We start from the raw sequence: 57671 nt of genomic DNA on the forward strand, positions 1-57671 counted from the left end.
TTGATTAACACACAAAGAAATATGCGCCGCACTGGGTTTTTGATCGGCTAGATAATTTTTTGTCTGGAAAAATAGCCAATAGATGCGGTTAGCGACTTTGCAGATTTCATCCCAGTCCATACACTGGGTAATTAGTTGGTTAATTTCCCGCAGCAGGGGATCGCAAGTGTCTTTCCAAGGTAAGCCGTCAGGTTGAGCTTCTTTTGCAATGGACAGCCCTATTCTAGGCAAGTAAATCAAGTCTTCTGTAACAAATAAGCGCTGTTGTAAGTACTGCTTAAATAAGTTATAAATATTAGAGTTGGCATCCCTTGTCCATTCACTCAATTCATCGAGTGCTATTGCTATTTCAGACTGACGATTTTTTAAATTTTGAAGTGTTTTTGCCTGCTCTGCCACAAATATACTGTTAGATTCTAGTATATTATTTAACTGATTTTTTAGTAAATTAATTTGCTGATTTCGCGTTTCTAAAATTTCGTGTTCACTGTTTTTATTAAAACGGACTACCGCTAGTTTTGTTTGGCAATCTAGCAATTTTTTATGCTCTAATGGGAAGTTTATTTCAGCTTCTAAATAAACTCTGAATTTTTCTAATGATGTCAGTAGTGGATGCAAACCTTGAACAATTTGCTGCTGTTCCGATAAGTGGTTTTCACAGTTAATAGCAGTATTTTCCAACCACCTGTCAATCGCCCTGTGGGCTAAAAAGGGTTCTCCTTCTCTACCTACTCTGTTGCCTGCTTCTCCCTCTCGCAGAGGACGCAATACTGGGTGGTGAGCTAATCGACTGAGAGCGTTGTCTACTGCAAGGTTAGCTTGAGACGCAATCAGCGTGCGACCACCCCGACGTGCTACTTGATAACAGATTTCAGCAATTACTGTAGTTTTGCCTGTTCCTGGTGGCCCTTGTATTAAAACCAAATCTTCAGCAGCCAACACTGCTTCTACCGCCGCTATTTGAGTTTCATTAGCCTCAGAGAGCAACAAGTCTGCCTTTGAAAGTCGAGAACTTTCAGGTAGCGGTCTGGCTTTAGCGGCATCAAAGAAAAATTCCCCCAAATAACGATTTTGGGTGTGACCCTCTCGCAAGTCTCTTAAGGCTTGTTCCTGCCAGCGAATCTGAGTAAGGCTACCAACATCTTCAAAAAACAAAAATCCTGTAACGGGCAGCGCAAAATCTCCTCTGTTTAAGGAATCAGTTACCTGTACTTTTATCTGGTTCTTATTACTTTCGACTGTTTCGATTTCTCCCAATTTTTGCCCACGCCGATGATTTCCTAAGTCACTAGAGGTTCTAAACAACTGAACAAATTCGTTTCTAGCCCGTCCTGCTCGTTGCCAAAACTCATCTGGAGTCAGGGACACTGAACCATTACTTGTTGCTAAATCAACATTAAGGGTAAAGGTGATACGATTTTGGGATTCAGGATGGTTATGTCCAACAAAAGGCACACAAAATTGTCGTTGTTTAGCTGTACGGCTTTGAATCGCTAAATACTGTCCCCAACCTCTGATCTGATCCCTGGTAGGTACATGAGAGCCGCAGACTGGCATTGTTATTATCTGTGCAAATGCTTCTTGCGGAATCCCGATATCTTGTCTTACATTGGGCAAGAGATGAATAAGCCAAGCTGAAGAAAAAGCATCTATCTGTCCTTGTTCCGGGTCTACCAAATTAATTCTCTTTAACCCTAAACAGCCGTTACCGTCTTTACGCACACTTGCCGACACCTGTAATGTTTGCTGCTGTTCTTGCAGTTTGGTGGGAAGTTGAAAATCATCGTGGTCTGTTGCTATAGTTAGCTCCCAAATTTCGTATTCAGGTTGTGGCGCTTCTCTTTGTCTGCGAATATAAAACAAACAAGGCTCTGACCCTAGAAGCTCAGAGATTAGCTCGTCAGCGCGAATGTACCGATCTCTAAACTCAGGATAGGCATCAAGTGCACCTGAACCTTCGATTTGGCAGATAAAGCGATCGCTTGCTCCGTTTATGTAGCGATAACCCCAAGTTTCAGACATCACCTTTTCTCATAATCTAAATAACCTGTACTAAACCTGTTCAACAATTAGCTTTTAACCCTTGATTTATAAGGCTTCCAGGATAATTTTTGCATAATTCTACTAGTCAACTGCATTTAATCTCGCTGACCCACCCATTTTTAGTTGTTAGCTGTAGCGAATGGCATCTAATTATACAAAACTAATTGTTACTTGATTTTGGCTTACATTTACACGGGTGTCCACCGAGATTCCTACAAAATGAAGAATACTAGCTTTTGTTGTTGATCAAGGGCAATCGCTCTTGGAGGAGAGTGCCACAGCGATTGCCACTCTGGAACGAAAATATGGATTTAACATCATGAAGCACTCAGTAGCTACCTGATTTTAGGAGGAGATAATGGGAGATTTGTTAACTGTTGAACAGTCATCTGTTTGGTTGTAGGTACTTGATTTTTGTTTTTGTTAGATATCTGAAATTTGGATTTTTCAGTTAAGCTCTCGGTTTTAATTACACTGTGTTTTGTAGATGTAGTGCAGTTACAGTGTTTTTCAAAAGCGATAGATATATCTAGCAAGAATTGGAAAATAAAGAGAGTAGAAAATCCGTAAATAATAACGTAGAGAAGTCCTGTTAGGATATACTGTGCTAATTCCATTCTTTTAACTCGTGTTGATATAACTAGTAACTGGCTATTTTATGAAGCGATATGCCACCAGCTTTCTATTTAAGCGTTAGCTCGTGTGGTATTAAAAATATTTTTTTACAATTCTATCGGTTTTGATGTTATCCCAAAACCAGAAATATTTAATATTGGTAAATAAATTTTAATTATTTAGTTGTGGTTGGTGTCGGGAGTATTGATAACTTTCCCGGTAAGCAAAGTTTCAGCATCAAACTAAGTTTTGATACAGAAAGTATCAAACTGATGCAGGAATAGTGATAAGATAAATTTTGAGTTTGGTTTGGTTAGATGAACCTGTTTATCTATATGTACTTAATAACTGTTCTGATATTATCTACTAACTGTACTATCATACCCAAAATAGCTTTCCAGCCAAGTATTATCCCCCAAAAGCCGCTAACAAATAGACCAAATACTGACTTGAGGAAGATAACTCCCCTGTAATTTATCTCGATATTTGATTCAGCTTTGGTATAGATAAAACCATCCCCAATTTTATTTTCTAACTTCCTGATTTTTCGTTCTTCTTCTCTATCTCTTCTTTCTTCTTGTACCTTCCAACCCCAAGGGGCAAATCCCAAAATAATCGAAATTGGAAAATAGAATGGCCAGCTATATATGTAGCCAAGGGAAGCATAGATGATAAAGAAGGTTAGCCCCAAACCAGTACGCCAAACTAAACACCAGAGGATAAAAAAACTGTCGATAATAGCGTTACGGATAACTATACTTCGGTTTTTGTGATATGACATTTTAAGCTTGCTTCCGATAACTAATATTTAAGTTTTTATTTAGGGTGATTGCATCCCTTCAGATTAAACTTAAACTTAGCAGTAGTTTGAATTATCATATTGATAGTTGAAAATAGAAACTACCTAATCAATTGCAATTACCTATTTAGCCACACTAAATAAGGTTAAATATACCAACCTATCGTAACGATGTTTTTACCTAATCCGACATAGTTACTGTTGCTGTCATTGATATCTACAATTTCATCGATTATATCTTCACGGAGTTTAAATTCAGGCAAAGTTTTGATGATTTTTTGAAAAAGTTTAAAATGGTGCTATAGGTTAAAAAAAATAAAAATGATTAAGATTTGACCCTTAACCATTTGATGATATTTTTGTAAAATGATGGGATATACCTATGTTTGATTCACATGGTTGGGGCGTATGCCATTAGTTGTGGTTTTTCTTGTTGCGAGACTTACTACCTGATTGCACCTTAAACCGCACCTGCTTCCCGATACTTACCTCGGCAAGATTGCTAATATCTTTACCAGATTTATAAGCTTCAAGAATTGCCTTATTATTAGCTTGGTACTTAATAACTCTAAATTCATCAGGAAAATCTTCATCATCTACTTCTACTAGTAATTTAGCGACCTTTGGTGGGTTATCCCTGATTTCAATTACCCTTTCCTTACCGATGTTTTTGTCACTAATTAATCCAATCTCGTGCAGATGGATGAGGGTGCGCTTGATTTGTTCAAGTTGAGTTTTGCGACGTGAAATTACCAGGTCGTGGAGTTCGGCTACTCGCGCTTTTCTTTCCTCCCAGGTTTCAAGGTCAAGATTTAACTGGTCAACTACCCAGGCGATCGCATCGATTTTGGTTTCGATACCATTTTGAACACCTATAAGTTCTTGTAAGAGTTGTTCTACATTACCCTGTTCGCCTAACTCGCCTGCTTCTTCTATCTGTGACCAAAGTTTAGCAGCATCTAGGCTTAATTCTTTGAGAGTGAGTTGGTTGATTTCGCGTTCAATTGCTGAAGTCATAATTTACTTTTGATATAAAAAGCAACTAGCAGTTAGTTGCTACTAGTTGTTGACTAAGAAGAGTTGATGCTTGAAGGGAGATTGAATTTAGTATCCGTACTGCAAGTGATAGTAGTCTGATTTTTCTTGTGCTAATTCTGCTTCGTAGTCGTAGTAATCTGCTTCGCTTATGAAGGTGCTTTTTTGTTGAATTTGCTGTGCAGATTTTACTAATTGTTTGTTAGTTGTTGGGTTAGAACTCGTAGTACTTTTCATGTCTATACAACTTCAATTACTTCAACGAAGTTGTTGCGTCAGCAAATGTTGTGATGTTGACTTAGAAAGATGATATTTATCTTTTCACTTTCTCAAAACTATCTACTATTGAGTTGTTTTAAACTACTAGTTTTTCTACCACAAAGATAGTTGTCCTGGTGATACATTTCCCCGTCTGCGTGTATGAAACAGCATATGACAAGCTGTGCATAAAGCCGCGAGATTTTCTGCTCGGTTGTCCTCGGGCGTATAATTGCGGTGGTGAACCACTAACGTTTTAATGCTGCGTTCTCTACGATTTAATCCGTCCCTTTTATCAGTTGGACGTAAGCATTGCATACCGCAGCGCGTGCATTTCCAGTCTGATTTGGATTTGACCTCAAGTGCGATAGTATCCCAGTTTGAAGAATAGCGACTGCGGTTTTTACCAGTCATCAATCAGTTCCTTTTGGGTTGCAGAAAACTAATTTTGATTTAATTTTACCCGATATTATTGTGATTATATTTACGCAGAAAGTTTTCCGGAAAAATTCACCTGTGACATAACTTGTGTGCGTATTGAATTAGCAGCCTTCTCTGCAATTTCTTCTCTATCAGAATCAGTAAGAACTACTGCAAGTAGCGATTTGAGGACTTCGCGGTTAGATATAAACTCTTCACCGTATAAATCATCTTGCAACAAAGTAGCTTCCAAGTGAGGTATTAACTCAGGCGTAGGAGATAGCAACCGCTCTTTAATGCGTGCCCTTGCAGTCTCTGTTGCAGAAGTTGTACCTATACCTAAATCCCATGTTTCAATTATTAGCCTGACTTCGCGGTTAAGAGATACACGCAGCGTTGATAGACGACCAAATAAAGGAAGGTTGAGCATTAAAGGTGGTAATGCATTACCCCAATCCAAACCAGCGCCAATCGTGCAATTTGCTTCATCTTCGATGCAAACAGCCTCTTCGAGCCATCCTTCACCAAAAAGTAAATCTATAGCTTCTTGGGTTGTTATTGACTCGTTTGCCTCAGAATTATCCTTTTGCTGTTGATGATTCATAAAATTTTACCCGGATCAGCCCTTATCTTCGTCTCAATACACCATACTCAAAGTAGACTAAATTTTCATATTCTTCTTCCGAACCGCAGTTCAACATATTTTGTTTTTCATAAAATCCTTCAGACCTTGGTAAGGAATGCAACCCAATTCTACCTTCATACCCAAGCTCAACACTTCTAATTCTTGCGAAATTTAATAGTGCTTGACCAACACCTTTGAATTGAGGCGGACGCTGAATTTCTATTCGGTTAGTAGGGGCAGTGGCAATGCCATCAACATAAACTAGCCTCTTACCAACATTTAACCGAGAACCGTGCATTTGTGTTTCTATTATCATTAATCCTTGAGTTTTGTTTTCGCACTCAATTGCGTAACCTTCAAGATTTTCTTGATTGGAAATATATCTTAATTTGAATATCCAATCCCAGTATTTATCTTCTTGACTAAATAACCTTAAGCTTTCTACCCAATAATTGACATAATCATCAACATGTCTTTGGACTAAATCTACCAAATATGCTTCAACACTTGTATTATCAACACCCCTTTTTAACTCGATTTTTCGCTGCACCTAAAGCTCCTAATTGTCAACTGATTATTAAAGCTTGTGACTGCTATTTGACTGGTAGATAAAAGAGTAAATATGAATGCGTATATCAATAGCTTTATGCCAACCAGCAAGCACAGCATCATCTGAAATGTCTCCAAGAACTACCAAACCATCTTCTTTATGCATATAGTAAGGTAAAGGTTCAGCGCTCAACCAACCATAAGCAATGGCTTCTTGATCTCGCTCAACAATTGAAACTTCTAAACTTTGCTTGTATGTTGAATAGTAGTAAGGTAAATAGCAGGCTGGGTACTCTCTTAGAAATTCGTAACTGTATATGATTGCCAACGCAGTCGCTCCCCCTTGATTTCTTTATGATTAGCTTCTAGCCAATCATAGAGCTTTTTAGCTTGCCGCAATGCGTGGTCTTTGCCTGCAAAAACGACGTTGGGAAGAAAAATATCGCCGTCAAAATGCACCGCAACTTCAAATAAATCTTTATCTTCATCTTCTGCTTCTGTTACCTCAATGATTCCAGCCTTATATAGTTCGGTCATTTCCCTACATTGGTAGCTCTACCCCTACATGGTTAAAATTTTAGCTAGTTACAGAATAATCAGAACACTCTGTTGGTTCTAGCCCACCTATGAAACTAATCAACGCAAAGGGACACTAGAATTTCAACCAAATTATGAGGTGATGTCTTAAGTTCACTTCTTAAACTGTCCAATTCTTATTGGCCTAAATTGCTACGCAGCTTGGCGATGTCACGATGCGGGGGAATACCAAATAGTTTTTTATATTCCCGGCTGAAATATGAAGGGTCTTCATAACCGACGCGGAAGCTGGCGATCGCCACGTCTATGTTTTCGCCGAGCATCAGACGGCGCGCTTCCTGAAGCCGTATTTGTTTCTGGAACTGTAAAGGACTCATCGCCGTGACAGACTTAAAATGTTGGTGAAAGCCTGACACGCTCATGCCGATCTCGCGGGCTGTATCTTCGATTTTCAGAGGCTGATCAATATTCTCACGGATTTGCTTGACCACCCTGGAGATGCGCTGTGCGTCGCCTTCGGTAGTGATAAGCTGGCCCAGGCGTGCGCTCTGTTTTCCCTTTAAAAGCCGGTAGATGATCTCGCGGATGATGAGCGGCGCGAGAAACTTCATTTCGTCAGGCGTATCAAATAGTTTTACCAATTTGACGACCGCTTCCAGCAAATCGGCATCAACCGGGCTGACATCCATCGCTTTGACTCCAGTGCCACTTTTTTTAGTTTCGATGCCAGATTCAATCATCACCGCAGCTACAAGTGCCGGATCGAGGTCTATGCGAAGATTCAAATAAGGTTTTTCCTCGGACGCTTCGACGACATTACTCATAATCGGCAAATCAAGCGTCGAGATTAAGTAATGACCGGAATCATAGTGAAATAATTCATCGTTTAAAAGCACATCCTTGCTGCCCTGCGCGATGACGCAGAAGGCGGGCTTTAATACGGATACCTGGCTCTCGGTCGGTTTCGACGATTGATATATGAAAATGCCCGGAAACACTTCCAAAAGGCTGTTTTCGGGAGCGAGACGAATCATTCTTTCGATCAGCTCCTCCCGATTGATCTGCATCTTTCGCTTTTCAAATTCTGCTTCTTTTGCGTTCATAAATTTATATTAGACATTTTGTTTTTGTTCAGCACGTTGCACGGCGATTTTTTGGAGAATTGTCCGGTTTTTTTCAATGAACGTCCTAACGCTATCCGTTTTCACGCCTGCATAATTGAACTCATACAGCAAACGGTAGAAACCCTGGTGATAAAACCAGATTGATATTTGGAGAAATTTCAGATTAATAGAGCAACAATTTCAATCTGTAAATCTCACAATCAAAAGGGGAGAAATTATATGAAATATATATTAATTTTAGCAATGTTAGCTCCTATGATAAGCGGGCAAGCTTACACACAAACAGAACAAAAAGGACAATCAGAAAAAACAAAACAAATGGAACAAATAACACCAAAGGGATATACCACTTTTCAGGTAAGCGACAACGTTACGATGTATAAGGTTACTTTTAAAAACCAATACAAAATGAATGTTGCGGGACATCTATTTATTCCCAAGAATTTAGATCAGAGTAAAAAACATTCGGCGATCATTGTTGGGCATCCTATGGGAGCGGTAAAAGAACAAAGTGCCAACGTGTATGCTGCAAATATGGCTGAACGAGGGTTTGTGACTTTATCTGTTGACTTGTCTTTCTGGGGTGAGAGTGAGGGCGAACCACGCAACGCTGTTGCGCCTGATATTTATTCTGAAGATTTCAGTGCAGCAGTTGACTTTCTTGGCACCCGTCCATTTGTTGACAGAAACAGAATCGGAATAATTGGAGTTTGTGGTAGCGGAAGCTTTGTTATCAGTGCCGCTAAGATTGATCCGCGAATGAAAGCTGTTGCCACAGTCAGTATGTATGACATGGGAGCAGCGAGCCGCAATGCGCTTAATCTTTCGCAAACCCTAGAGCAGAGAAAGAAACTTATAGCTGAGGCTGCGGAGCAGCGTTACGCAGAGTTTACCGGCGGCGAAACCAAATATACGGGCGGGACTGTTCATAAGTTGGATGAAAACACTCATCCTATTCAGCGTGAATTTTATGAATTCTACCGCACTCCGCGAGGTGACTATACCCCAAAGGGAGGGTCGCCGGAACTGACGACGCATCCGACATTGAGCAGTAACACTAAGTTTATGAACTTTTATCCGTTCAATGACATTGAAACGATTTCCCCTCGTCCGATGCTTTTCATTACGGGTGATAAGGCTCACTCAAAAGAGTTTAGTGAGGATGCTTACAAACGCGCAGCCGAACCGAAAGAACTGGTTATTGTTCCGAATGCCGGACACGTTGATTTATACGACAAAACCGATCTGATTCCTTTTGACAAGCTGGAAGGCTTTTTCAAAACGAATCTAAAGTAATCAGGAAGCAGAAACCAAGAAGTCGTTTCACTTTGAAAAAAGACGAATGAGCAATATGAAATTCTTAATCGTAATGATGTTTTCAGCAACATTTCTTTTCGGCAGCTCCGTCGGTTGCAGTCAAGACCAATCGGCATTTGCTGGTAATACGAATATTAATAATCAAAGCAGTAATGCTGCCAACGAGACTAAAGGCAATAAGATAAAGATTAAAATCGGGTCAAAGACTTTCAATGCCACACTCTTTGACAATGCGACGGCAAACGCTTTCAAAGCGATGCTGCCGTTGACGCTGAAGATGGATGAACTGAACGGCAACGAGAAAAAATATGATTTCTCGAACAATTTGCCGACCGACTCTTCCAATCCCAAAACAATCAACAAAGGCGATCTGATGGTTTGGGGAAGCAATACCTTAGTGCTTTTCTATAAAACATTTCCGACGCAATATAGTTATACAAAACTCGGACGGATGGACGATCTTTCAGGGCTTGAAGCCGCAGTAGGATCAGGAAACGTAACGGTGACGTTTGAATTGGAGTAATCACCGGGAGAATAAAATTATGAAAAATATAACAATCGGATTGATATTATGCGCGGCACTTTTTTTAGCCGTTGGATGCAGCAATCAGCAATCGGCTAATACGGAGCAAACAAAAATGGAAAAGGCGGAAAATAAAACTGAAAACACGATTTTTCCGAAGGGCGAAAAAGCCCCGGCGGAAACTTTTACGGGAACGGTTTATGTGCAGCCACTCGCTCCAAAAACCGAAAACAATAATTTTTCAATCGCCAGTGTGACCTTCGAGCCGGGCGCACGGGCAAACTGGCACAACCATCCGGCAGGACAAACTATACTCGTGACGATGGGCAAAGGGCTTTATCAAGAAAAAGGCAAACCCATCAAAACGATTAACAAAGGCGATGTAATTCTTTGCAATCCCGACATTGAACACTGGCACGGCGCATCACCCGAATCTCCGATGACGCACGTTGTAATTACCAACTACAAAGGCGACAGTCAGGTGAATTGGCTCAAGCCTGTGACGGACGAGGAATATAAAGCTGACGCGAAATGACGGCTTTCAGAAATCTTGATTGGAATAAAAGTTAGGAGTTCAAAAATGACAACGAACGAGAATGGAAAGTATACAGGAAAAGTTGCGTTTGTAACCGGAGCAGCGAACGGCATCGGTCGAGCTACGGCGCTGGCATTTGCCCGTGAGGGCGCTAATGTAGTGGTCGCCGACGTTTCAGAACAGGGCAATCAAGAAACAGCACACATGATCGAACAACTCGGCTCCCGAGCGATCGCCGTCAAGTGCGATGTGACGCGAACCGAGGACGTAAAGGCAGCTCTTTCCAAGACCATCGAGGCCTTCGGACGGTTGGACTTTGCCTTTAACAACGCCGGTGTGGAGCAGAAGAATGCAGCAACAGCCCAAATCGAAGAGTCAGAGTGGGATCGGATCGTCAACATTAACCTGCGCGGCGTTTTTCTGTGCATGAAGTATGAAATTCCGCTGCTACTCAAGCAAGGCGGCGGCGCGATCGTGAACACATCATCGGGTGCCGGCGTCATAGGTATCAAGGGCGGAGCCGCATACACCGCCGCAAAACACGGCTTGATCGGACTCACCAAGTCGGCAGCTCTCGACTACGCCTCGCAGAACATCCGCATCAACGCCGTCTGTCCTGGCTATATCGACACGTCGATGATGGATCGCTTCACCGGCGGCACTCCTGAAGGACGAGAACAGGTAATCTCAGAGGAACCGATTGGAAGGATGGGACAGCCCGAAGAGATCGCCAATGCCGTGGTCTGGCTGTGTTCGGATGCGTCTTCCTTTGTTGTCGGGCACGCCTTGGTCGTTGATGGCGGTCAAACCGTGTAGTGAAATCCCAATTGGCATCACTGTGGTCGGGTAGCAGGATTATATCGCTATAATCCCGCCCCCTCAGAACCGGACTTGCGCCTTGCAACGCATCCGGCTCAAGCAAGTCATAAACTACAAATTGCTCCAGAATGTATTTGCTGATGGCAGTACAGATGTACGAGTTGTAGGTTGCCGTAATTGTCACCACCACCCTGAGATTTTGGCTTTTTATGATGAAGATGTAACTCCTCATCATTTAATAGGGATTCCCCGCATACAGGACAGACATATTGTTGCCTTTGGGCTATCTTCTGCCTACTTTTGATTAATTCGGATTTAGTTTTAGCTTCTTGCCGTTTAATCCAGTAGTCCCTTAATTTTGGGTCATCGGGTGATGATTTACCTTGTGACTTGAATGTGCCTTTCAATCTTGAACCAAGCAAATTTCAATATATAGGCTCCGGTTTGTTTATTACCAAAAACCCATCGCTCAAATGGTCTATCAAGATTTAGATTTCCCCAGTATTTAGCCTTACGCCAGCTATCGGATTTATTTCGATGAGTGCGTTTGGCATACATTTTCTGTTTCTCATATAACCAGTGGTCAAGAGAATTGAAAATTTTCGAGGCTACTCCAACTCGGAAGTAATTCGCTTGTCCCCGAATAATCGGGTTGAGCTTTTTAATGACTGCATCTACTGACTTACCTTTACAGTTAAACCTGCCTCAACAAGGATTCATTTACATTCACCCATCCAATCTTTCCTTTGCCCGGTTACATTTTTAGGCTAAATGCTTCCTTGGGCTTTACTTTACTTTCCGCTTCACACACCGCCGTTACCAGTGGTGCATGGGAATGTTAGGAACAGTCTTGGACACCAGACTGGAGGAATCGGTTCCTCGCTCATCTTTTGGAAGCTTTATATATAGGGGCTTCCAGCCCTTCGTGCGCCATCGTGTCGCACCCAAAACGGAAAAATTGTACGCGCTTGGAACTGATGCTAACCTCAACGCTATGAAAATCAGTTGTTTTGAGAAGCGATCGCTCTAGTAATAACGTAGCGTGTGCGCGGCGTACAGGCAAGCAAGCGATTTATGGACGGATGCCTGGAGCGGGGTAAAGCACCTAACAGAAATTGTTGGACTTTATTATTTATTGTTGAACTTTTTTATTCCTCTACAGCAGATTGTGTCTAAATGTAACAATCTTAAAAATCTGGACACAATTAATACTCAGTAAATTATAGCTTTGCGCCAAACCTTTTACAATCAATATGTCGATATCAAAAATGATATCAAATGCCTGACCAAAAGTCCCCACCAAGCGAGATGATTCGTGTGCCCGTTCCACTAATTAAGGTGGTTCGGCGACTATCAAAACTACATAGGCAGGGTCATACAATTGCCTTGCTGCAAGCCTTAGAGGAATTACTAATAAAATTTGATATCAATAATGATATCGATGTAACGGCAGACAGTAAATCAGTCAAACAGCTAGAGAAAAAGCTGGAGAAACTGGAATCCCATCTTGCAGATCTTGGCTCCTCGGTGGAAACAAAACTTGAAGCTATCACCAAAAAGCTGGAGCTAATCGAACGGGCAATCGCCTCTGGGAGATTGGGCAACAACAAGCCGCGAAGACAAGTGCACCCGTACCAACAAACACAAGTTGAATTACAACCCAGGACAAACGAAAGTCTTGCCCCAAGACTCGGTGTTAACCCCCAAAGCCTGATTGCTGAAAGAGAAAAACTCAGCGCCAAAGAATTTTTGAGTTGGTCACGTAACCGCGATCCAATGAGCGTGGGTTGGGAATGGAATGCTCTTGACGAACTGTATCATCCGCTCAGGTGACGCAAGCGTTCACATTTCTGGGCTAGTGGCGCGATGGGCTACGTGGCGATCGCCGCTAATTTCTAATCGGGGCATATCTTACAAAGTCTCAGCGATATCGTTTGAGATTAAGAGAGCTAGCTTCATCTTCACCCACGTGTAGATAGTTGTCTATCGTGATTTTCCCTGACGAGTGGCCCAGCGTTTTAGTGATGATGTGAATAGGCGTGTTTTTAGCAGCATGGGTAGCGTGGCTGTGCCGTAACCAGTGTGGGGAGGGGATGCGACTTAACCCTGCTACTTCAGCAATGGATTTGATGATGCGGCGGATGTGGCGATCGCAAATGGGTTCACCCGTTTTTTGGCTTGTGAAAAGCGGCTCGGTTTTGTCTTTAGTATGTTGTCGATTAGCCAAAAGGTATTGGTAAAGTTCTATTGGTATGGGAACATCGCGCTCCTTGTCTCCTTTGCCTACCACTTTAATGTAAGGTAGCCCGGACTGATTTGAATGCATGGTAGCCCAGGTTAAACCACTCTCACCTACCCGAATAGCACCGTAGTAAAAAAGCTCCAGAATTAGTTGGTTGCGTTGCGCTTGTATCTTTTTGTGAGGAGTGGGGGCTTGTTCTACAACTTGTGCAGCTGCATCGAATAGGATTTCAATCTCAGTCTCAGTCAGGGTGCGCTCCTTAATCTTTTTGCGCTCCGGAGGTACTTTCAACAACATTGCAGGGTTGGCCCGCAAGTAGCCTACATCGCAAGCGTAGCGCAGAAAGCTTTTAAGGGAAGCAAGGCGACGGCGGACGGAAGCACGAGCAATTTCCCCTGTTTTCTCTTTTTTAAGTAGGTGGGCTTTGTAATTGTCCACATCTTCTTTGGTGGTGGTGTGCAGGTTTAAATTATCTAAGTCTGGATAGTCAATGCCTAGTCGCCACTGAACAAAGTGCATCACGTCATTTCGGTATGCCCGCACAGTTTGCTCTGACTCCCTACTGGTGAGCCAACTAGAAAACAGTTCGCTGGTAGTTTCCGCCCCAGTGATTTTGGGTGTGCCAGTTGCCTGTACCACCGCTTCGACTGTTGCTTTGATCACCGCTAGTTGTTCCGGTGATAACTGAGCGATCGCCACCCCTAATTCTTCTGTATCTACACCTGCGTCTGTACGTGATAACGTCATCACACAGCCTCAAAATAATACGCGGGATGAAGCGGGTTTATCCGCCCCAAAAAAATGTCCGATAACGTTTGTTCCCAGACATTTTTAGTCTCATTCTACTCCCCCTTGCTACTCTACTCACTACTAACAAAAAGGGTTTTGCCAAATTAATTGAAATGTTAACTTGTGTGAACGCACGAGTCGGTTTTCTGATACTCAAGAGCAAGGGCCTTCATCAGGCACAGTATCCAAAACTACTCTTGGAATAGGCATTCTGACATTAATTCACCGCCCGTGTTTGTTTCGGAAGCTGATGCTGTTATAGCAAGGGACTGGGGACTGGGTGAAAAGTCTTTTTGTGTCTTAAGTTTTATCATCTGTTAATGTCCTGACCACCAAGGCTTGTGCTATAGCTTCTTCCCAAACCGCCGCAGATGAACGGGAGCAACTGTTTAGGAGCGCGATGACACGCCCCGCCTTCTTGCGATGGCGTAACCGCCCGCCGTAGGCGATGATCTCCGGTCGGTCGGAAACCGTCGCACCAATAAAGTGCAGATAATTCTCGTAAAAGCGCAATTTACTTACCTTGGTACGCCGTAAAATCCATCGTGTCAAGTCTAATTTGTTATTGAAATTCGGAAATCCTTTTTTAGTAAAGGCTACAGGTTTTAGGGGTAGACGGTAATTGCCAACCCACCCACAGAACCTGTATTTTGAAAATCCCTTGCGCTGCGATGGCACAAAGCGCCTACGGTGGGCGATCGCAACACAATTAGGCTTTGCCTAGAGACTGGGATTCTAGAAAATGCCCATAATCTCTTCCTAGATGACAATTAATTGTTAAGTGGACATTTTAGGTTGGTGTCAGCGTTAATTCTTCACGCTTGGCGGAATTGACAATTTTCACCAAATGCTGGTTTAAATAACTTTGGGCCGAAATGTACAGACTTTCCCAAATTTCTGAGTTGCGACAAATTTTAGTCCCCACTGTATTTCCTGCTGTTTTCTCCGATATCAAGTATTTACGGTAATAGTTAACCCACAGGTGTTGGAGAAAGTTTTCGGCGAATTCGTCAAAAGGAATAATCCAGTTATAGTCTTGGTCTAGGAATACCCGATAGGATGCAATTATGGGTAGTGCGAGGTCAGTTGGCGCACCAAACCCAAACGAGTACTTGCTATCGGGGAGAAGGGTAGTTTTGCGTGTATCGATTGATGCTAAATCGTTGACACCCTTTCTTCTGGGGTTGCTGATATGTTCTTGGATTATTTCGTACAGTCTTTGCTCAATCCACAGAGCTTTGGGAAGTAGAGGCAATAGAAGAGTTAATCTTTCCCTCTCAGTGTCTGTGATTTGACTAGGGGTGTTCGTACCTGTAGGGTGCTTGCTTCGTTTATTGCCGTCGGGATTGTATCTATTTCTGTCGAGGCAGTTGATCAGCTTGAACAAGTGGTTAACATTACACTGGGCATTTCTAGGAGCGCCGCTTTGGTTTTGGTAATAGGCTATTCTAAATTTTCTATCTTCTGCTCTTTCTAACTGGGCTAAATACTGCTTGATAAATTTGTAATCTCCCCTAGCGTTCACTTTGGAGCGAGAATCTACTGGCGATGTGGTATTTGAGGCGAGGGCTATATCTTTAGCCTCCTCTTCCTGGAGTCCGATGTGGATGGTAACTTTGACTCTGGCAAGGCTGAGGTCATATTTGTAATTTTTAGCACTTTCAAAAGCTAAAACTGTGTGACCTCCATTGATAATGCCATCGCTACCCCCCTCGCTAGCTTCTAATACTTCTAACTCCAGTTCGGTTTTGTTTTTGCTGGGCTTAACTTTATTGGCTGACAGAACTATTCCACTGTGACGAGAGAAGAATTTTTCTGGTTGAGTCGTCACAGAGTCAAAGATTTGTCGGTATGTCGCACTTTTGCGGTTAGGTTCCCGGATGTTGGGTTCTAGGGGTAGGTTTGCGGGAAACGTGGCCACATGGGCGGTGGCGATGATGCAATTGGGGTTTGCATGGAAATAGTTGTCTACTTTAATAATCCAGTTTTTCGGCATGGGTGGTTTCTGCATCTTAGCGATACATTCTCAATTATTCTTCTCGTGGGAAGAAGCTCGCGCTTAAAGATTATATTTTGTAATTTATGTCTAAAATTGTTGCAGTTGACTGGCAACGTCTAAACAACTTGCGGCAGTCCCCATCCGAACGCGAAGTAGAGGTGGATGGCGAAGGAAATTCCGACACTGATAGCGACTAGCTTTTTGGGGAAGGCTTCGGTGGTGTGGGAGCAGAAAATACTGAGGGTTTTTGAAATTGATCATAAAACAATTGTATTGACCAAAAATAAGCCCTAATGAATTGAGCTAGAGGTTTTCTGGATTGAGGAGTGAATTTGACGAATAATACAAAGTTTTAAACAGCCCTCTAGGGAACTCCAAAAAATAAATTATCCAATTTCTGGACTTCACTACAACTTTCCCTCCCCCTGCTCCCTGCTCCCTTGCCTTCAGAGCGATGGGATATTTTTTTCTTTGGAAATCCCCTATTGTGCAACGCCAATTCTTCGCCATCCTCAAATTTTAAATGGTTTTCTCAACTACTACATAAGTAGTAAATTTAACACGATATTTCCCGCGCTCTCTTGCTAAAAAGGTCATCCCGATGTCAAAAATCACTTGATAATGCAATCCGTCTTGTCGGTAGATTTCCAGAACGCGACCGTGAGGAATAAGGTGACTCCATTGTTTGAAATCAACTGAGCGTTTAACTCGAATCGACAAATTATTTTCATTCGGTTGGAGTTGAACAAATATTTTTTTAAGCTCTTTCTCTATGGTAAAAGCGTTCTTAGCATCCTTATATTCGGCTGTGAGAATTTCTACATGAGATTGAGTATCAAATCCACCCCATTTTAATAATTCAACTAAAATGGAAGCCCCTTCTTCCCTCAGATAGCGATCGCGGTAGATAATCTTCGTCACCTCGCTTCCAGATAAAGCAGCCTCTAATCTCAGTTTATTTCTAAGTTCTGACATGCTGAAGTCGCCGCGCCATTCCTTCTCAGAAGGGTTTAAGAAGATTACGGTAGTGTTTATATCTTCTAACTCAGATGCTTGAACAAGTCTTGCTTCCTGGCGTAATTTTTCTAACCGACTAAAAACTGTTTTAACACCTTCTGGGCTTCGGGTTTGAAACCATGTTGATGGTTCATTGTTTGAGAATTGCTGCAATGACAGTGCAATACGATTACTTTGGTTGCTATTGAAACAGAGAGTTGGGACATCCTGATGTAAATTTTCAGCACAAACCTGGTAAAGTTTTACTAAACCTTGGTCTATCAACTGTTGTAAGCGTTTTCGCCAAACCTTGAGGTGATTTCGTTGGTCTAAAGAAGCATCTGAAAGTGTATTGGGGTCTGGCAAATGGTTTACTATTAATTCAAGTGGCTTATTAATCGGTCTCATAGAGTAAACTGCATCTGTAAGCAGATTTAACCAAGGCAAATTTGAACCTTTATTTAAACCAAACTCATCGGTTAGTTTGGGTAAATAAATTAAAGTATCTGGTGCAGCCGCTCGGCAAATTGCTGGTAAGATATCTGCGATGAGAGACAAACTTATTCTGTTAGAGTTGGGAGCAAATTTTTGTAATTCTTCATCTGGACTGACTTGCTCAACTATCGGTCTAAGAAAATCTGCCACTAAATGACGGTTAAATTGGTTGTGAAATGGCTGATTTGAGTAAGTTTGCAAACAGTCATAACAACTAGTTGCACAGTTGCATGATGAAACTATTTTTAATGCTGTCTTTAAAACTTCATCAAAGCGTTCGGCAACGCGACGGCTGTATCCTGCCCCTCCAGGCACATTGTCATAAATAATAATGTTAGCGCGTTTGTCCGAACGAGGCGTAAACAGCCCATCTAATTCTGTACGCGGTACGTCAATTACTTGGGCTGCTGCTGCTAACAATGCATAGGTGAGAGAACGCCAAAATTCTAAACCTCGGTTACGATTTTTTGTATTGGTAAAAATTTCGCCGTCATCTTCGCGTTCTCCGTCTTCGCCGAACAGGGGTGTGGGTTCAGTTTTGGAGTCAAAGACAATTTTTAGTAAATCGCTACAAAATTCATGTCCCAAATGCATCAATGTATAGCGGCCAGAACATGGTTTTCCTGTTCTGGGATGAGTATGAGAAATTTGCGATGATTGTTGGCTAGTTGCAGAGTTTTTATTGGCTCCTTTTTTACCTCGGCTTTTTTTCGGTTCTCCTTTGGGTAATAAATCGCTCAAATCGCGTCCACAGGTAGTACAAATTGCAAATCCTTTTCTATCAAACCCTTTGTCTTTACCATAGGAACCTTGATTAGCTAAAAAGAAATTTCCACCTTTGCTAACAGTAAGAGTATACAAACCCAATTGTGGTGGTAAGGTTTCTGATAAATCCCCATCATTTATTAAGAAAATCTGAGATACTGGTTGACGCTGCGGTTTGATATAGGGGGTGACTTCTGGAAGCTTTTCCCAATCAGTTGTAAATGCTTTGGGAACCTTGTAAAGTTTCATTTTTTTAGCCGCAGGTGAAGATGGCTCATCACCGCAGACGGGACAGGATTCTACTAGTTCATCTCCCGTATTAGCATCTAAAAAATGATTGCAATTTTGGCAAACCCAATAGAACTTTTGTTCTAATTCTGTTGGTTTAAGAATGCCAACACTTTTGTACATTCGGTCATCTACTATTATTTCTTGATCTGGAGCATATTCACCAAGAGCAAGTCGGCGATCGCGTTCTAGTCGATGTTTTCCTTGTGCGGAATTATACTCATTGCTTTCCCCGGTCAAAAGGCGAACTACGTCAATAGGAAAACCATAAATTGGTAGGATACTGGCTTGCGCTAGTTCGTTGTGTAGGCGACGAGAGCCAATTTTATCAAGTTCGCGCTTTGTCCCAGCAATAAGTCTGGCTATTTTCTCTAAATTTTTTGTTTCAGATGGATCGGTAATGCGGTTTCGTAGTTCAAGCATATCTTCCGCTAAACTATTCCAATCTTGAAGTTGCTGCTCTTGAAAATCTTCAATCCCATCTTTAAAGCCTCTCAGCACTATAGCTGCTTGACTTTCGGAGCTACCTAACCGAGTTAGCCACTGCACGGCTAGCTCTGCTGCTTCATCGCTATTTAGCCATTGTTGTAACTTACAAATCTTGGCTTCAGCAGCAGGAGTGAAATTTTCAGAGGAAGCAGGATTTTCTAGTGGTAAATCCAAAAACTCTGCTATTTTTATTTCTTCTGCACTGAGATTCCAGTTTTTTCGTAAAAATGCAGCTAGTAACTCAGCATGAATGTGACGCTGCTGTATTTGGAAGTTAGCAGAATCAAGCTTGGGAATTTGATTGCTACCAGCAATTAACTCTTTTGGTTGCTCAAAATAAAAGCGGTCGTGGGGACGACGTTGCCCATACATTAAAGTAATAGCTACACCATCTGTGCGTCGTCCAGCGCGTCCAGCTCGTTGCTGGTAGTTGCTAACATGGGGAGGGAAATTGCGAAGAACCACCGCTTGCAACTCACCAATATCTACACCCATTTCTAAGGTTGTCGAACAACTGAGCATATTGATGCGACCTTGGCGAAAACGATTTTCGCGTTTTTCTAGTTCCGCAACACCTAGCTGTGCTGTATGTTCTTGCGATCGCAGTGGCAAGGGTAAGCGTTGTTTAATTAAATACTGCTGGTAATGTTCGGCAGAGGTTTGATCAATTTTTTCAGGTGTGTAAGACTCAAGAGTACCACCACATTTATAAGCCGAACATCTTTGAACGCTAAGTTTTCCAAGAGTAATTTTTGATAAACTTGGAACATGAAAAATCTGCTGGCAGCAATTACATTTATACCAATCTTGCCGCGTCTCTATAATATATAAGTATTTCCAGTTGAGTTGAAATCCCTTTTTAGCTGAAACAAGTAAGCCAAAGTCTTGAAGTTGCCGGAAAAGCCATATAAAATCTTCTCTACTAGGAATTCCCCCTTCGCCAAATATTTGTAAGAAGTACCAACCCAAACGATTTGGTGGTTTTCTCACCTTTCCTTGTTTCCAAGGCATAAAAGAGGGAGAGTCTTTATATTGTTTCGTTTCATCATCTGATTTTTCTAGAAATAGGTAATTTTTAGACTTACCCTGAGCATCTATCATTTCGGGACGGCGACCATCGCCTCCGGTTTCTTGAAAGTAGCTGGATGAGCCTTCAATGCTAACAATTCCTGTGCGACGGATGATGTCAGTAATAACTGTCAATAAAATCTGCGCCTCATCATTGCTGATTTCAAATTTACCAGCAACTGACTCTATTAAATGCTTCTCCAATTCTATATGACAAGTTAACAATGCAAATGCTTCTAAGGTTAAACGACGGTTAAAATAAAGAGCAAATTCCTTAACTAATATTTCCTTAGCTCGTTTCTGAGCTAAATCTTCCGCATCTATTTTATTTTTTCTATCTTTAGGTTCCTCTTCTGGATCGTTAGGACGGTAACTTTTATAATTTACATCAGATTTTCGGTCAGGGTGAGGAATATAAAATTCTAAAAAGTCTGCTTTCAGTTGATTAATTACTTGATTAACAGATGTAATACCTTCAGTATTTTTTACCTGGTTAAATGCTTGCCAAAGCATCTGTCGGTATAGCATTTCGGTATGAGTACGTTGATAGTCAGAGGCAAAAAAGGCTGCATCTTGACGACCATCGGAAAAGGTAAGTATTTTCCGCTTTGAAGAGTTTTTATCAGTCTTTTCTGTTTCTGGTAGTAGTTCAAAGAGACTATCAAGCATCGCCTCTAATGGGCCATCTGTATAAGTCACAAATCGATTAATTGCTAGAGTAGTGCGTCCAGTACCAGCACCACAAGCAGCACATCTGTTTAAATAACAACCGCCTTCATCTCCGTCATTTTTTTTGCGATGCCATGCTAAAATAAATTCATTTTCTGGTATTATTTTGTTTGTAAACGCTTCATCTGAAAGTTTACCAATCCAGCCATGCTTCTGAAGTTCAAATTTAAAAGTTTTTAGTGTTGTTGATTCTTGTTCCTCTTCATCTTCACCCATTTCCTCTTCTTCTGTTACACTGTCTAAATTGCCAGAAGTCAAAGTGTAAATCTTGGTATTATCCTTTAATGCTTGAATTGATCTGGGTAGAGATTCTAGTTCTCCCGAATCTTGACGTTGAGTAAATACATAACCCTGACCGCATTGAGAACAACTACCCAATTCTAATACAGGGGAACCACAGCATTCACAGGTTTTTTTCTCATTCAAATAAAGTTGCCCATACCGTACTTCACGGTCTGAATAAATTGGGTCGTGCGCTGCTCCCGAACATTTGGGATTAATACAGGCATAAAGTCCCTCTAAACTGCGAAATAAAAGATGCAATCTCACAGGAAGTAAAGGTAAATCATCTGGATTTGCACGAGCGAGAGTACCTATTTGCAGCAAATGAGCTAATGCAACTTCTGCATCTGTATCATCAACGCTACCATCTAATTTAATTGGCAGATTTACACCCCATAATTCTGTAGAGCGAACTATTTCTTCCCAAGGTTTAGGTTCGCGACAAAGTATGTTAATCAGTCGATGTATTAAGGGATGTCGCTTGAGAGCAAACCAGAGGAATTTGTGGATATCGCTATCAGCTTGCGACTCAGCTAATTTTAGTTTTTGTTCGGGTACAATAGCGCTTAGTGGATCAAACCAAGAACTAATTGGAGAACCTTGTTGTGGTAATTCAATAATACTTAAATATTGTATAATTTCTTCATTAGTAAGTGCAGCAGGTAGGGTATAAGGTTTGCCTAATCGGTCTTTGGCATTGAGACGCTGACCGCGAATTACTTGACTAAAAGTTTCACCAAAAAACTCTCCTGCAAATGCGATAACTTTATCATCAACCGAAGCATCTCCTAAGCTGGCACTGGTAGCGATGCAGCGAATTTTACCTTTTTGTTCCACACCTACGGAAGCTTTAAAACGCTCCAACAGCATGGAAACTTCACTACCCTTAGCACCATCATAGGTGTGAGCTTCATCTACTACTAACATTTTGAAAGTATTTACTGAAGCCTCAAAAATTTTTTCTCGCTCCTTGGGTCGAATTAACATATGCTCCAGCATGGAGTAGTTGGTAATTAAAATATGGGGTGGTGCTTCCCACATTTCTTCTCTTGAGAGTAATTGCACTTGGCTAGTTTTTTCAATAGCTTTATCAATTAATTCCTCATCTTTTATAGATTCTATTTCAGCCAAGGTAAATAATTGCCGCAGTTCCTCTGGATCGTAAGCTGCAAATTCTTCTCTTAATGACTCTATTGCTTTACCTCTGTCCTTTTCGGTGCGACTGGTGTAGAATCCAAATTTAGTTTTGGTTGTCGTCTTTTGGCGACATAATAATTGCCGCAGACGTTTAACTTGGTCATTTACCAGAGCGTTCATCGGGTATAAAATTAGCACCCGCACTCCAGCGATCGATAAATTATCTCCTTCTTTCAGCAGCATATCGAGCATGGGTGTCAGGAAACACTCAGTTTTTCCCGAACCTGTACCAGTCGCAACGACTATATTTTGCTGTTGTTCCACAACTGCGCGGATAGCTTTTTCTTGATGTTCGTACAACCGACGGCTACTAGGTATAAATAGTGTTGCCATATCAGGGTCTAAAACCCCTTGTTCGACCAAATCATTGATACTAAGACTTGATTTATACGGCTGGGAACCTTCGAGGTAAGGATGTTGCCAAAGGTTTCCAGGTTGCTCTAATAATTGCTTAAAACCGTAGCGGAGATGGGGGTCACGTAGGGGGTAAGCTGTAAGTAAATAGCGAATAAAGTCTGCACGGGGTTGTTCAACTGCTGCGATTGGATCTAGATATTTAGTCATACTAATTTAGCTCCTAAACGTTTAAATGCTTCTTTTACAAGTGGCCAGTTTTTTGATTGAAAATTTCGAGTTCTGTATTCTTCTCCAGGCTCAGAAATATGCCATAACCACCGTGCATAGGTACTGGGAAGATAGACACCTTGCAAATTTAACTTTCCTGGAGGTTCATCCCAAATTATTTTTAAAGGACATCCCATTTGTTTGTCCTGGTAGAACATGGCTAAAATAGCTAAATCTGGCTCTAATTCATAAAAATTTTGGTCTTCAAACCAGAGATATTCACCTGTGGGTAAGTGCAATATATCTTCATTTTTGATACTTTCGCGGCTCGGATTGCGCCAACGTTCTTTCTGCGCTTCATTACAGGGTACGTATCGCTGAATATAGCTTCCATTTTGCCAATTTTTGATAGAAAAAGGGTCTTCTGTCCAAGTTGAACGCAACTCCGATTTCAAGGGTTTTCTTGGGATTGGGAAATTTTCAATACTATCTGAAATAGTCAGCAAACGAATACCAACTTGATGAAGGCGATTTTTAATCCTATGAAATTGATTACTTTGAGGGCGTAATACTAAAGGATTTGGAGGGTTTTGTTGACTTTCTAGGACTTGATGAGCCAGAGTCAAATAAGCGCGATCGCCCCGAAATAGCAAACTTGTTAAATCTTCTTTATTCTGGGTTAAAACCATCGGAGGAGCAATGCAGTAATGGTTTCGCGTTCCTGCTAATATTTCACCTTCTGCTTGTAATTCATTTAGTGTATTTTGAATTGTATCTGTTAGGTTTTCTTGAGATTCGTTGGGAGAAAGACTTGAAACTAGCAGCGAAATAATCTGATGCTTTGTTAAAGGCTGTGGAATTGTCTGATTATCGGAATGACGATGATTGCTGAGTAGTCGAGTAATTTTTTCGGCAAACATGATTTTATGATATTAATATTTTTTGAGCCTCGTTGGAGGTTAAAGGCTGAGTTTTTTGAATGTATTCTAGAGGTATATAGCTGTTAATATTATTTATATTCTTGTATTTCAATACTAGAATATCATTGTAAACAGGTTGTTTAGGAAGATGAATACTTAAATTTCCTTTCTGCCGATGATTCTTTTCAATGTTTATTTCTATTTGTTTAAAAACAAAAATACGTTTTTTAGGGTTTGTTAAACTTATTAATAACCAATTTTCTTGAATAGCTGCTACATGAACAGTATCCGCTCCTTTTGATATTGTTACTTTTTGCGTACTTGCCGGACTTTTCAACTTGACTTTTAGATTTTCAACAATAGCTTGGAGTTTCTCTGTAAGAGAATTAATCTGCAACCATTCTGGAAGATAGCAGGGTAAATTTTTCAGGCTATCAATAGCAGTTTGTAATAAATAGGGGTCATAGTCATATTTATTGGCAGATTTCACAAAATCACTAACAGATTCATTATCTAGAATGGTGTAGCAGTAATCTGCCAAATCTTCATTTTCTAAAGTTTCATCCGGTAAATCATTTTGATTGCTATTACACCACCAACCAAGGTTATGTCGTAGTTTACGTGAGCCTAATATCTGAATGTTATAAATTCCAGGTTGCAATTTTAACGGAATAGCAATTATATCTTCATTTGACGAAACTGGGGAAATTTTAATTTCTACTGGCGGATTTTCAGGTAAGAGTAAATTCCAGCATGAAAGAGAATAAAGTTCGTTAGGTAATAAACCAGATATTTGAACTGCTTGATTATCCCAAGTGCAGCTAATTACCAGCGAAGCAACTTCCATTTCTATTAAACGTTGTGTTTCGCCACCTATCCTCTGGAAATCTAAAGCATACCAATTAGAATCAGGAGATAATAAATTATAGAAAGATGCCAAGTTTATGTGTAAATTACCCAATGAATCTGCTTGACACTGAGAAGATACAGTTTCCTGCCTATCATATAAAGATAAACTGATAATTTCTAGAGGTAAAAGACCTTTCATTTTAATTTCTTCTGCCCAAAAAGTATCAGCATAACTATTATGAATAGGTAAGTTTTCTACCTGTCCTTGCGAACTACTACTAATTAGTAAATTTTTAATTTCTGGCTTGCTAGCCATCTGATAGTTTGACTGAGTTTCAAACTTATATGACCAGCGATGAAATTGATTCCAAAAGCGGGCTTCATATTTCCCTGCTTCAATAATCCATTTATCGAGAGGAATTGCTTGCCATTTATCGCTTGATTGTATTATTTCAGTTGTAGTAATAATTGTTGTTTGATGGGTGATATTTTCGATAGAAACATTTAAGGATATTTGTCCCTCAATAGGCGGATACCAGAACGTGGGAATTTCTAAATAAACAGATTTTTTACCCTTGAGCTTCAGTCCTCTTAAGCTTGGTTGTTCCTCAGAAGAAACTTTCCAGCTAATCGTTGGGAATGTAGTAATCTTTTCATCGGAGAAAGCTATGAAGACAATTGATGATTCTTTCGTTGTCAGTGTCAGCTGTTTACCTTGCCAGCCTCTAATACTAGATGGTACACAAGTATCTACAATTTCAATACCATTACCAAAGTCTAGACAAACGCCTTTAGGAGTAAAGAAAATAATTTCTTTGGCTCCCCTGATGCTAGGATTAGCAGAGTCTAAATTTAAGTGTTCGCCTGTCCCAGCATCGAATATTAGACAAGGCAGATTCCTGGCTACACCCTCAAGCTTCCACTCATTTAAGCAATTTTTTCGATGATCTAAGAGTTGCCATTCCCATAGTTCAGCCCCATTTTTGATATTTACAACTTGTTCGGGAATCATTAATCCTGGATTATTGGGAATAGTACCTTCCCAATGTGCTGCTGGAATTTGGCAGAAAGTACCACTTAAGCGTTCCCAACCTTTCTTCCAAAGGCTTTGTTCTGGCAGCACTAGCTGCATATTCAATGATTCAGTAACATCTAAAACCAGTGATAGAGGCTTTTGGCGACGACTAATTATTTTACGGCTATTAGCAAAACGACGCTGTTTAGGAGTTAAAACCTGAATTAGACTGTTCCAATCCCTCAAGAAAAAATTGTTTGGTAAGTAATAGTTTCTCAGCAGCTTTTCGCGCTCATTGTCATCTTTCAGCGTTTCAGGTAATGTTCCTTGACGTTCAAGTTCAACAGCAATAATAGCAATACCTTGAAGTAACTGCCCGGATATTGGTTCAACTTCCTCGTTTTCTTTCTGCGGGCAACTAGATTTAAGAAAATGAATTAGAGTAGTCCATTGAGGATGCTTTTCGTGACAAAAATCAAACAGTTCTTCAGAAATATCTTCACATGAGCTATGGGCAATTTCCCACCATCCATATTCATTTGAGAATTCCTGAACTAAGTGGGCAAAATGATTGAGGTTTTGTTGAGGAATACCACTTTGCAGCCATAAGGTTGATACATAGGGATACCCTCCTTTAGCTTTGACAAGACCAAGTAGGTCAAACCCTTCACCAACGATCCGACGTAGTGTCTTCTCTAAACTTTGATTACACGAAAGTTTTAACCTTTGACAAAAACCATACCAAAATTTTTCTTCAACGCTTGAATAATAATATGCATACTCAGATAGAGCAAAGGTTAGGATTTTCAGCCAGTTCTGCTCAGGCTCATCGAATCTTTCATATAACTTATTATAAGTAACTGTACTTAGGTTGCTCAAGTTATAGCCTACAACATCTAAAACTTGGTCTGTGGCTTTTTGACTAATCTGAATGCTACCCAAAAATCGCTGTTTATCTGGACGATTATAATGAGACCAATGTGACGAAATTGTTTGCCAAAGATGTTGCGTTTGTCTTGGTATAGAGAAATTAAAAGTAGTCATTGTTTAGTAGATAACTAACTTAGTTAAACTGCGTCGCTAACGCTGGGCTATCGGGCAATCGGAGAAGGGATTTATCCCTTCTGCCTTTTTCTCTCTGCTTTCTTGTTCAATTTTTACTAACCAGACAACCAACAAAGTTCGGTTGCTGCCCTGACAAAAAAGTATCTCTATACTTAAGATTCCCTGCAAAGGGTTTTAAGTAACTATTTTTACACTATATCTACAATTTACGCGGAAAATTATCTATTAAGATATCGGTCTAGTACTTCTGCTGTTTGAGTGCAATGTAGCCTGAATTCCTTGATTTACCTTGTATAAACTGCATAGTAGCAAAAGGGATTTCAAGAAATCCATTAAATCCGAGTATTTATTTGATTATTTAAAATTACCTAAAAAGCAAGACTAGTAGAGCTTTGAGAGGTTAATTTAAGTACTAGTTGAATATTTTCTTTTACTTGACAGGTCAAAATGCCCAAGAAGTCTATTGCTCATCTTTATACTGACCTCCAGGCGTTTGAACGGTTGATGCTACTGATTGCGACTTTTGTGCGTTATCCCGGAGTGGGCAACAGTGATTTTAATGATTCAATCGATACAAAATCTGGGGGTTATCATGATGCACTTACTGAGGTGTCGGTGCGTTTGCAGGAAGTTGCTCGTGACTGCGGTATTGATTTGCCAGCTTACTCACTACACACGCTGCGAAAAGATTTGCGGACATTGCGTCACTACAATATCCTAGACAACCGTATGTATCGTTGGGGTTATTATCTGGGGACTGGTGCAATGAGTCTGGTCGAATTACAGGTTGCGTTCAATGCCTTAACCTCTCAAGCAAAATATCAACAAGATCCGCAAGTTAACAAAATTTATCAAATATTGATGCAACGATTACGGGGACTGAACTTAGCAGAACAATTTGCCTATCCAGTGCGAGCGCAAATCAATCGAGCAATTATTTACACTGACCCGCAAGAAATGATGGCTGATAGTAAGTATCGTGGCACCCTTTTTGAAAAACTAGAACAGTTAGAAAGCGCTATTATTCGGGGCCAGGCAATAGAAATTTACCGCAGTCGTAATGCTTATCAAAAAGGTATTACTGAGTTTTTAAATATTTATCCTTTACAACTTATCTATTCAGATATAGCTTGGTATCTATTGCATGAAGATTGTCAGAATGGACATTTAGCTATCTCAAGGTTGGATAGGTTTACCGAACACTTTAAGTTGCTTGACTCTAAAGGACGGGATTCAACAGAACAATGGCAAAGCCTCCAAGTCGCACATCAACTACTGGAGAATGGCTGGGGGTTATATTTAGGTAAACAAGAGGAACAAAGTTTAGAGCGACAGGGAAAATTAGATTTTGTTAAAGTAACCGTGCGCTTCTTTCCTGATGTTATGGTGTTTATTCAAGAAGGCGAAAAACGCCATAAAAGCCAGAAAATTTCTTTTGGAGCGAAAACTCCAGATGGAAAACCAAGCTACCTAGATTACAGACTCAAACTTCCATCGCGATCGCTGACGGAATTTAGCCGTTGGGTTTATCGCTTTATGGGTAGCGCTCAATTCCTTACACCGAAGGAATTGGTGGAAAAACACAAGCAAGCTGCTCAGGAATTGCTTGCTCGTTATCTTTGAACTATTGGCATCTCCTTTCTTTTCTAGCCCTAATTGATTAAATGCTTGGTTAGAGCGATCGCAATCCTCTACTTCCGCGCCCACTCAAACCTACATTCCGCAGGTTTATCGCGAAACACCGTATTTTTGAAGCATGGCAGCTTCAGCATGAGATATTAGAGCATAGAACTTGACCACAGCGCCATAGTCGCAAATACAGAGGCAGGGAAAAGCTCTACGCCCTTACAAATTTGTACCTCACCGAGTTGCATCTGCTGTATGTAATGAGATGAACTTGGTAGAGCAAAACAACTGTCTACTAGGGACTCATCCTCAAACGGTAGCACCAAATACAGCCTTAACGCTTTTGGTACTCAGCAAACGCCAAAGTTTTGCTAATCTCCGAAATCAAAATTTAATAGTATTTCTATACTACTGAACTGATATCATCACTAAATTTTACTTGCATTAATACATAAACTCCTATTTAATTTAATACAAGTCTAGTTTCAGACAGGGAGCAAGGGGTGATGGATACACCATTTCAGACTTCTGCATCTACTCAGTCTTTCAAATCACGTAAAAAATTACCTCTATCACCTAGTACGAGAAAAAGCTGGGTTCAAATATTAACAACGCTATTCATAACCTTTTTCATTGTTGGCGGTGTAGCTTACCTAGAAAATGAGCAGAAAAAAGACAAGTGTGAATATAAATTTAATATATCCACAATTATTTGTCTGGTTTCGGATTCTAAGTTGTTAGGACAACTTCAAAATATTGGTGTGCTTTCCGCAGCACTTTTATTTTTCTGGGATACTTTTGATAGAAAAAAACAATTAGAACGTCAAGCTTGGCAGTTAATAGATGGTGCTCAAGGTTCAGAAACAAGTGGCGCAAGAAAACTAGCAATTGAGGATTTATATCAAGAAGGCGCTGATATCACAGGACTTGATGCAGATGGCGCAGACTTAAGAGGAATAAACTTAAGTGGTGCTGATTTAACAGGAGCCAGTTTTAAAAATGCCATTTTAAAAGAAGCTAATTTTGAAGGAGCAATTCTTAGAGAAGCTAATTTTGAGAGAGCTAATTTAGAAGGAGCCGATTTAAGTGATGCTAACCTTTGGGGTGCAGATTTGACAGGTGCAGATTTATGCAGAGCTAAGTTAAAAGGTACAAATTTAAGTAATGCTACTTTGAACAAAGTTGATTTATGTCAAGCTGAATTTGGTGAGTATAAGGGCAAATCTCAAAGTAGATTTACCAATTTAACAGCCGCCTCTCTTAGAAGAGCAAATATTCAAGGTGTCGATTTGACTGAAGTAGATATTTCAAATGCTCATTTTGGTGGCGCTAGAACGGGTAAAGACTCTGCATTAAACATAGATATACTTCGTCAGGCAAAAAATAATTCTTATAAAGAGGCGGAATATGACGAAAATGTTTGCTCCACTTATCCACGAGAAAATCTGAAACTTGATATAGAATATGATAAACAAGAACGAAATAGAAAAAATAGAGACGAAAAAATTGAGCAGATAAAAAATAGAATTTTTATAAAGCTTCAGAATGAAGATAACTCGTCAGTTTTACCAGATTTATTAGATGCTTTGATAGAAATTCTTCCCGAATTAGGACAAGAATCAAATAGTACATCTGAATCAAAAGATTTGAGAAATGAAGCAATAGCCATTAGAGATAAGTTGAAGCAAGACGTAAATAATGCTAAACAAACTTTACCTCTTGTACAGTCTGAAAGGCAGGAGCTAGATAAAAAGCAGCAAGATGCAGATCAAGAAAAACTTATACTAGAGGAACAATTCGCAGCTTTGATAAAACAATCAAAGTCGTCTCCATCTGAGGAAATAACAGATGAACAAGATTCCTAAATGTAAGATTATTTTTCAAACAATCTAACTTAATTTATGTCTCCACAGCATTGTTTATAATTTTCATATTGTTCAGACTCTTCTAAACAGAATGTTTCTATCAAGGTTAATATTTCTCTACATACGTCATTAGAGCATCGTGCCTTTTGACAACCTCTTATTTTATGTATTAAATTTTCTAAACTACGTATAGTATCTTGATATTGAGCAACTGGATTTTCACATATTGATGCTAATTCTAATTGCTCTGCCGCTATTTTTTCGTATTTCTCTGCATTACTAAGAAAGCTTTGCGCTAGCTTCTCTATATCTTTGTCTTGTGGGTTATTTCTAGCCGAATCAAACAATTCTTCAGCTTTATTTCTACTATCAGAAGCTTCCTGGACATTATTTTCTGATTTTTTTCTATAAAATACAGCTAGCTGTTGTAGCTCATGAATAGGTTCTAACATTTCTTAAACCTGAATAAATTTGGAACGAGATTAAAAAAAATGAGAAAGAGAATAATTAGCCAACCAAAATAATAGACTTATTGCAAAAGTCTTCTTTACGTCTTTGCAGCTTTCTTTGAGCTTCTCAAAAATATTGTTAACAACACCAAAATATTTATGTAATACGTCTAACTTTCAAAAAATTTTATGTTTTGACACATATAAAGTCACTTCCACAAACTAGGAAGGAAATAAGTTTTATGTGAAAAATGCAATAATTAACTTATTTTTTGCTTATGTCCCAAAAACCTGCTATAAAGCAGGAGGCGCAGGGAAGTTGGTGAAATCCTTCACGGAATATAGCTGGTTGGGTAGGTAGGATATAAAGCTCTAGGTTCTATCTGAACTTGGGCTTTTTGCTTTTGTGCTGAGTTGTCATTGAGCAAAAACTTGTTATCTGTGTTACACGCTTTTGCGTAAACAAGATTTCAGGTTGCAACTCATGATACAAAATAAGTCACAACAGCAATGCCTTGAACTTTTAGAAAAAATTCGTTGGGATGGAGTACCAAAATGTCCCTATTGCGGTTCTACTAATTCCACCAACATCAAGAAAGAAAACAGATATCATTGTAATTACTGTTTTAATTCTTACAGTGTTACCGTGAATACGCTGTTTCACAAGACTCATGTGGACTTATATAAATGGTTTACTGCTATTGACCTAGTTCTCAAATCTCAAAAAAATATTACTGTTCTTGACCTAGCTGCTAAAATTCAAGTCAATAAAAATACAGCATCTTACATGATTACCCGTATTTCTAAAGCGATATCTGAGGAACCAGAGTTACTTCAGAAACTCTTAGATGGCAATATTTATTAACCCAGATTCCGCAGGTTAGTTAGCAAAGGAGATAATGTTTTCGACAGGGGGCACCAAAAAAGTTGAGAATCCAGTGTCTTTCGGGAGTCAAATTAGTAAGGCGAGGAGAAATCTACCGACTCGTTGGACTTCAACATCTATTGGATTGTCACCGCGTTCTTACCCTTAGCCCTATTGCGGCTGCTATTGATAAACAATCCCGTGGGATTATCACGCTACCCCTCCTGCACAGCTTCCTTCACACGAGCGATGTCTGCGCCAAGCTGCTACGTGTTTACGCATCCTGAACATTTGCTTACTATCTCTTTCACCCTCAAACAAGACTCTGGGTTGATCCGTAATCGTTTCAATTCAGCCTACTTTGATCGTTGCTCTAATTTTTGCCGTAGCAAACCAGCCAAGGGTACACCTGCATCTACTAGTCGATACACTAGGTCAGAGTAATGTTGCAAAGTAGCTGTGCGCTCCCTAATTTGTTTTTCAAAATTATTCCATATCCGTTGCAGCAATTCGGCTGTTCTCTCGCCGTTATCTCGTTCTTGCCAAAGTGGATGAGTACTTGCGTTTACACATTGAGTTAGCCATCCCAGTGTAGGTTCTGGTGCAAATTGCCATACTGAACTGCTCAACATTGTTATCAGGTAGCTGAAAGCCTGGGGGTTATGTCCAATAACTTTGACCCACTTTTCTATAATGTCGGAGAATAAAGCCGCATGAGACCATTGTTCCTCAAACCAGCACTTACCGTGCTCGACAAATACAATACGCGATAAGGCATCAGATATTTCGTTACTTAAAAAATAGTTATTTGCTTCTTTCTTGACTTCGGGACTATCAAGCACCCAGTTACATATTTCTTTCCATCCTAATTGAGCCTTCCTTGTTAATGGTTCTACATATCCAATGTGGTAATCAATAAAACCACTGAGAAGGTTTGTTGTAAGATTAGGTGCTTTTGACCAACAATTTTGTAGAGGAGTCAACAAATGGTTATGTATTTCTTCAAAATTTAGTGACTGTGCCAGGCATGAGACCCATCTCAGGAAAAAACGATTCCACTCGAAAGTAATTTGAGATGAACAGTCAGAATCATTCTCATTCGGTGTATTTTCTTCAATTGTCCAAGCCATTAAATCATCGGTGACCTGAAGAATATTTTGTTTGCTTGTCGGCTTTTTAAGCAACTCTGGAAAGGGGAGAGCATGAAGAACATTTTGAGCTAAATCATGCAAAAAAACTGCATCTTTTCTTGAAGGCACTCTTATTATTGGAAGTGTATTTTTACTTAAATTATCTAGACTAGTTTGCAGCAGATTGAGTTGCCATTTTTCTTTTTCAGCAAAACTTGTACCAAAGTCACTACCAGGGCTTCCGAATGCAATGTTTATCGGTTCTAAGCATAACGAAATACCAAGGTTAAGAGCATTCCAGCACAATACTTCATCGACCATCCATGCCTCATATATGCCACGAAAAGCTGCTTGAACTACTTGCTGTTGTGGGTCACTAATAAGCTTAAGAATTACCTCCCGCACATCTTGATCGGCTGAACTATGGGTAACAAGTATGCCTAGTCCACGTCCAGCAGATACTTTGGGGTCGGCAGGAAAACGATTATATACATATCCTTGATAAGGTAAGCGAGCTGCTGCAAGCAAAATGCCACGACTCCATGTAATTAAACCTTGTGCTTTTGTCCATTCAAAATCAGCAACAAGAATCGCAGCCGCAACACCAACGATCGCTCGTAAACGATTAGCATCAGGTTGATCGCTCTCGTATTTTACAGAAAAATCGTCAGTTTTTTGGAATCCTTTAGCAGCTGCAACTGCTTCCTCCAAAGTCATTCTCTCTTCGGCTTGACCTATTTTTATAGTTTTCTGTGCCCACATACTCAAACTGAACCAGCGTTGCCACTCCAAATTTGCAGCAAGCTGTTCCTGGTTACGTTCTCTAATTGCTTGAGGTGCTTCAACCTGAACTAACCATTGATTACCATGTTGCACCCAAAAATAGTTATCTAAATTACCAAAAGCTTGATAGTTCTCCATTTGTTCTCGAAGAGCAGCAATAATTTCTAAATTTTCTTCTTCTTGTTTGTAACGAAAAGGAAGTTTATCAGTAAACTTAGCAACAGCTTCTTGAAAAGGAATACATAGAGAGTCATCTCCAGACAACATATACTGCATAGCAAGTGCGCGAATATCAACCTTTCGATGTGGCTTTTGATTTCGCTCATCAATTAGCCTGTATATCAATTTATCTTGTTCCCAAGGAAATCTAGATGGATTATCATCCTCATGAGCTAAACGGTATATATCCATTCGCCATATAGCAGGAGCAGAGACAATAGGTAGTATTGCTTTCAAACATTTTTCTGGATATGCAAGAGCAAGAGTTACGCAAATACCTAACACTGCTACGCAGTCACTTCCCAATAAAACTTTATGGAAAAGTTCTTCTACATTTCTGCCAGCCTCAATTTGTCTCTCCATCCATACTTCCAAAGCCATTAGTGCCGAAATAACTGGATACGGCCCGACACTTGTACCTCTATACCAACAGTAAATATCTGCATTACCCCAAAACTCATGTGCCTGTGATGATAAATCAATTATTACAGGTAAAGGCGTTCTACTACTTTCATCGGTTCGAGCTTTTTGTTCTCGTTTCCGCCATTCGGATACTGCAAAATTAGTCAAAGTTTGAACTAGCCGCAGCCCTTCATCTTCATTTTTTTGAAGAAGATATAAAAATGATCCTTGGACATGAGATGGTGGCAAAAATCCCATGAAGTCTTCAATTCCTAATTTGCCGAAATCCAAAGGTTCATAATCATGGCTAGTAACTATTTCCTCAAACAGATAAGATGGCAAATTTTTTATCAAATTGGAATTTTCTGCTTCCTCAAAATTATCACTTGTAACTGGAGGTGGAAGTCTTCGCATTCTGGGCTTTTTAATAAAAATATCAAGTGCAAAATCAACAAATGCTTTAGGAATATGATCGACTAAGGGTTTATATTCTTTGAGGATTTCCTTTTTGGTATCTGTATAGCCGTATTTAGCAACTTCCTGAAGATATTCCGCTACTTTCTCCGGAATAATATCGGCTGAATGAAGCACAATTTTTCTTAATTGTTTTTCGTAATCATCTCTAGTCACGTCTATAATTCCTCTCAACTTCTTTCAGCCAAGCAACTGCTAGTTCTCCAATTTCTCTCCGATAAACTGAGCCAACTGGTGTTTTAGTTTGCCATATTTCCATCAGTTTGGCTGCTTCTGGTCGAATAGAACTGGGTAACTTATTTAAGCGTGGGACAAGCCACTCCATCATTGGTAACCAAACCTGCCATACAGGAATAGGGTTGAGCATTAAAATTGGGAGCAACTCATTAAGAGGCTTATTCGGTTCTTGTAAAAAAGGCAACAGTGAAAAATCAGGATTTACTTCTACAGTCCTCAGTGCCACTAGCAATTGTGTCAAACGTTGAGCATCATCTGATACAAGTAGTGGCTCTGCTTGGTCAAGCAAATCGGGCGCACGAGGCGAAATTAGGGGAGCAGTGAGTAGAGCCTGTCGCCATCTAGAAGACAGGTCATTTGCTTGTTCAACATCTCTGACTAACTGCACCCAGGTGTCAGTTTCATTTTTTTCAAGCAGAGAAGCTCCCAATAGTTGAACAGCCCGAAATAATCCTATTGGCTGACCAATTTTTTGAAGATAGGAAACCAATTGTTCCCGATTTTGGTCTAAAATCCGACAAATTACCCAATCTTCCAGCAAATCATGACGGAAACGATACACGTCCCGGCGCGGGACTCGCGAAATTATTTGGTCAGATTCAAGAGAAATAAGGGCATCAGGAGATATTTCGTCAACCAAAAGGCGATTTCCTGGTAAGTTAACAACTTGTCTGCCCAGTTTCAAAAGTGCTTGTCGTTTCGCAATACCAAGAACACGGTCTTTATCTACTTCGCCTACAACCCTTTCCCACCAAACCTCACTGACTTCTATCTCTGTAGCAATTGGCGGTAGTGGTTCTGAATCTGGGAGCATTCGTTGGTCTTCCAGTAGACTTAGCATAAATGGATTTTTAATTACTGCTTCCAGTTGAGTCAGTAATAAAAGTGGCTTTAAGCGAGGGCTATGCTCGATAATGCTTTGTAGTTCTTCGGTTGTTAATTCTGGTATTGCTAGCGTTTTTGGTTTTCCCAAAGCTCTCAAATCGATCCAAGTATGAACCTCTTGAAGGTTTTCCTCTCTCAGTGAAACAACAACTATCCAGTGTCGAGAGCCATCTTCACTTAGAGGAAAATTGGCCAGACTACGGAGCAAATCATTTACAACCTTGCGTCTGCCAGAATCAAAAATCTTATCAATACCGTCAATAAAAATTGAGGGTTGAGGACTGCTACTGGCTGCTAATAGTAATTTAGCTAAGGGTTGAGTCAGTTGTAGGTCGCTAGCATAACTACTCCAGCCTGTACCGTTAATGCGATCGCCTGCGAACAAAATTACAGGCCCCTCTCCCTGTTGAATTTCAACCAGTGCTTTCAACACAGCAGATTTACCAGCACCAGGCGAGCCAACCAATTCCAGCAGTCTTGTTTCTCGTATCATTTCTCTAGCAGCAGCGACTAGGTTAGTTCGGCTGAGGGTAAGACCACCAATATCAGTACGTATGTCTTGCAACACAAATTCTGCTTCCTGCTGCAACTTTCGTAGGTCAGCACGGCAGTCTGGAGATGGAACTAGGGCAAAATGCGATTGTAGTCTTTGTCTAAGTGTTTCTGTATTAAAACTGCCAGCAGTTCGATTTGCTTCTGCTGCATACTCAACAAGTTGAGCAAAAAGTTGGGGAAAATCAGCTTTTTTCTCTGGATTTAGTAAGTGGCTAATTATCTCGACAGTATAAGTGTAATCACGTGACCCCTCGCGTTGAAAGTCAAAGTAGAGAATGACCATCGAGCGCAGGAATTGCCATAGCTCGTCATCACTAACATTGCTGCCCTTGTAACTATCTAATTTTTTGCGTATCAATTCAACAAACTTACGCTGTTCTTTATTCGATAATCCTTGTTGGGCAATTCTAGTCAGAAAATCGCCAGCATTAGCACTGTTACGTGCCCAGCTGAGAACACTTTGGTAATTTTCATCTATATTTTTTGAATAAAGTGCAACAACAATACCAAAACGGTCAATTCCAATGTTAAATTTAGGGGACTTAAATGTCTGCCAGCAAGCAAGTATGACTTCATCAAATGTCTCGTCTTTCTCACCAAAGGTGAGGTCACGCTTGACTTGGAGCGCAAGTTTGGCGTCACCAATGGTCAGGTCTGCAATGATAACAAGGTCGTCTAAGGGTTCTCCCTCAAAAAGGCGTTGAAAACGTACTTCCCGTGTAATACCCGCCTCTAAACCACGGGGAACGGAACCAAGCAACAGCGCTGCTAAATAGTAAGCACCAACACGCTTTTCGTAGTCACTTCCACCACCTCCAGTAGAAACGGGGCTTGCAACCTTGGTCATATAAATTTACAGCTAATTTTTATGGTAACAATTCTCGATAACTAAGAATAGGATTGTAACCTAATCCTGTATAAAGTCCCGTTTCTTTTCTATTTCAATATTTTCCCGTATCAACTGAATTTTTTGCTCTACGTATTGCTTATGTTGGAGAAAATCTACACTATTGAAAAGCGGAAGGAGTGACTCTAAGTACTCAACACGCTTTTGATATACGGGAACCCAACTGCCTGAGCAACCCCAAGAACTTGGTTCTAGACGAAGTTTTTCAAAGTCCTCGAAGTTTTTGTTGTGTTTGATAAAGCAGTCAATAAATGAACGCCTTCTCTCATACGAGAAGTTTATAACTATGTCAGATATAAATTGAATAAACTCAATTTCTTTGTACTTAGATATGACTAATGCTATCAAAAGTTTATCTTGGCGTTCCCACAAAATTTCATTGTCTTTTCCATTTGCATTAAGAATAAAAAATTGCTAACTCTAATAGATCGTAAGCTAAGCTGTTCTCGATTCCGATTATAAATATATTCTATTATCTGGCTCATTAATTTATCATAGTTGTCATATCTCCAGAGGAATGAATAATCTTGTCTATCATTTCGATGATATGAGTAATCTTGCTGCTGGTAAATCCAATCGATATATTCAAAAATAAATTCTGGATTGCGGTTTAGAATATAAACAAAGTATAGCCCATTATCATCCATGTGCCGATCGTGCTTCAATACTTGAAGATAAGCTTCCTTTAATATATTAAATTGGTTATCAAAACAATTAAATAATAAAAGTGTATTAGATTCGTATTCATATTTATTGAATAAGCATGATAGTGGATAATTCTTGTAGTTATCATTGCCAACTTCTAGCAGAATTTTTACTATCTTGACCAAGATACCCTTTTCTAAGGCACAATATTTTAAAATAAAGTTCAAATCGTCTGGCACTTCATTAGTCTGACTTTCTTTATAGAGGTTACAAAGTTGATCTAGATGCTCTTCTCTAATTAGTTCTTGAGGTAATAAACGATAAAAGTTAAATAACCACTTCCGTTTTGAAGGATAATCAGCTTGATTAATAATTTCATAAGTCTTGTCAACATCTAAAATATGAATTAGATAATTAATCAGTCTAAGGTCATTAATCTTCAGTTGCTCCCCCCAACTTAGGTAATATTTCATAACATCAATATATAATTGGGGATCTCGATCAGCCAGAGCAATAAACACTCTAGCTACTTGGCTTGGAAAATAGTATGCATTATGTTTTAGACGACCTGTTTCTTGCTGAATCTCAAGGCATTGATTAAAGAACTGCTTGTAGTCTTCCAAGTTGTAGTTTACAAAGAAGTCTTGAATTTTTTGTTGCTTAAGTCGCTCTTCCTCCTCAAAGCTATAGTTGACCAAGAAGTTTTCAATAAGTCGCTCATTTTCCTTATTTGTTATATTGCGGTGTAGTCTTTCTGAAGAATCATAAAAAAGAATTTCAGACAGAGCATAGGTTTTATTAGTAAAACGTTCATGCAAATTTTCACCAAATGGCACATTATGACGTTCTAAATGATCTAAATAGCTTTGAATAATCAAGCAATTAGAATAGCTGCTGGCATCTAAATATGACTCAATAAAAGGAAGCACCTCAGATGAATCTTGGGCAATTATTTCATCTACCGAAACTTTATAACCTGATGTACTGTAATTGTGAAGAAGGTTAAGCACATCTTCCTTGAGAATAGCCACTTGATAAAGTTGGAATACCCTCTGCCAAATTTTTTGTCTAAGTTCAGATAGTTCCGGTATTTGTGGTAAGGTGAATTTAAAGATGTTTATCGCTCTCCCTTTCATTCTAGTAGTATCAAATTCTGTAAAAAGGTAATGTTTAGCTACAGCGATAAATAGCTTTGAGAATAATACATCTTTACCATTTTTAACTCGTTCCCACAGTACATCAATTACTATCTCCTGAATGGCAAAACCATAACGATAAGATTCGTGATCAAACCCAAATTGTTCAGTCAGAAGGTAAAGCACTTGCGGTATTTCAGTAGGTCGTTTTGTGGCGTATTGTAAAAGAATATCTAACGCTATTTTGAGATTACTCTCATCTGAATTGTTGAATAACCCTAGTGTGCTGAGGATAGAAGGTGATGGAATATTAGAGTTAGGCTCAATTTCCAATTGAGAGAGGTCTACTAATTCCGGTTCCATTGAGGAAATGCGGTTATGTATATATACAAGGATGTCTGTTTGCTTGAGGAACCAGAAAACTTGTATAAAGTGCATCAGATTTTTTTCGTCTCCTGCATTTTTATATATTTCCCATGCTTGATTAACGTGTGGACGCATTACTTCTATAACTCTTTCACTATCAAAGGTATTTAAAACAGGATTGAGAGCGTCAACAAGTCGATACTGAAGCTGAGGAAAAAAATGAGTTAGGAGAGTAGCAAACTTAAGTAATCTATCTTTAAAGAAGGTAAGGTAAAAAAGATATGTAGCGAGAACTTGGTCAGAAACTCGCACAATCTCGTTCTCATACATATCGAGCAATTCTGTTTCATGTAGCTGGCGAACAGCCTTCCAAAAAACTTTCTGGCTAATAGTGAATGCTGTCTCAATTGCCTTCATCATGTTTTCGTCTGAGCGATCTACTGTCCTGAAAAATGCAATGATTCCAGCAGCTTTTAAGAGATTTTCATCACCTAGTTCGTGCAAATCTCTTCGGACTGAAGAGTAATATTCATCATAAAGATTAGATACATTATTAATACTGTCAAGCCTATTTTCTTGCTTTGCTAATAGTGCAGCCATGATTGCAAGACGAGGATTTCCTTGTGCAATGTCAGCAATTCTGTGGAGATAGAGAGGATTAATAATTTCATACTCGTCCTTAAGAATCTGCTTTATCTGATTTTCGTCCAAAGAGTTTAGCTCTACGCCAGCCCAATTATTATAAGAACACGATAATTTCTGAATTTTTTCAAAGGCATAATCTCGAACAGTAGCAATAACCTTGATTTTTTGATCCTCACGTTGGTTATGAAGCAGATCAATGAAGTAGTCAAATGAATTGACCCGATTGGCATCATCTACCAAGATCAGGTGACAACCAGGTTCTGAGAAATAAACCCGTAGATCCTCAAAAATATCTGCTCCTCGAAGAAAAATACATCGAACTTGATATTCAGGGTGACTTGCTAAAAATCGATTGCAACATTCGAGTGCCAGTCGAGATTTACCTACCCCTGCTTTTCCAGATACAATAACAAGATTACTCTTCTCTAACCCTTGTAATACTTCTTCTAACTCTTCCTCTCGAAAGTGAAAAGTTGTATTAATAGGAGTAGCTGCTTTTTTATTATAAGCATTAACAAATTCATCAACATCAATAATTTGTCCTGTATCTACCTCAACCCCTAGCTGCTCTCGTGCAATGCCTGGATACTTTTGGTAAAGGTCATAGGAGATAGGCCCAATACCAAAGATATTGAGGTTTACTCCTCGCTTCTGGCATTCATCCCTCAGTAAATCTTCCTCATCAGGGGAAAGCATAGAGGTATGACATAAAACTATCTCTTGGATTTTTTCAACAGATATTCCAGTTTTTGACTCATCAAAACATTTGTTGAGGTCTTTCTTAAACTTGTTAGTAACCCCTTCTTTTTGTGTTGTGTATTCTGCAAAGACATACTTTCCATTAGGTAGTACTACTAATGTATCAGGAGTTCCTTGTCTCACTTTGTCAGCACCAATTACAGATCCAAGTGGATTGATACGGTCGTATCCTCTCTTGTAGAGGTAAGCATCCGCAAGCTTTTGGAATGTTCCACCATCTAGTCTCAGCAGTTCGTTTTGAATCTGGTTAATTTTTGACATATGAGTTTACGCAGACAAAGGAAAATAGTCATTGCAATACTTTTGTACTATATTAATCTATAAATCTAGTTAAGATGCGATCGCTATTCATGGAATGCCGTCAAAAATGCGCTTCACATCCCAAGCAAGGCTAAGACAGCTTTTACACTATCGAGTTAATGCCGACGAGCGTTTATCTGAAAAACTCACTGTTATTTCTTGCGCGTCAGCGCATCTTCATACAGAATTAGGATTAATAACAAAAGCTTACCTGTAATGCACATTTTAAATTGTATCTACCTTGTTTGTATCGAATTCGTTTTGGCATTTTGTACTCTCCTTAATAATCGTGCGTGGTTCTTATATCGCTTAAGTTGAATTTCAAGCTGACGGGCTTCTTTTTTACTTGAGGTCTTCCACACATAGACAATTTTGAATTCGATGCCGCGTTCTATCGCAGCACGAGTAAATGCTGATCCAGACCCTTGTAGATGCTGCTGAAATCTTTTCTTGAGGTTCGCGCACGAACCTAAGTAATAACGAGCTTTATGTTTCTCATTACCAAGCGGACGAGATAGCTCAATCAGGTAACAGCAAGGAATTGAGGGGATTTTTCCTAACAATTCCATTTATGGTTTTTTAGGATTATTTTGAAAACTGAGGCGTTAGCTAATTGTGGTGGTTTATGACGTTATGCAGTTGAGCCTTTCTTGCTCTTATACCCAAGTGATTATGCTTGAATTACTAACGCTCACAGGCTTATCCTCACCTGTAATAAATATTTGAAACCAACCAGTTTCTAACTAATATAAATCAAGAACTAAACCTGATTATTTAGAGATTTTTAGAGCTAATACTTCCTGGGGGAACAATCTTTAAATTCTTAACTGTTCTTCTGGGGAAAGCTGCTTCCAAGCTTCATCTTTAACAGCCAGATGCCTATATATAGCACTTCTAATTTGATAGTAACTGGTAGCTGATTTGAGTTTTTCTGCCAGCATTAATACGTCTTCCTCAACTGGCGGCTCTTCTGTAGCGTTACTGGTGCTGGTTTGTTCGTTTTGTTTTAGCCTGGAGTTAACTTCTATAGCTTTTTCGCTCTCTGTTGAGGATGTTTCCTCTTGTGGTATTCCTGACTCAACCACAACCACTTCAGATTCAGCAGTCTCTTCTTGCGGCTGCTCTTTTTCTTGAGATTTGATTTTGGCGTGATAGTCTGCGATCGCTTGGCCTTCAATCAATTCCTATGTGATTACTCCTGTTTGGTGGTCTTCTTGCCCAGAGTGACGCACACAATTAATTCGCGGTTAAAATAATCATTTATTATCCGCCAGACCTAAAGGCAAGTAACCAAATTTTGCTTTCTTTTAGCCAGACGTGGAGGCGATCGCTCTTTGCTGATTTTGCTTAACCTCCTTAAAGTCAGCATTTCATTGACAAAAACGAGTAGATTATTATAATTGCAACAAATTGGTAAAAATAGGCATTTTTGCCAATTTTGGTGCTTAATTTGAGAAGTGATATTGCATTCTAGATGTTCTCTAACTTGCATTCCCACAGCATATGCAAGCAATGGGGGTACCGAATTTCCGATTTCTCTTTGGGCGTGGAGTATTGCCTCACTAAAATTAAACCAATCAGGATAACTGTGTAAGCGAGCAGCTTCTCTAACTGAGATAACCCGTGGTTGTTCTGGATGGAGGGGACGTAATGCGGTGCGGTTGCCACTCCCGGCTCTTAACGTCACGCAGAATCCATCCCATTGCAGCTTTTTTGATTTGGATTTAGCTTCCCTCGCACCTGGGGGAGTGTTGATGAATTGCTGAATTACTTCTGGTGTATGTGTTGTCGCTGCGAATCCCGTTCTAATGTTAGTTACTATACCAAGATTTGGGAATATTTTTTCAAGATACTTAGCATATTCTCCCTTCACCCAATCTGGATGCCATTCTTGAGTGTTTTGCTTGGGGAGTAGGGGGACTGGCAACAAGTCCGCGATCGCATCTCTAACTGTATGTTGAGGTTGATGCTCCGGCGGTATAATTTCTCCAAACTTAGATGCAACAAAAAACACCCTTTTTCTAGCTTGCGGAACCCCGTAATCTGAAGCGTTCAGGTTCCATTTGCTAAGGAAATAATGTTCTTCTAGCATTGCTTGGAGGTTAGCAGTAATGCAGCCAAACTTCTGATTTTCAATCCCCGGCACATTCTCCATGATTGCTGCAAGAGGATTGAGTTCCAACACCAGCCGAACAAACTCCCCTACCAAAGAGTTTCTCTCATCTTCAACATTTTGCAGTCCGGCAACACTAAATCCTTGGCATGGTGGCCCACCAAAAACGGCATGAATTTCCCCGTCCCAATTTACGTAGTTCCCCTGAATATGGGCGCGTATTTCCTCCGCCGTCACCTCCCGAATGTCTTTGCACAAGACTGTGGCGTGCGGGAAATTATGTTGGTATGTTGCTAGGGCGATGGGATTGCTATCAATGGCGATCGCTATTTCAAATCCTGCTGCTTTAAATCCCAAGTCAAATCCACCCACCCCGGAGAATAGGCTAACAGCTATTTTTTTGTTTGTTGCTGTTGAGTTCATCGAGATTCTAATTAATGTTAATTTCTTGCACTTGGCTTTTAACACATGTCAATTACAATCGGAATTCTGCCTGAGTTTTAAGTCTGCCAACCATCTGTCTAACCGACTATTACTAATTGTTTCTTCTATTAATGGGTAATCTGTAGTAAAGACTTTATATATTCCTCCTGACTCCATCTCGTAAAAGTTGACAATCAACCCTTCACGCTTGGCATTACTAAGCTTTTTGATTGCTTCTGGAAGCATCTGCCATACAGATTTCCTTTCGGAATCCGAGAGGATCTTCCAAGCTTCTTCTTTAGCTTGTTGATATTGCCATAGCCCCCGGCGCACTGAGGAATAATCTGAAGCTTTCCGCAATATGTCTGCGAGGACTTCTGCATCAGTTCCTGGGACTTCATTTGTACCGAACATTCCAGCCAATGTACTTTCTACTGCCTGAATCTCATCTTCTTCAAAGCCAATGTTTGACTCTTCAGGTTCTTCCAGGTATTCTTCGCAGTCATATTCTTCTGTATCCCTTTGCCACAAGGTTTCAAGTTCTCGCTGCATTACCTCAAGGTTTGTTGGGTTGACGACACTTTCATCGTTGACAGGAATCAATTCTTCTATGGTGTTAGTAGGTTGTTCACAAGGGATTAGTTCTTCAAAAGAGCCGATTTCATTCTTGGCTATCTCAGCTTGATGCTTTTCATATAAATCAGCGATCGCCATTCTGACAATTCGCTGCGGTGACAATCCGAATTCCTCTATTAACTTCTCGGTAAACACCCCTGTTTGGTGGTCATCCTCCATAATTTTGCCGAAGGTGTAATATCTATTTCCATCTGGTGTTGCTCGCCAGTTGCCATCTTTTTTTTCTTGATTCATGGCTTTGAGAAACAATCTTCTTTTCTCAATCAGTTCTAACACTAATCCGCAAGTCAATCCACCAATAGGAATATCTTTCAATTCATCAATTAGGATTTTGTAGTTCACAGAACATAACCGAAGTAGTACCGATATTGGTAAAACCGCTAAGTGTTCGGGGCAACTGATAAATGCTTGAAAATTCTCGGCAATTCGGAGCGATCGCCTTGACTCAGTACTGCCCTTATCCCAACCGTACTCTTCTAACAGTGCGCGATATTCTTTTTTGGTGTAAGTCTGCTTGTACTCGTAGAGTAGGAAAGCCGTATGGAGGTACTCTAGGGTACTTTGCTCTATGTGGGTGGTAGGATTGGAGTCTACCTGATGCTGCTCGACGTATAATTTATTTGCAAAAGTTGTTGTAGTCATGATATTGTATGCGCGGTCTTAATCTCTAAGACTAAGTTTCCTAATTCGACTAGTTGAATAAGTCACGCTGCTTTCTGCAAGTTTTTTGATGATGATTTGGAGATAGCAGCCAAGGCATAGCCCAAGGTGTGTTTGTGAATTTTGGGCATTTTGTGAAACGACATATCCTGACCCCAATCTTGGACTGACTTGGTGCCAATATGTAATACTTGCGTGAGGGTTTTGACACAAGTTGCGCGAAAATTGGCGTGAGAGACAGTTTGTAGTACTTGTTGTTCGCTTAACCCTTCGAGGAGTATTTTTTCTAGAAACGTTTGAGCATCTACGAACGGTGCGTTGTATTCTCCTCTCAAGATGCTATGAAGCTGCTTTGGCACGATTTCGGCGGTATGAATGTAAGCAAGTGAAACTTTGGAGTAGTTGGGTATCCCATCAAAATTGAGGTCACTTCCCCACTTGCGAACTGTTGGTCTTTGTACACCTAAGACTGCACATAGTACAGTGATACATTTTTTGCGGTATTGTGAGTCGGTTTCTTCTTCGAGCAGTTCGGGGGGACTAAGTTTGGCGATATCAAAACAGTGGCGTAGAAATTGCCTTGGTTCTAAGCCTTCTTTGGGTAGACTCTTGAGCATTTCATAGTTTTTCATAAAAAATCCCTCACCTAAATGCAATTACGGCAACTCAAGGGTCATAGATACATTTTTGTGTATTCTCTGCGTGGCAATTATGTGAAGCTAGCTGTACTTTGTTAGACGAAACTCTAAAATGTGATTTGTTGTTAGGAAGTAGGTTGTGAAACAGCCAAATCGAACACAAAAGCCGCAATAGCGTTTATCCCTGTATGTAAAATTCCATTTACTGTTCGATAGCCTTGACGACTCCAACCAGTCCAGCCATGCTTCAAAAATCTTTTTTCCATCAATACCCACAGCGATGTAGTCGTAATAGATATGCTGTAAAGCTCGACCACTTTCTAATAAACCATCAAAGGTCTGGCGGACAAACCCTAAGAAGTTACCTAGCGTTGTTCGGGCTTTGCTTTGTAGTTCAGGTGTTTTAAATTGGTTGTAATCGAAGCTGTAAGTTATTGCAAAAGGAGCAATGGCGCCGGCCTGTTCTTCGATGTATTGCTCCAATTCTAATTGGGCGATCGCTTGGTTGTCAGGTAAAACTACGATCGCTCCTTGCAGTTGTGTCATGATTATATTGACCTCGCAAGGGGTTGACGTTAGCCGTTGCGATTCTTCCTGGAAGTTGAGTGCAGCGGCTTTCTGTTACTAATTCTAGTTGTGTTAAGTAAAAACGTCAACCCGTTGCGGTAATGCAAATGGTAAAGTTACTGTAATGGATATGAAGCAGTTAAGAGAGCGGTTAAATCTAAGAACTGTCGATGTAGCTAGTAAAGTTGGGGTTGGAGAATCTTCTGTACGCAATTGGGAGAAAGGGCGTACTATACCAAAACTGAGAATTGATCAGACAGCAGCATTATGTAAGCTTTATGGGTGTTCAATTGAGGAATTAGACCAAGCGGTTAAAGAATCCATAGCTAATGCTTCACAATACCAAGATTGAAAATTCTATATTGTTTTTAGATATTACAAACGAAGATGGAATAGCACTTAACTATTACCAGGCTATTATCAGCCGTGTGATTTGCTAGTTTACTTGTCGGATACCAAAAGTAACGGACAACAAGAAATAGGAAGGTGAATATGCGATAACACAGGTAGTAGCAATTACAGAATGAAAAAGAGAGCAGTTTGAAATTTTGCAAATTCTCAAGGTATTGGTCAGGCAATCGCCCAAGAGGTGTAACTTTGACTATAAGAATTTTTAAGCTAGTTTCTGCTTCTAATTTACATTTCTTGCTGGCGCATGAGCATAGCGTCAATTTGCTCAAAAATTGCTGGCTGTCGCTTGGGCTGATGTAGTGTCTTGGCACTTAACACCACCATCTTTGCCCAGCATTTTGGGGTTGAGATGAACGTTCCATCATCTCCAACTATCATTAATTTTCCTTCTCTAATTCCATCCAGCGATGATGATTAAATAAGTGTGATGCCTACCCACAAGAGCAATAGCTGCTTTGATGTTTATAACATTACTTTAGAGGCAGTATAGCGGTTCTCGTTCACGTGAGGTATACCCGTAGGGGCAATTCATGAATTGCCCCTACACCTTGCGATATCATTTTGTACCGCATCTGAGTGGGAACCGCTATAGCCCTCTTCTGTCACTTTCCGGGAGTGCGATCGCTATACAGCGCTTCCGGCTATTATGCAATATAGTTTTCTCCTTGCCCCTCTCCTATCATCGCTTTCAGCTTTTAAGATGTACCTCATTGTCCTTTGAATCATAATTTGGGAAAAATTTTGAACCATAAATCGAGAAAGAGTTAACGTAATTTCGGGCTTTCTCACTAATCACAACATAAAACTTTGAATCAAATCATGAGAGAGAGTTGAAATTCTGAAGCATAATTAAAAAATGAGTTGAAAAAACACAATTGAATGAAACTTGCACAAAAAATCTCTGAAAAAATTGCGCTAACTTAAACTTTTAATTCAAAATATGGTTCAAAATTCCAAGATATGCTTCACTTTAAACCATGACTCCGTAGTTTTTTCTTGTGTCCTGAAAGCCTAAAACTGCCTCCTGGCAAAGAGAAACACTCTTTTCTTGGATAAAAAACTCTCATGACAGACGATGAATTTGACCATTGGTGTAAGCAACAGCAACTAACGGCACAAACACTCTTACTAATCGCCGCAATTCGTGCTGCCCCACCTTCTCGCAGAGTACAAGGACGCGCCAAGAACGTCAGTGGAGTTTACCCTAGTCGCAAAATGGGTCAAACCATTCAATTTGAGAGCTACACAGTAGAACTTTGGGCGATTTATCAAATGGAACACGACCCACAGGTGTTAGAGTTCTACGACCAACCACCGCCATTTAAAATTCAGTACCAAAACCAAAACGGACGAAAAATAGGTCATTATCATACTCCAGACTTCTTCGTACTGCGGATGACAGGTGCAGCCTGGGAAGAATGGAAAACCGAAACCGAATTAAAACGACTAGCCCAAAAATACCCTTCACGCTACCAAAAAACTGCCGACGGTACATGGCATTGCCCCCCAGGGGAAACTTACGCCACATCATTTGGACTCAAATACCACGTCCGCACCGATACCGAACTAAATCCCATATTCACCCAGAACCTAATGTTTTTAGAAGACTACTTTAGGTTCACCGCCAATGTCCCCCTTTCCATTACAGAACAAATACTGTCTTCAGTTCAAGCCAGTCCAGGAACAACCATAGCCGCCACACTTGCAACCATCGGGGGAGTGCGTGCTAACGATATTTACGCCATGATTGCCACAGAGCAACTCTACGTGGACTTGTATGCAGTTCCCCTAGTGGAACATTGGCGAGTTCAGCTATGGGCTTCGGAGCAAACTCATACTGCTCATACACATTTAGCGATAGGGACAACTGGGCATCATCAACAAATCACCTCTCCCACAACACTTTTGCCCAATACCTTATTAGTCTGGGACGCACAACTTTGGACTTTAGTTAACTTGGGCGAGAAGACAACCACACTTTTACCCGAAGTTGGGCAACCAATGCAATTGCCCACAGCATTTTTTCTGCAATTATTTAATAGCGGCACTATCAACATTCATACTTCAGAAACACACGCAACTATAAATTCTAGAGTGCGTGAATTGATGGATGCTGCCTCGCCTACGGATCTACAAAAAGCTAATCGTAGATTTCATCTAGTACAAGCATATTTCCAGCACCGCACAGACATATATAAGGACATACCTCAAAGCACCTTGTCTCGATGGGTCAAACAGTTTCGTGAAGCCGAAGCCACTTTTGGTTGCGGTTATGTTGGGTTGCTCCCACGTACAAATAATAGAGGAAATCGCCTACCCAAAGCACCAACAGATGCCAGCGTTTTACTAGATAAATTTATTACAGAACACTTTGAGACACCAAGACAAGCTCCAGCCGCTTCCGTTTATCGCGCCTATACAAGAGCCTGCGAAAGAGCCAACATCCCACCACTGAGTCAGCGTACATTTTATACTCGGCTAAAAAAGCGTCCCATCCATGAGCAGACATTAAAACGTCAGGGAGCAAAAGCCGCATACGCAACCGAACCGATTGTTTTAGAACTAGCTAAAACTACACCCCGGCACGGAGACCGCCCCTTTGCTATCTGCCATCTTGACCACACCCAACTCGACATCGAGTTACGTTCCCAAGTAACTGGTCGGAACTTAGGACGACCTTGGCTGACCTTACTGATTGATGCTTACTCCCGACGCATCTTAGCAGTTTATCTCACCTTTGACCCACCTTCTTACAGGTCTTGCATGATGGCACTACGGTTGTGTATCCAGCGTTTTGGTCGTTTTCCCCAATCCGTAGTTGTAGATGGCGGCAAGGAATTTCATAGCGTTTACTTTGATACCTTATTAGCACGCTACCACTGCATCAAAAAGACAAGACCTGGTGCTAAACCCCGTTTTGGCTCAGTAGTTGAGCGATTATTCGGTACAACCAATACGGAATTTATCTTTAACTTACTGGGCAACACCCAAGCCAGTAAGCAGCCACGTCAATTAACCAAGGTTGTTGACCCCAAACAACTTGCTGTTTGGACATTAGCAGATTTATATACATACCTGTGTGAGTGGGCATACACCATTTATGACACGAGCGTACATGATTCCTTGGGTGAGACACCATTACAAGTTTATACCGACGCTATTGCTGCCACTGGGGAGAGGGAACACCGACGCATTGCATACAACGAAGACTTCCTCATGGCAACACGCCCTAGCACACCAAAAGGCAACGCTAAAGTCCAGGCAGGACAGGGAATTAAAGTCAATTATCTTTATTACTGGAACGATGCTTTCCGCAATCCGGTTGTCGAAAAAACCAAAGTCAGTGTGCGCTATGACCCTTTTGATATGGGTGTAGCTTATGCGTACCTGGAGGGAAGATGGGTCAAATGTATCTCCCAGTATTACAGCACCTTTGCCGGGCGCACAGAGAAAGAAGTGCTGTTAGCAGCCCAAGAAATTAGACAGCAAGATAAGCGTAATGCTGTGAGTACAAATATCTCTGCTAAACGCCTAGCAGACTTCATCGCGGCAGTGCAAGAACATGAAACTTTGCTCATGCAACGATTACGGGATTTGGAAGCTGTTGGGGTACTGGAAAATTTAACGCCTAATAAGGAAGGTGTACCCCAGTTCCCCCCAGTTAGCATTCTTGAGTCGGCTATGGAAGCACACAGTCAAGATGACGAACAATTGCCAGCACTGCAAAATAACGTTGAACTGTTGGATCTCACACGACTGCCGATACTAGGGGAATACCGTTAATGGACAAATTTTTAACCGGGAAAGGGAGCGACCAAATGCACCTCAAACTTACTCAGTTTAAGGAGTATGCAGTTTTACATCCCCAGTTAGCACGGGTAGATATGCTGTTAATGCGTGCGATTCGAGAACCCGCCGGATTTGCTCATGTGTTGGTTTATGGGCCAAGCGGTGTGGGTAAAACAACGATGATTCGACAGATTGCTAAACGGTTAAATGAAAATGTACCCGAACCGTTATCCGGTGTTTCCAACCCCTTGAGCTATCGTAACGGCAGTCAGCCCCCGATGCCATTATTGCTATTAGAAACACGACCATCTGATGGTGGGGTGTTTAATCGGGCAGATTATTACCGCACTGCACTTAAACTTTTGGGAGAACCATTCTATGAGCGGCGGATGCTGATAGATATTGATGCGGAGCAGACTTGGGAGAAGAAAGGACGTGGGCGTACTAAAACAGCACAGTTTAATGATTCGCCTGAACTGCGTCACGCATTAGAAGAGGTAATGACCAAACGTGGTGTACGAGCAGTGATTTTGGATGAAGCACAGCACTTAATGAAGATTGGGACTGGTGCTAGTGCTGGTAAGCTTTTAGACCAGTTAGACTGGATTAAGTCCATGACCAATGTTACGGGTGTGCTACACATTCTGATTGGGACTTACGAACTGCTCAATTTTCGCAATTTAAGTGGTCAAGCATCCCGCCGGGGACTGGATATCCATTTTCCGCGTTATTTGTATCAGAATGAACTTGACCGCCAAGACTTTCAATCCGCATTATTGGCACTCCTGATGCAAATACCGATGAATGTGGATGTTCCGCAACTAATGCAGCATTGGCTTTACTTCTATGAACGTTCCATTGGTTGTGTTGGGGTACTTAAGGACTGGCTCATCCGTACTGTGGCGGCGGCATTGCATGATGGACACGATACTCTGAGTTTAGAACAATTCCATGAACATACGCTCTCTCTTGCCCAATGTGAACGCATGGCGCTGGATACTACTGAGGGTGAACAAAAACTTAGTTACATGGAAAGTCGTCGTGAACATTTGTGGCATTTGCTACAGATGGGAATGGGTTCTACATCTGTGCCAAAAACTGCGGTGGATTTATCAAAGGGCGCAGCAGATGTGGTTGCATCGCCCTCGAAATCTGACAAACCACCATCCCCAACAAAGCGGACTCGTAAAAAGCCCGTTAGTTCTACGGCCGATGAAACGGATTCCACAACACCAGATGAAATTCCTATCGAGCCAGCCCCCAAGAAAAAACAAACTCGCAAGAAGATAAAACCAGCTGATTCTTCAATTAGCGAGACACCACTAGAAACAAATATTACCGCCAGTCACACGGTAGAAAAGAAGACGATTGATGATGAAGCCGCAACTCAACAGGAAACGCCTAAAAAGTCTTCCCAACGTGTTGGGCAACGCAAACCCAAACGAGATACTGTAGGACTTCAGTGAACATCAAAAAATTCAGTAGTAAACTTTACTAAGATGAATCAGCTAACAATCTCTTCCAAAATCGAAACTTGTTTCTCTATTAAAAAGCTAGTTAACTTAATAGAAGTACAAATATTGGAATTAGATGAAAATCTAGAATTAACTAGCGAAGAGATTTTTGAGATTGTCTGCCAAGAATCTCACCTAAATACTGATTTTCTAAAACAAGCTTTGGGTTGTAAATGTCCATTTGCTTTAATGGGTTTTATTAATGAATTAGAATTCAATGAATTTTCTCATTATTGTGTTATTATCGAAGACTCAAATATGTATAGTCAAAATGTAAACCAACCAGCCATTTAGGGACTTCCAGAAAATAAACTATTCCATTCTCTGCTTCTGCTGGAAGGGATGGCATCTACCCAACCACAGCAGAAGTCTTTTAGCGTTCCTGTGACAAAAAGGGAATTATGGAGAATGAAGATACTTTTTAGAAATCTAAGCGGAGAAATCAGAAAATCTCCTTTTTACCCTCAGGATACTTATGTGGTAGAAATAAGATTTTCAGATAGCCCAAACTTTAATTTGGGACATGATTACGTAGGCAGCTTTACAGATTGCCTAGAGAATGCTGTAGCAAGCTTTAAAGATTTGGCTGAATTTACAGAAACCGATGCGACATTTTAGGAATTCCCTTCTGCCTCCTACCCTCTATGCTGATAAAAAATAAAAATATGCTTAAAAGAACGCAGTCCGAGGAATTGGTAAAAATATTTGAGAAAGCTTGTGAAGGTATGGCTGAAAAAGGATACAAAGATTATGACTTTTGTGGCATGGAATGGGATGATGAAAGAGATAAATGGGAGGTAACTTTTTTTACTGAACACGGGAGCATTAGCTTTGTAGTGGTATGTGTTACACCTGCAAATAATGGTTATCAAATCAGTTAGCAGTGCCAAATGACGAAATGGAGATTTTGTATATAGCTAATAATCAATTACCAGACTTGCCAAGTTGATTACTCATCGGCTAACCACCATTTCCTAACTAGCAAGTGGTTGCTGTCTGACGCAACGATAATCCCTCATCAAGTGCTGCAATTACTTGGTAGATGTGATTTTTCTACTTTGACGCTGATTTCTGAAGCATAAAATGGTTAACTCTTTTTGAAGCATATCTTGAGCTAAAAGTTTATTTTATGATTCAAATCACACTCATAGCTGCTGGAAGTGCTGTAAGCCTTATGGGGCAATCAATACAAGCTATACTATTAGAAAAAAATGGGTCTTGTATTTGTTATTAGAAAATAATCGCGCGATCGCTTGCTATACAAAAGCTCTAGAATGCAGAAATGGCAAATGTTTTCGGAGAGTGACAGAAGAGGGATAGTCAAAGCATTTGGATGAGTTTATAGTGGAGTTGGAGGCATGAGTAATGAGGGCAATGGTAGAGAAATTGTCATGCAATTTTCATTGTTTCATCGTTTACCACTACGACGATTTTTGCTCTTGGGTTTAGATTTGGGTTTGCTTCTAGAATGCCCTTTGACAGTTATCGTTCTTTTGTGGGAACGAACAGGTGTCGTTTTTTCCTCTTCTTTATTCTTAATTATAAACCAAATTATTCCAGCAATAATTAAAGCGATTATCAATGGGATAAGATTAGATGGGTTCATTTTTATTAGATAATTGAAACATTATTAAACATCAAATTGTTTCATTTGGCTTGATTTATACGAACATTTATTTAACAACAAACTACTCGAAAGCCAAGGTAATTTCCTTGTTCATCAATTCGAGCTTTTTTGCGAGATACTGAACGGCAATTTACTGGAATATCAGCCCAAGAACCTCCTCTGATTACACGAAGTTGGTTGTCTCTATTGTTGACCCATGCTTTACCATCATTGGGCGCTTTATTGTAGCTATCATGCCAGTGATCCATGCACCATTCCCAAACTAACCCGTGCATATCATATAGCCCTAAGAGATTTGAAAACTTAAAGTTATCAACAGGAGTAGTTTGATTATGAAAAACTTCTCTTGAAGATTTAGGAGCTTTATAATCTTGATAGTTTGCCAACTCAGGAGTAATAATGTCTCCAAAGTGGAATAAAGTTGTAGTTCCAGCACGACAGGCATATTCCCATTCAGCTTCACTGGGCAATCGGTAGTCCCGATTTGTCTTTTGGGACAGGCGATCGCAGAATTCAACAGCATCATCCCAGCAAACTTGTTCTACGGGATAGCTGTCTCCCTTGAATTTGGAACAATCAACTACTAAGGGGCGATTTATCTCTGGTAAACAAGCTACAGCTTTCCATTGTTTTTGAGTAATGGGGTATTTCCCTATAAAGAAGGAATTAACAGATACTCGATGTTGAGGAAATTCCGATCTATTTGCATTTTTTTCTTCAGATGATCCCATAAAAAAAATTCCATCAGGGATAGCAATCATTTCTAATTCCACTCCCCCATCTAAATCTTCGACAAAATACTTAGATTCCTTTCTATGAGAGTTGATGATTGGTTTTCTTAGTAATCCAAACAGTTTAGAAGGCTTAACGATTTCTGCATATTCAAATCGATACTTTCGTAGACTGGGCTTAAGCTTGGGTCGTGTTCTGACTTCTTTCTCTGGTTCCGCATTTAAATCATCTCGTTTATTTTGTAAAGTGTTTTTAGTCTCTTTGACAGATTTTATAAAAGCCTTACTAACTTCTTCATAATAATTATGGGTGATAAAACTGATATTCTGTGTATTGTTATTACCTTGAATTACTGTGTTATTATCACCTAGAACAGATTGGTTCTCATTACCTTGAACTATGCGGTTTTGATTCCCCTGCACTAAATTTTGAGGTGCGTAACTATTAGCCTGCTGCGTTAAATTTGCATCAGGCTGTTGTGCATCAGGGTTATGAGGTGTCTGACTCATAAATGAGTTTTACAATCCCAACAGGTGAGAACCAGCCGCCACACCTAACCAAGTTGCGATTTTGACAATAATCGGCTTGGCTGTTGTCCAGATTTTCTGACTAGATTCTACAGTCTTACTCGTTTTTTCAAGTGTTTCTGCCACAGTTCCCAATCGCTCTAATGCACGTTGTTTATTTGGTTCTTCTTTATCTGTGGCTTTTTTAGCTGCACTCAAATCTTCAACTACTTCTTCTTTGGTATCTGCTGGTAGTTCTGCGCCTTGAATTAAAGCTTCAAGTTCTGCCAGTAATTTGACAATATCCTCTTTAGTGAATGATTCTCCGGTATCTGCACCCACTTGGTTATGTTTCGTCACCTGATTACCATCACCAAGGACAGCCTGATTATTATCTCCTTGAACTGCTCGATTGCCGTCACCTTGGATATTATTAGCATTACCGCCTACAGAACCACCAACTGAAAAGCCACCTGGGTTGTTAGTCATAGTACTTACCTGTCCTACTTGGGTGTTTGAATAAAAATTAGGGCGCTCCAACGCCGTCATTACCATATTCTCTAATCCGCGGATTTGATTATCTTTTTCTGATAATAGTAATCAAATTTATAGTCCAACGCTTTTGCAACCCTGCTTGAGCATGGCTAAAATTTATTCCTCTCAGACTCTCAGATTAGCACCAGTAAAATCCGCCCCTCGGATATCTGCACCCCTAAAACTTGCCCCCGCTAGGTTTTGACCTTTGAAGGAACACCCACGAAGATTTTGACCTGAGTAGTTCTGTGGCATGGCTGGTTACAGCATCCAAATTTGTTTTTGGATACAGATATACCACGAACAATTCGTAAACTCAACGGTTTCAAGCACATTTATTTTCGCTCTTAAGGCGGGCGCCTAACTCTGTAAATTTTTGAAGTAGGAGAAGAGATAATTTTCAACAGCCATACTTCATTAATAAAATATCTTTATTGATTTTTAAATAGCTTATTATTAACAATTGAATATTCACTTACAAGATATCCACTCTGCTCAACAATTCTTTGAGCCAATTCTCGATTTTCAGCTGGATAAATTCTATCTAATCTATGTGCTAAGACAGCAACAGTACGGCCTTTTCCTTCTAAACAGCCTTGATGACCAACAGTATCACAACCTTGCGCTAAACCACTTACAACTATCAAACCTTGCTCTGCGAATCGTTGATCAATCCTATCCGCTGTTCTTTTACCATAATCGGTAGGCTGGCGAGTTCCAATGACAGCTACTGAGCGTTCTGGTTTTAAGCAATTGATATCTGCCTTAACATAAAGAACTGATGGAGGATTTGCTATGGTTCTTAATTGTGGTGGAAATTCTGGGTCATCAATTCCAATAACCTTAATACCAGCCTTGTCGTGTTCTTCCAATACTTGTTCAGCACGACTGAAAGCTAATTCTAATTGTAAATCGGTGATGATATGCGATCGCCTGTGCGTTGGCACGCAAATTGATGGTTGGTACTCTTCAACAAACTGCCAAGGGTGATCATCGTTTTACTGGTGAGCGCCTGACTGCGTGCTTCTGCAATTAAGTAGTACTTTTATACCAATAAAGCTGCTTAGAGAAAGCCCATAGTCCGCGCAATTTCATGCGGGGATGAAAGTTTTGTTAGTTGGGGTGATGGGGTGCGATCCGCACAGCTTAACAAAGTTATCGCATTCTATGCCTTTTCAGTTGGACAAAACTGCGTTGAATCTTGTTAAGCCAAAAAATTTCCGAGTATTTGCGGAGAGCGCACCAGTCTTGGTGTAGCTAAGATGTGTCAAATGATATATCAAGTGTTACATCAAGTTTGTTATTTGAGTTCAGAAGCTAGATGGTCACAAAAAAGCCCCTAGTCATCAACCAGCCAGAAGTTGGCAAGCTCATTCGTGAACTCAGGCTTTTGACTGGGCTAACGCAAGAACAGTTTGCAGCTACTTTAGGTGTCACTTACCCAACAATCAACCGATGGGAGAATGGACGCGCTAAACCATCGCCCTTAGCAATGGAAAAGATTGAAACGCAACTGCACGAGATGGGCGATCAGGGTAAGGATTTAAAGCACAAGTATTTTAGTGAGTAAAAATCAAGAGCAAGATTAGTGTTCAAAATGCAGATTATTTATGTATAGCAATGAACTTAACTCGGCACAAAATGCGATCGCCAGACATACCAAAGGCTCAATTTTAGTACTTGCTCCAGTTGGTACAGGCAAAACCCGTGTTTTGGCAGAGCGAGTTCTATGTGCAATAAATAGGGGCATACCTCCTCAAAGGATTCTGTGCCTAACGTTTACGAACCGAGCCGCTAAAGAAATGAGTGAGCGGCTATCTCAGTACTGTCCAAATCAATTACATGATTTGACAATCAAGACTTTTCATGGTTTGTGTACCTCCATACTGCGGATCGAGGCTCGTCAGCTTGGATTACCAGCAGATTTTGTCATCTACGATGATGCCGACTGTGTTGAACTAGTCAAGGAAGTTTTCGATTTGTCGAGTGACCGGGATGCCAAGCAGTTATTCTTTGACTTGGCTAACTGCAAAATTCTGGCTAGTGATCGCCAATTATCCCTAAATTATCCATTAAAAAAACTGTATGCCCCATTAGGCTCTAACTATGATGCCAAACGTGCTGCTCAGTATCAATCTGTTCTACAAAAACGTCACGCCTTAGACTTTGCTGATCTGGTGTTTTATGTCCGGGTGATGTTACACCATGAACCGGAGATTAGCCAACGTTGGGCAGATAAGTTTGATTTTGTTCAGGTTGATGAAGTTCAAGATACTCATCTTTCGGAGTACGGCATCGTTAAGCATCTAGCAGCTAACAGTG

At 40.3% G+C, this 57671-nt stretch carries 50 protein-coding genes (2 of these 50 cut by a window edge); 18 read left to right on the forward strand and 32 right to left on the reverse strand.

All coding sequences use genetic code 11. From position 1 onward, the window contains the following. The 9 genes from A4S05_RS24245 to A4S05_RS24280 form a co-directional block, all read right to left on the reverse strand. Positions 1-2022, reverse strand: partial view of a DEAD/DEAH box helicase gene (locus tag A4S05_RS24245; RefSeq protein ID WP_218107978.1) — the 5' portion only. It extends 1719 nt beyond the left edge of the window; the window shows 2022 of its 3741 coding nt (coding positions 1-2022); its start codon is at positions 2020-2022; the stop codon falls past the left edge of the window. 967 nt (positions 2023-2989) lie between these two features. After that, entirely contained in the window at positions 2990-3439 is a 450-nt protein-coding gene (locus A4S05_RS24255; protein ID WP_069072337.1) for a hypothetical protein, read from the reverse strand. Between the two features lie 432 nt (positions 3440-3871). Beyond that, positions 3872-4474 (reverse strand): siphovirus Gp157 family protein, encoded by a 603-nt coding sequence (locus A4S05_RS24260; protein ID WP_069072338.1) that lies wholly within the window; start codon positions 4472-4474, stop codon positions 3872-3874. A gap of 87 nt (positions 4475-4561) precedes the next feature. Next, complete coding sequence (locus tag A4S05_RS41950) at positions 4562-4729, reverse strand: hypothetical protein (protein WP_176727085.1); 168 nt, start codon at positions 4727-4729, stop codon at positions 4562-4564. A 505-nt stretch (positions 4730-5234) separates the two neighbouring features. Then, a complete protein-coding gene (locus tag A4S05_RS24265) occupies positions 5235-5774 on the reverse strand; it encodes a hypothetical protein (RefSeq protein WP_069072339.1) in 540 nt (179 codons plus the stop codon). 22 nt (positions 5775-5796) lie between these two features. Next, positions 5797-6345, reverse strand: a complete 549-nt coding sequence (locus tag A4S05_RS24270; RefSeq protein ID WP_069072340.1) for a GNAT family N-acetyltransferase — start codon at positions 6343-6345, stop codon at positions 5797-5799. A 27-nt stretch (positions 6346-6372) separates the two neighbouring features. Next, the gene (locus A4S05_RS43545) at positions 6373-6672 is read right to left on the reverse strand and encodes a hypothetical protein (protein ID WP_256091127.1); all 300 of its coding nucleotides are present in this window, start codon (positions 6670-6672) and stop codon (positions 6373-6375) included. Continuing rightward, positions 6642-6881 (reverse strand): hypothetical protein, encoded by a 240-nt coding sequence (locus A4S05_RS43550; RefSeq protein ID WP_256091128.1) that lies wholly within the window; start codon positions 6879-6881, stop codon positions 6642-6644. Before A4S05_RS43550 ends, A4S05_RS43545 begins: the two co-directional genes overlap by 31 nt. 176 nt (positions 6882-7057) lie before the next feature. Beyond that, positions 7058-7984, reverse strand: a complete 927-nt coding sequence (locus A4S05_RS24280) for an AraC family transcriptional regulator (protein ID WP_069072341.1) — start codon at positions 7982-7984, stop codon at positions 7058-7060. Between the two features lie 240 nt (positions 7985-8224). On the opposite strand from A4S05_RS24280, the gene A4S05_RS24285 reads away from it, so the two are divergent. From A4S05_RS24285 to A4S05_RS24300, 4 genes are read left to right on the forward strand one after another with little or no spacing between them, the layout of a single operon-like run. After that, positions 8225-9301: an alpha/beta hydrolase gene (locus tag A4S05_RS24285; RefSeq protein ID WP_176727086.1), complete on the forward strand. Its 1077-nt coding sequence runs from the start codon at positions 8225-8227 to the stop codon at positions 9299-9301. A 46-nt stretch (positions 9302-9347) separates the two neighbouring features. After that, positions 9348-9845 carry a cyclophilin-like fold protein gene (locus A4S05_RS24290; protein WP_218107979.1) on the forward strand — a complete coding sequence of 166 codons (498 nt, stop codon included), beginning with the start codon at positions 9348-9350 and terminating at the stop codon, positions 9843-9845. A gap of 19 nt (positions 9846-9864) precedes the next feature. Next, the gene (locus A4S05_RS24295) at positions 9865-10380 is read left to right on the forward strand and encodes a (R)-mandelonitrile lyase (protein ID WP_084227242.1); all 516 of its coding nucleotides are present in this window, start codon (positions 9865-9867) and stop codon (positions 10378-10380) included. Between the two features lie 45 nt (positions 10381-10425). Next, positions 10426-11196, forward strand: coding sequence for an SDR family oxidoreductase (locus tag A4S05_RS24300; RefSeq protein ID WP_069072342.1), 771 nt, complete (start codon positions 10426-10428; stop codon positions 11194-11196). A 107-nt stretch (positions 11197-11303) separates the two neighbouring features. On the opposite strand, the gene A4S05_RS43555 is transcribed toward A4S05_RS24300, so the two are convergent. After that, positions 11304-11621 carry an HNH endonuclease gene (locus A4S05_RS43555; protein ID WP_370684483.1) on the reverse strand — a complete coding sequence of 106 codons (318 nt, stop codon included), beginning with the start codon at positions 11619-11621 and terminating at the stop codon, positions 11304-11306. Continuing rightward, the gene (locus tag A4S05_RS43560; protein ID WP_370684485.1) at positions 11578-11865 is read right to left on the reverse strand and encodes a group II intron maturase-specific domain-containing protein; all 288 of its coding nucleotides are present in this window, start codon (positions 11863-11865) and stop codon (positions 11578-11580) included. The genes A4S05_RS43555 and A4S05_RS43560 overlap by 44 nt, the downstream gene beginning before the upstream one ends. A gap of 169 nt (positions 11866-12034) precedes the next feature. Here A4S05_RS43560 and A4S05_RS40560 point away from each other — a divergent pair, with 169 nt between their 5' ends. Next, entirely contained in the window at positions 12035-12229 is a 195-nt protein-coding gene (locus A4S05_RS40560) for a hypothetical protein (RefSeq protein ID WP_141699791.1), read from the forward strand. Positions 12230-12477: 248 nt separating this feature from the next. Next, a complete protein-coding gene (locus A4S05_RS24310) occupies positions 12478-13032 on the forward strand; it encodes a hypothetical protein (protein WP_069072343.1) in 555 nt (184 codons plus the stop codon). Between the two features lie 88 nt (positions 13033-13120). On the opposite strand, the gene A4S05_RS24315 is transcribed toward A4S05_RS24310, so the two are convergent. From A4S05_RS24315 to A4S05_RS24340, 6 genes are all read right to left on the reverse strand, one after another. After that, positions 13121-14188: a tyrosine-type recombinase/integrase gene (locus A4S05_RS24315; RefSeq protein ID WP_069072344.1), complete on the reverse strand. Its 1068-nt coding sequence runs from the start codon at positions 14186-14188 to the stop codon at positions 13121-13123. A gap of 342 nt (positions 14189-14530) precedes the next feature. Next, a complete protein-coding gene (locus A4S05_RS40565) occupies positions 14531-14908 on the reverse strand; it encodes a hypothetical protein (protein WP_141699792.1) in 378 nt (125 codons plus the stop codon). A gap of 112 nt (positions 14909-15020) precedes the next feature. Then, on the reverse strand, positions 15021-16226 hold the full coding sequence (locus A4S05_RS24320) for an AIPR family protein (RefSeq protein WP_069072345.1): 1206 nt from the start codon (positions 16224-16226) through the stop codon (positions 15021-15023). Between the two features lie 522 nt (positions 16227-16748). Then, complete coding sequence (locus A4S05_RS24330; RefSeq protein ID WP_069072347.1) at positions 16749-23102, reverse strand: DEAD/DEAH box helicase; 6354 nt, start codon at positions 23100-23102, stop codon at positions 16749-16751. After that, the gene (locus A4S05_RS24335) at positions 23099-24022 is read right to left on the reverse strand and encodes a hypothetical protein (RefSeq protein WP_069072348.1); all 924 of its coding nucleotides are present in this window, start codon (positions 24020-24022) and stop codon (positions 23099-23101) included. Before A4S05_RS24335 ends, A4S05_RS24330 begins: the two co-directional genes overlap by 4 nt. A gap of 4 nt (positions 24023-24026) precedes the next feature. After that, positions 24027-26930 (reverse strand): hypothetical protein, encoded by a 2904-nt coding sequence (locus A4S05_RS24340; RefSeq protein WP_069072349.1) that lies wholly within the window; start codon positions 26928-26930, stop codon positions 24027-24029. A gap of 468 nt (positions 26931-27398) precedes the next feature. On the opposite strand from A4S05_RS24340, the gene A4S05_RS24345 reads away from it, so the two are divergent. After that, positions 27399-28574, forward strand: a complete 1176-nt coding sequence (locus A4S05_RS24345; RefSeq protein WP_069072350.1) for a helix-turn-helix transcriptional regulator — start codon at positions 27399-27401, stop codon at positions 28572-28574. Positions 28575-29083: 509 nt separating this feature from the next. Next, a complete protein-coding gene (locus tag A4S05_RS24350; protein WP_069072351.1) occupies positions 29084-30442 on the forward strand; it encodes a pentapeptide repeat-containing protein in 1359 nt (452 codons plus the stop codon). A gap of 29 nt (positions 30443-30471) precedes the next feature. On the opposite strand, the gene A4S05_RS24355 is transcribed toward A4S05_RS24350, so the two are convergent. Continuing rightward, positions 30472-30894: a hypothetical protein gene (locus A4S05_RS24355; RefSeq protein WP_069072352.1), complete on the reverse strand. Its 423-nt coding sequence runs from the start codon at positions 30892-30894 to the stop codon at positions 30472-30474. A 481-nt stretch (positions 30895-31375) separates the two neighbouring features. Here A4S05_RS24355 and A4S05_RS24360 point away from each other — a divergent pair, with 481 nt between their 5' ends. Further along, positions 31376-31756, forward strand: a complete 381-nt coding sequence (locus tag A4S05_RS24360) for a transposase (RefSeq protein ID WP_069072353.1) — start codon at positions 31376-31378, stop codon at positions 31754-31756. A 356-nt stretch (positions 31757-32112) separates the two neighbouring features. Here the strand turns inward: A4S05_RS24360 and A4S05_RS24365 are convergent, their stop codons facing one another. The 9 genes from A4S05_RS24365 to A4S05_RS24410 form a co-directional block, all read right to left on the reverse strand. Then, positions 32113-34920 carry a hypothetical protein gene (locus A4S05_RS24365; protein WP_069072354.1) on the reverse strand — a complete coding sequence of 936 codons (2808 nt, stop codon included), beginning with the start codon at positions 34918-34920 and terminating at the stop codon, positions 32113-32115. After that, positions 34913-37288, reverse strand: a complete 2376-nt coding sequence (locus A4S05_RS24370; protein WP_069072355.1) for an nSTAND1 domain-containing NTPase — start codon at positions 37286-37288, stop codon at positions 34913-34915. Before A4S05_RS24370 ends, A4S05_RS24365 begins: the two co-directional genes overlap by 8 nt. A gap of 404 nt (positions 37289-37692) precedes the next feature. Continuing rightward, entirely contained in the window at positions 37693-41160 is a 3468-nt protein-coding gene (locus tag A4S05_RS24380; RefSeq protein WP_069072357.1) for an nSTAND3 domain-containing NTPase, read from the reverse strand. Positions 41161-41435: 275 nt separating this feature from the next. Continuing rightward, complete coding sequence (locus A4S05_RS24385) at positions 41436-41768, reverse strand: GIY-YIG nuclease family protein (protein WP_256091131.1); 333 nt, start codon at positions 41766-41768, stop codon at positions 41436-41438. Positions 41769-42014: 246 nt separating this feature from the next. Then, positions 42015-42380 (reverse strand): hypothetical protein, encoded by a 366-nt coding sequence (locus A4S05_RS24390; RefSeq protein WP_256091132.1) that lies wholly within the window; start codon positions 42378-42380, stop codon positions 42015-42017. A 95-nt stretch (positions 42381-42475) separates the two neighbouring features. Next, positions 42476-43735 carry a DNA cytosine methyltransferase gene (locus tag A4S05_RS24395; protein WP_069072358.1) on the reverse strand — a complete coding sequence of 420 codons (1260 nt, stop codon included), beginning with the start codon at positions 43733-43735 and terminating at the stop codon, positions 42476-42478. 48 nt (positions 43736-43783) lie between these two features. Beyond that, complete coding sequence (locus tag A4S05_RS24400) at positions 43784-45013, reverse strand: hypothetical protein (RefSeq protein WP_069072359.1); 1230 nt, start codon at positions 45011-45013, stop codon at positions 43784-43786. A gap of 62 nt (positions 45014-45075) precedes the next feature. Beyond that, positions 45076-45663: a hypothetical protein gene (locus A4S05_RS24405; RefSeq protein WP_069072360.1), complete on the reverse strand. Its 588-nt coding sequence runs from the start codon at positions 45661-45663 to the stop codon at positions 45076-45078. 87 nt (positions 45664-45750) lie between these two features. After that, a complete protein-coding gene (locus A4S05_RS24410) occupies positions 45751-46215 on the reverse strand; it encodes a hypothetical protein (RefSeq protein WP_069072361.1) in 465 nt (154 codons plus the stop codon). 151 nt (positions 46216-46366) lie between these two features. Here A4S05_RS24410 and A4S05_RS24415 point away from each other — a divergent pair, with 151 nt between their 5' ends. Then, positions 46367-46588 (forward strand): helix-turn-helix transcriptional regulator, encoded by a 222-nt coding sequence (locus A4S05_RS24415; RefSeq protein WP_224311777.1) that lies wholly within the window; start codon positions 46367-46369, stop codon positions 46586-46588. 284 nt (positions 46589-46872) lie between these two features. Here the strand turns inward: A4S05_RS24415 and A4S05_RS41955 are convergent, their stop codons facing one another. Then, complete coding sequence (locus tag A4S05_RS41955) at positions 46873-47025, reverse strand: hypothetical protein (RefSeq protein ID WP_176727087.1); 153 nt, start codon at positions 47023-47025, stop codon at positions 46873-46875. Between the two features lie 687 nt (positions 47026-47712). Here A4S05_RS41955 and A4S05_RS24420 point away from each other — a divergent pair. The 6 genes from A4S05_RS24420 to A4S05_RS24445 all read left to right on the forward strand — a co-directional run bounded on the left by A4S05_RS24420 (position 47713) and on the right by A4S05_RS24445 (position 53569). Continuing rightward, entirely contained in the window at positions 47713-50430 is a 2718-nt protein-coding gene (locus A4S05_RS24420; RefSeq protein ID WP_069072362.1) for a TnsA endonuclease N-terminal domain-containing protein, read from the forward strand. Further along, entirely contained in the window at positions 50430-51902 is a 1473-nt protein-coding gene (locus tag A4S05_RS24425; protein WP_069072363.1) for an ATP-binding protein, read from the forward strand. Before A4S05_RS24420 ends, A4S05_RS24425 begins: the two co-directional genes overlap by 1 nt. Positions 51903-51935: 33 nt before the next feature. Continuing rightward, a complete protein-coding gene (locus A4S05_RS43565; protein ID WP_069072364.1) occupies positions 51936-52244 on the forward strand; it encodes a hypothetical protein in 309 nt (102 codons plus the stop codon). Positions 52245-52292: 48 nt separating this feature from the next. Next, a complete protein-coding gene (locus A4S05_RS24435; protein ID WP_069072365.1) occupies positions 52293-52568 on the forward strand; it encodes a hypothetical protein in 276 nt (91 codons plus the stop codon). Positions 52569-52615: 47 nt separating this feature from the next. Beyond that, positions 52616-52831: a hypothetical protein gene (locus tag A4S05_RS24440; RefSeq protein WP_141699793.1), complete on the forward strand. Its 216-nt coding sequence runs from the start codon at positions 52616-52618 to the stop codon at positions 52829-52831. A 477-nt stretch (positions 52832-53308) separates the two neighbouring features. Beyond that, a complete protein-coding gene (locus A4S05_RS24445) occupies positions 53309-53569 on the forward strand; it encodes a hypothetical protein (RefSeq protein WP_069072367.1) in 261 nt (86 codons plus the stop codon). A gap of 58 nt (positions 53570-53627) precedes the next feature. Here A4S05_RS24445 and A4S05_RS43570 read toward each other — a convergent pair whose 3' ends face one another. From A4S05_RS43570 to A4S05_RS24460, 4 genes are all read right to left on the reverse strand, one after another. Next, complete coding sequence (locus tag A4S05_RS43570; RefSeq protein WP_256091133.1) at positions 53628-54818, reverse strand: formylglycine-generating enzyme family protein; 1191 nt, start codon at positions 54816-54818, stop codon at positions 53628-53630. A gap of 9 nt (positions 54819-54827) precedes the next feature. Beyond that, positions 54828-55304: a hypothetical protein gene (locus A4S05_RS24455; RefSeq protein WP_256091134.1), complete on the reverse strand. Its 477-nt coding sequence runs from the start codon at positions 55302-55304 to the stop codon at positions 54828-54830. Between the two features lie 171 nt (positions 55305-55475). Beyond that, a complete protein-coding gene (locus A4S05_RS43575) occupies positions 55476-55604 on the reverse strand; it encodes a pentapeptide repeat-containing protein (protein ID WP_256091135.1) in 129 nt (42 codons plus the stop codon). 176 nt (positions 55605-55780) lie between these two features. Then, positions 55781-56296 (reverse strand): DNA-processing protein DprA, encoded by a 516-nt coding sequence (locus A4S05_RS24460; RefSeq protein ID WP_069072369.1) that lies wholly within the window; start codon positions 56294-56296, stop codon positions 55781-55783. 374 nt (positions 56297-56670) lie between these two features. Between A4S05_RS24460 and A4S05_RS24465 the strand changes: the two genes are divergently transcribed. Together A4S05_RS24465 and A4S05_RS24470 are read left to right on the forward strand one after the other, a co-directional pair. Continuing rightward, the gene (locus A4S05_RS24465) at positions 56671-56919 is read left to right on the forward strand and encodes a helix-turn-helix domain-containing protein (protein WP_069072370.1); all 249 of its coding nucleotides are present in this window, start codon (positions 56671-56673) and stop codon (positions 56917-56919) included. A gap of 40 nt (positions 56920-56959) precedes the next feature. Further along, a protein-coding gene (locus tag A4S05_RS24470) for a 3'-5' exonuclease (RefSeq protein WP_069072371.1) crosses the window boundary here: on the forward strand, positions 56960-57671 show its 5' portion. Its footprint extends 1748 nt past the window's final position; the window shows 712 of its 2460 coding nt (coding positions 1-712); it begins with the start codon at positions 56960-56962; the stop codon falls past the right edge of the window.

Source organism: Nostoc sp. KVJ20, assembly GCF_001712795.1.
GTDB lineage: Bacteria > Cyanobacteriota > Cyanobacteriia > Cyanobacteriales > Nostocaceae > Nostoc.

Excerpts from the sequence above, each read along its gene's own strand:
- A4S05_RS24405 (WP_069072360.1), bottom strand. The coding sequence starts at position 45,663 with ATGAAAAACTATGAAATGCTCAAGAGTCTACCCAAAGAAGGCTTAGAA.
- A4S05_RS24310 (WP_069072343.1), top strand. The coding sequence starts at position 12,478 with ATGCCTGACCAAAAGTCCCCACCAAGCGAGATGATTCGTGTGCCCGTT.
- A4S05_RS24455 (WP_256091134.1), bottom strand. The coding sequence starts at position 55,304 with ATGACTAACAACCCAGGTGGCTTTTCAGTTGGTGGTTCTGTAGGCGGT.
- A4S05_RS24350 (WP_069072351.1), top strand. The coding sequence starts at position 29,084 with ATGGATACACCATTTCAGACTTCTGCATCTACTCAGTCTTTCAAATCA.
- A4S05_RS24265 (WP_069072339.1), bottom strand. The coding sequence starts at position 5,774 with ATGAATCATCAACAGCAAAAGGATAATTCTGAGGCAAACGAGTCAATA.
- A4S05_RS24360 (WP_069072353.1), top strand. The coding sequence starts at position 31,376 with ATGATACAAAATAAGTCACAACAGCAATGCCTTGAACTTTTAGAAAAA.
- A4S05_RS24385 (WP_256091131.1), bottom strand. The coding sequence starts at position 41,768 with ATGGAATTGTTAGGAAAAATCCCCTCAATTCCTTGCTGTTACCTGATT.
- A4S05_RS24435 (WP_069072365.1), top strand. The coding sequence starts at position 52,293 with ATGGCATCTACCCAACCACAGCAGAAGTCTTTTAGCGTTCCTGTGACA.
- A4S05_RS24315 (WP_069072344.1), bottom strand. The coding sequence starts at position 14,188 with ATGACGTTATCACGTACAGACGCAGGTGTAGATACAGAAGAATTAGGG.
- A4S05_RS24330 (WP_069072347.1), bottom strand. The coding sequence starts at position 23,102 with ATGACTAAATATCTAGATCCAATCGCAGCAGTTGAACAACCCCGTGCA.
- A4S05_RS24345 (WP_069072350.1), top strand. The coding sequence starts at position 27,399 with ATGCCCAAGAAGTCTATTGCTCATCTTTATACTGACCTCCAGGCGTTT.
- A4S05_RS24425 (WP_069072363.1), top strand. The coding sequence starts at position 50,430 with ATGGACAAATTTTTAACCGGGAAAGGGAGCGACCAAATGCACCTCAAA.
- A4S05_RS24255 (WP_069072337.1), bottom strand. The coding sequence starts at position 3,439 with ATGTCATATCACAAAAACCGAAGTATAGTTATCCGTAACGCTATTATC.
- A4S05_RS24395 (WP_069072358.1), bottom strand. The coding sequence starts at position 43,735 with ATGAACTCAACAGCAACAAACAAAAAAATAGCTGTTAGCCTATTCTCC.
- A4S05_RS24285 (WP_176727086.1), top strand. The coding sequence starts at position 8,225 with ATGAAATATATATTAATTTTAGCAATGTTAGCTCCTATGATAAGCGGG.
- A4S05_RS24440 (WP_141699793.1), top strand. The coding sequence starts at position 52,616 with ATGCTTAAAAGAACGCAGTCCGAGGAATTGGTAAAAATATTTGAGAAA.
- A4S05_RS24340 (WP_069072349.1), bottom strand. The coding sequence starts at position 26,930 with ATGACTACTTTTAATTTCTCTATACCAAGACAAACGCAACATCTTTGG.
- A4S05_RS41955 (WP_176727087.1), bottom strand. The coding sequence starts at position 47,025 with ATGATAGTTGGAGATGATGGAACGTTCATCTCAACCCCAAAATGCTGG.
- A4S05_RS24400 (WP_069072359.1), bottom strand. The coding sequence starts at position 45,013 with ATGACTACAACAACTTTTGCAAATAAATTATACGTCGAGCAGCATCAG.
- A4S05_RS24445 (WP_069072367.1), top strand. The coding sequence starts at position 53,309 with ATGAGTAATGAGGGCAATGGTAGAGAAATTGTCATGCAATTTTCATTG.
- A4S05_RS24290 (WP_218107979.1), top strand. The coding sequence starts at position 9,348 with ATGAGCAATATGAAATTCTTAATCGTAATGATGTTTTCAGCAACATTT.
- A4S05_RS24300 (WP_069072342.1), top strand. The coding sequence starts at position 10,426 with ATGACAACGAACGAGAATGGAAAGTATACAGGAAAAGTTGCGTTTGTA.
- A4S05_RS40560 (WP_141699791.1), top strand. The coding sequence starts at position 12,035 with ATGTTAGGAACAGTCTTGGACACCAGACTGGAGGAATCGGTTCCTCGC.
- A4S05_RS24370 (WP_069072355.1), bottom strand. The coding sequence starts at position 37,288 with ATGACCAAGGTTGCAAGCCCCGTTTCTACTGGAGGTGGTGGAAGTGAC.
- A4S05_RS24295 (WP_084227242.1), top strand. The coding sequence starts at position 9,865 with ATGAAAAATATAACAATCGGATTGATATTATGCGCGGCACTTTTTTTA.
- A4S05_RS24410 (WP_069072361.1), bottom strand. The coding sequence starts at position 46,215 with ATGACACAACTGCAAGGAGCGATCGTAGTTTTACCTGACAACCAAGCG.
- A4S05_RS24335 (WP_069072348.1), bottom strand. The coding sequence starts at position 24,022 with ATGTTTGCCGAAAAAATTACTCGACTACTCAGCAATCATCGTCATTCC.
- A4S05_RS24420 (WP_069072362.1), top strand. The coding sequence starts at position 47,713 with ATGACAGACGATGAATTTGACCATTGGTGTAAGCAACAGCAACTAACG.
- A4S05_RS41950 (WP_176727085.1), bottom strand. The coding sequence starts at position 4,729 with ATGAAAAGTACTACGAGTTCTAACCCAACAACTAACAAACAATTAGTA.
- A4S05_RS24280 (WP_069072341.1), bottom strand. The coding sequence starts at position 7,984 with ATGAACGCAAAAGAAGCAGAATTTGAAAAGCGAAAGATGCAGATCAAT.
- A4S05_RS43570 (WP_256091133.1), bottom strand. The coding sequence starts at position 54,818 with ATGAGTCAGACACCTCATAACCCTGATGCACAACAGCCTGATGCAAAT.
- A4S05_RS24380 (WP_069072357.1), bottom strand. The coding sequence starts at position 41,160 with ATGTCAAAAATTAACCAGATTCAAAACGAACTGCTGAGACTAGATGGT.
- A4S05_RS43565 (WP_069072364.1), top strand. The coding sequence starts at position 51,936 with ATGAATCAGCTAACAATCTCTTCCAAAATCGAAACTTGTTTCTCTATT.
- A4S05_RS24320 (WP_069072345.1), bottom strand. The coding sequence starts at position 16,226 with ATGCCGAAAAACTGGATTATTAAAGTAGACAACTATTTCCATGCAAAC.
- A4S05_RS43575 (WP_256091135.1), bottom strand. The coding sequence starts at position 55,604 with ATGCCACAGAACTACTCAGGTCAAAATCTTCGTGGGTGTTCCTTCAAA.
- A4S05_RS24260 (WP_069072338.1), bottom strand. The coding sequence starts at position 4,474 with ATGACTTCAGCAATTGAACGCGAAATCAACCAACTCACTCTCAAAGAA.
- A4S05_RS24415 (WP_224311777.1), top strand. The coding sequence starts at position 46,367 with ATGAAGCAGTTAAGAGAGCGGTTAAATCTAAGAACTGTCGATGTAGCT.
- A4S05_RS24355 (WP_069072352.1), bottom strand. The coding sequence starts at position 30,894 with ATGTTAGAACCTATTCATGAGCTACAACAGCTAGCTGTATTTTATAGA.
- A4S05_RS43550 (WP_256091128.1), bottom strand. The coding sequence starts at position 6,881 with ATGACCGAACTATATAAGGCTGGAATCATTGAGGTAACAGAAGCAGAA.
- A4S05_RS24465 (WP_069072370.1), top strand. The coding sequence starts at position 56,671 with ATGGTCACAAAAAAGCCCCTAGTCATCAACCAGCCAGAAGTTGGCAAG.